Annotated in this window: 50 protein-coding genes (2 of these 50 only partly in view); 18 read left to right on the forward strand and 32 right to left on the reverse strand. The window is 74.1% G+C overall.

The window, feature by feature from the left end; translation table 11 throughout:
- The 10 genes from O7606_RS11165 to rimP all read right to left on the reverse strand — a co-directional run.
- A protein-coding gene (locus tag O7606_RS11165) for an MATE family efflux transporter (RefSeq protein ID WP_281598985.1) crosses the window boundary here: on the reverse strand, positions 1-892 show its 5' portion. 431 nt of this gene lie to the left of the window's left edge; the window shows 892 of its 1,323 coding nt (coding positions 1-892); it begins with the start codon at positions 890-892; its stop codon lies off the left edge, out of view.
- A 462-nt stretch (positions 893-1,354) separates the two neighbouring features.
- Positions 1,355-1,564 (reverse strand): DUF6186 family protein, encoded by a 210-nt coding sequence (locus O7606_RS11170; RefSeq protein ID WP_281599614.1) that lies wholly within the window; start codon positions 1,562-1,564, stop codon positions 1,355-1,357.
- Positions 1,564-1,971 (reverse strand): hypothetical protein, encoded by a 408-nt coding sequence (locus O7606_RS11175; protein WP_281598986.1) that lies wholly within the window; start codon positions 1,969-1,971, stop codon positions 1,564-1,566. The genes O7606_RS11170 and O7606_RS11175 overlap by 1 nt, the downstream gene beginning before the upstream one ends.
- Positions 1,972-2,025: 54 nt before the next feature.
- On the reverse strand, positions 2,026-3,075 hold the full coding sequence (locus O7606_RS11180; RefSeq protein ID WP_281599615.1) for a bifunctional oligoribonuclease/PAP phosphatase NrnA: 1,050 nt from the start codon (positions 3,073-3,075) through the stop codon (positions 2,026-2,028).
- A 56-nt stretch (positions 3,076-3,131) separates the two neighbouring features.
- Positions 3,132-3,620, reverse strand: a complete 489-nt coding sequence (rbfA, locus tag O7606_RS11185; RefSeq protein ID WP_281598987.1) for a 30S ribosome-binding factor RbfA — start codon at positions 3,618-3,620, stop codon at positions 3,132-3,134.
- A 135-nt stretch (positions 3,621-3,755) separates the two neighbouring features.
- A complete protein-coding gene (locus O7606_RS11190; protein WP_281598988.1) occupies positions 3,756-4,049 on the reverse strand; it encodes a DUF503 domain-containing protein in 294 nt (97 codons plus the stop codon).
- A 92-nt stretch (positions 4,050-4,141) separates the two neighbouring features.
- Positions 4,142-7,132, reverse strand: a complete 2,991-nt coding sequence (infB, locus tag O7606_RS11195; RefSeq protein ID WP_281598989.1) for a translation initiation factor IF-2 — start codon at positions 7,130-7,132, stop codon at positions 4,142-4,144.
- A 93-nt stretch (positions 7,133-7,225) separates the two neighbouring features.
- On the reverse strand, positions 7,226-7,558 hold the full coding sequence (locus O7606_RS11200; protein WP_281598990.1) for a YlxR family protein: 333 nt from the start codon (positions 7,556-7,558) through the stop codon (positions 7,226-7,228).
- Between the two features lie 15 nt (positions 7,559-7,573).
- Positions 7,574-8,617 (reverse strand): transcription termination factor NusA, encoded by a 1,044-nt coding sequence (nusA, locus tag O7606_RS11205; RefSeq protein WP_281598991.1) that lies wholly within the window; start codon positions 8,615-8,617, stop codon positions 7,574-7,576.
- Entirely contained in the window at positions 8,614-9,273 is a 660-nt protein-coding gene (rimP, locus tag O7606_RS11210; protein WP_281598992.1) for a ribosome maturation factor RimP, read from the reverse strand. Before rimP ends, nusA begins: the two co-directional genes overlap by 4 nt.
- 157 nt (positions 9,274-9,430) lie before the next feature.
- On the opposite strand from rimP, the gene O7606_RS11215 reads away from it, so the two are divergent.
- The 3 genes from O7606_RS11215 (at position 9,431) to O7606_RS11225 (ending at position 11,074) form a co-directional block, all read left to right on the forward strand.
- Positions 9,431-9,952: a hypothetical protein gene (locus tag O7606_RS11215; RefSeq protein ID WP_281599617.1), complete on the forward strand. Its 522-nt coding sequence runs from the start codon at positions 9,431-9,433 to the stop codon at positions 9,950-9,952.
- Between the two features lie 85 nt (positions 9,953-10,037).
- Positions 10,038-10,475, forward strand: a complete 438-nt coding sequence (locus O7606_RS11220) for a ferritin-like domain-containing protein (protein WP_281598993.1) — start codon at positions 10,038-10,040, stop codon at positions 10,473-10,475.
- A gap of 125 nt (positions 10,476-10,600) precedes the next feature.
- Positions 10,601-11,074, forward strand: coding sequence for a nitroreductase family deazaflavin-dependent oxidoreductase (locus O7606_RS11225; protein WP_281598994.1), 474 nt, complete (start codon positions 10,601-10,603; stop codon positions 11,072-11,074).
- 15 nt (positions 11,075-11,089) lie between these two features.
- On the opposite strand, the gene O7606_RS11230 is transcribed toward O7606_RS11225, so the two are convergent.
- Both O7606_RS11230 and map read right to left on the reverse strand, forming a co-directional pair.
- Positions 11,090-11,806: a VIT1/CCC1 transporter family protein gene (locus O7606_RS11230; RefSeq protein ID WP_281598995.1), complete on the reverse strand. Its 717-nt coding sequence runs from the start codon at positions 11,804-11,806 to the stop codon at positions 11,090-11,092.
- The gene (gene map / locus O7606_RS11235) at positions 11,803-12,660 is read right to left on the reverse strand and encodes a type I methionyl aminopeptidase (protein WP_281598996.1); all 858 of its coding nucleotides are present in this window, start codon (positions 12,658-12,660) and stop codon (positions 11,803-11,805) included. The genes O7606_RS11230 and map overlap by 4 nt, the downstream gene beginning before the upstream one ends.
- Before the next feature lie 93 nt (positions 12,661-12,753).
- On the opposite strand from map, the gene O7606_RS11240 reads away from it, so the two are divergent.
- On the forward strand, positions 12,754-13,068 hold the full coding sequence (locus tag O7606_RS11240; RefSeq protein ID WP_281598997.1) for an STAS domain-containing protein: 315 nt from the start codon (positions 12,754-12,756) through the stop codon (positions 13,066-13,068).
- A 31-nt stretch (positions 13,069-13,099) separates the two neighbouring features.
- Here O7606_RS11240 and O7606_RS11245 read toward each other — a convergent pair whose 3' ends face one another.
- The 6 genes from O7606_RS11245 to pcaF all read right to left on the reverse strand — a co-directional run bounded on the left by O7606_RS11245 (position 13,100) and on the right by pcaF (position 23,170).
- A complete protein-coding gene (locus O7606_RS11245) occupies positions 13,100-16,795 on the reverse strand; it encodes a SpoIIE family protein phosphatase (RefSeq protein ID WP_281598998.1) in 3,696 nt (1,231 codons plus the stop codon).
- A 220-nt stretch (positions 16,796-17,015) separates the two neighbouring features.
- A complete protein-coding gene (locus tag O7606_RS11250; RefSeq protein ID WP_281598999.1) occupies positions 17,016-17,567 on the reverse strand; it encodes a pyridoxamine 5'-phosphate oxidase family protein in 552 nt (183 codons plus the stop codon).
- A gap of 60 nt (positions 17,568-17,627) precedes the next feature.
- Positions 17,628-18,395: a 3-oxoacyl-ACP reductase gene (locus O7606_RS11255; RefSeq protein WP_281599000.1), complete on the reverse strand. Its 768-nt coding sequence runs from the start codon at positions 18,393-18,395 to the stop codon at positions 17,628-17,630.
- A 2-nt stretch (positions 18,396-18,397) separates the two neighbouring features.
- Positions 18,398-19,753 (reverse strand): aldehyde dehydrogenase family protein, encoded by a 1,356-nt coding sequence (locus tag O7606_RS11260; protein ID WP_281599001.1) that lies wholly within the window; start codon positions 19,751-19,753, stop codon positions 18,398-18,400.
- Positions 19,754-19,799: 46 nt separating this feature from the next.
- A complete protein-coding gene (locus O7606_RS11265; protein WP_281599002.1) occupies positions 19,800-21,164 on the reverse strand; it encodes a glutamine synthetase family protein in 1,365 nt (454 codons plus the stop codon).
- A gap of 800 nt (positions 21,165-21,964) precedes the next feature.
- The gene (gene pcaF, locus O7606_RS11270; RefSeq protein ID WP_281599003.1) at positions 21,965-23,170 is read right to left on the reverse strand and encodes a 3-oxoadipyl-CoA thiolase; all 1,206 of its coding nucleotides are present in this window, start codon (positions 23,168-23,170) and stop codon (positions 21,965-21,967) included.
- 159 nt (positions 23,171-23,329) lie between these two features.
- On the opposite strand from pcaF, the gene O7606_RS11275 reads away from it, so the two are divergent.
- Together O7606_RS11275 and O7606_RS11280 are read left to right on the forward strand one after the other, a co-directional pair.
- Positions 23,330-23,749, forward strand: a complete 420-nt coding sequence (locus O7606_RS11275; protein WP_281599618.1) for a cation:dicarboxylase symporter family transporter — start codon at positions 23,330-23,332, stop codon at positions 23,747-23,749.
- Between the two features lie 22 nt (positions 23,750-23,771).
- Complete coding sequence (locus O7606_RS11280) at positions 23,772-24,839, forward strand: NADH:flavin oxidoreductase/NADH oxidase (protein WP_281599004.1); 1,068 nt, start codon at positions 23,772-23,774, stop codon at positions 24,837-24,839.
- A 91-nt stretch (positions 24,840-24,930) separates the two neighbouring features.
- Here O7606_RS11280 and O7606_RS11285 read toward each other — a convergent pair whose 3' ends face one another.
- The 5 genes from O7606_RS11285 to dxr form a co-directional block, all read right to left on the reverse strand.
- On the reverse strand, positions 24,931-28,593 hold the full coding sequence (locus O7606_RS11285) for an ABC transporter ATP-binding protein (protein WP_281599005.1): 3,663 nt from the start codon (positions 28,591-28,593) through the stop codon (positions 24,931-24,933).
- 111 nt (positions 28,594-28,704) lie between these two features.
- Entirely contained in the window at positions 28,705-29,544 is an 840-nt protein-coding gene (locus O7606_RS11290) for a DUF4081 domain-containing GNAT family N-acetyltransferase (protein ID WP_281599006.1), read from the reverse strand.
- 61 nt (positions 29,545-29,605) lie between these two features.
- Positions 29,606-30,778, reverse strand: a complete 1,173-nt coding sequence (gene ispG, locus O7606_RS11295; RefSeq protein WP_281599007.1) for a flavodoxin-dependent (E)-4-hydroxy-3-methylbut-2-enyl-diphosphate synthase — start codon at positions 30,776-30,778, stop codon at positions 29,606-29,608.
- A 9-nt stretch (positions 30,779-30,787) separates the two neighbouring features.
- Positions 30,788-32,038 (reverse strand): site-2 protease family protein, encoded by a 1,251-nt coding sequence (locus O7606_RS11300; RefSeq protein WP_281599008.1) that lies wholly within the window; start codon positions 32,036-32,038, stop codon positions 30,788-30,790.
- The gene (dxr, locus tag O7606_RS11305) at positions 32,038-33,249 is read right to left on the reverse strand and encodes a 1-deoxy-D-xylulose-5-phosphate reductoisomerase (protein ID WP_281599009.1); all 1,212 of its coding nucleotides are present in this window, start codon (positions 33,247-33,249) and stop codon (positions 32,038-32,040) included. The genes O7606_RS11300 and dxr overlap by 1 nt, the downstream gene beginning before the upstream one ends.
- Positions 33,250-34,340: 1,091 nt before the next feature.
- On the opposite strand from dxr, the gene O7606_RS11310 reads away from it, so the two are divergent.
- Positions 34,341-34,517 (forward strand): hypothetical protein, encoded by a 177-nt coding sequence (locus O7606_RS11310; RefSeq protein ID WP_281599010.1) that lies wholly within the window; start codon positions 34,341-34,343, stop codon positions 34,515-34,517.
- A 14-nt stretch (positions 34,518-34,531) separates the two neighbouring features.
- Here the strand turns inward: O7606_RS11310 and O7606_RS11315 are convergent, their stop codons facing one another.
- The 4 genes from O7606_RS11315 to O7606_RS11330 all read right to left on the reverse strand — a co-directional run bounded on the left by O7606_RS11315 (position 34,532) and on the right by O7606_RS11330 (position 38,878).
- Positions 34,532-35,815: an aminotransferase class V-fold PLP-dependent enzyme gene (locus O7606_RS11315; RefSeq protein WP_281599620.1), complete on the reverse strand. Its 1,284-nt coding sequence runs from the start codon at positions 35,813-35,815 to the stop codon at positions 34,532-34,534.
- A gap of 196 nt (positions 35,816-36,011) precedes the next feature.
- Entirely contained in the window at positions 36,012-36,455 is a 444-nt protein-coding gene (locus tag O7606_RS11320) for a VOC family protein (protein ID WP_281599011.1), read from the reverse strand.
- 75 nt (positions 36,456-36,530) lie between these two features.
- Positions 36,531-37,655: a nucleotide disphospho-sugar-binding domain-containing protein gene (locus O7606_RS11325; protein WP_281599012.1), complete on the reverse strand. Its 1,125-nt coding sequence runs from the start codon at positions 37,653-37,655 to the stop codon at positions 36,531-36,533.
- Positions 37,656-37,693: 38 nt separating this feature from the next.
- Positions 37,694-38,878 carry an acyltransferase gene (locus O7606_RS11330; RefSeq protein ID WP_281599013.1) on the reverse strand — a complete coding sequence of 395 codons (1,185 nt, stop codon included), beginning with the start codon at positions 38,876-38,878 and terminating at the stop codon, positions 37,694-37,696.
- A 429-nt stretch (positions 38,879-39,307) separates the two neighbouring features.
- Between O7606_RS11330 and O7606_RS11335 the strand changes: the two genes are divergently transcribed.
- On the forward strand, positions 39,308-40,480 hold the full coding sequence (locus O7606_RS11335) for an acyl-CoA dehydrogenase family protein (RefSeq protein WP_281599014.1): 1,173 nt from the start codon (positions 39,308-39,310) through the stop codon (positions 40,478-40,480).
- Between the two features lie 47 nt (positions 40,481-40,527).
- On the opposite strand, the gene O7606_RS11340 is transcribed toward O7606_RS11335, so the two are convergent.
- From O7606_RS11340 to O7606_RS11360, 5 genes are all read right to left on the reverse strand, one after another.
- The gene (locus O7606_RS11340; protein ID WP_281599015.1) at positions 40,528-42,273 is read right to left on the reverse strand and encodes an FAD-dependent monooxygenase; all 1,746 of its coding nucleotides are present in this window, start codon (positions 42,271-42,273) and stop codon (positions 40,528-40,530) included.
- A 150-nt stretch (positions 42,274-42,423) separates the two neighbouring features.
- Positions 42,424-43,467, reverse strand: a complete 1,044-nt coding sequence (locus O7606_RS11345) for a ketoacyl-ACP synthase III family protein (protein ID WP_281599016.1) — start codon at positions 43,465-43,467, stop codon at positions 42,424-42,426.
- A 90-nt stretch (positions 43,468-43,557) separates the two neighbouring features.
- The gene (locus O7606_RS11350) at positions 43,558-44,316 is read right to left on the reverse strand and encodes an SDR family oxidoreductase (protein ID WP_281599017.1); all 759 of its coding nucleotides are present in this window, start codon (positions 44,314-44,316) and stop codon (positions 43,558-43,560) included.
- Between the two features lie 56 nt (positions 44,317-44,372).
- Positions 44,373-45,521, reverse strand: coding sequence for a ThiF family adenylyltransferase (locus O7606_RS11355; RefSeq protein ID WP_281599018.1), 1,149 nt, complete (start codon positions 45,519-45,521; stop codon positions 44,373-44,375).
- Between the two features lie 203 nt (positions 45,522-45,724).
- On the reverse strand, positions 45,725-46,627 hold the full coding sequence (locus tag O7606_RS11360) for a LuxR C-terminal-related transcriptional regulator (protein WP_281599019.1): 903 nt from the start codon (positions 46,625-46,627) through the stop codon (positions 45,725-45,727).
- A gap of 276 nt (positions 46,628-46,903) precedes the next feature.
- On the opposite strand from O7606_RS11360, the gene O7606_RS11365 reads away from it, so the two are divergent.
- From O7606_RS11365 to O7606_RS11410, 10 genes are all read left to right on the forward strand, one after another.
- On the forward strand, positions 46,904-48,370 hold the full coding sequence (locus O7606_RS11365) for a nitroreductase family protein (RefSeq protein ID WP_281599020.1): 1,467 nt from the start codon (positions 46,904-46,906) through the stop codon (positions 48,368-48,370).
- A gap of 5 nt (positions 48,371-48,375) precedes the next feature.
- On the forward strand, positions 48,376-49,812 hold the full coding sequence (locus O7606_RS11370; protein ID WP_281599021.1) for a class I adenylate-forming enzyme family protein: 1,437 nt from the start codon (positions 48,376-48,378) through the stop codon (positions 49,810-49,812).
- A gap of 38 nt (positions 49,813-49,850) precedes the next feature.
- On the forward strand, positions 49,851-50,126 hold the full coding sequence (locus O7606_RS11375) for a hypothetical protein (protein WP_281599022.1): 276 nt from the start codon (positions 49,851-49,853) through the stop codon (positions 50,124-50,126).
- Positions 50,119-50,898 (forward strand): dihydrodipicolinate reductase C-terminal domain-containing protein, encoded by a 780-nt coding sequence (locus O7606_RS11380; RefSeq protein ID WP_281599023.1) that lies wholly within the window; start codon positions 50,119-50,121, stop codon positions 50,896-50,898. Before O7606_RS11375 ends, O7606_RS11380 begins: the two co-directional genes overlap by 8 nt.
- On the forward strand, positions 50,876-51,622 hold the full coding sequence (locus O7606_RS11385; RefSeq protein ID WP_281599024.1) for a class II aldolase/adducin family protein: 747 nt from the start codon (positions 50,876-50,878) through the stop codon (positions 51,620-51,622). Before O7606_RS11380 ends, O7606_RS11385 begins: the two co-directional genes overlap by 23 nt.
- A 107-nt stretch (positions 51,623-51,729) precedes the next feature.
- Positions 51,730-52,965, forward strand: a complete 1,236-nt coding sequence (locus O7606_RS11390; RefSeq protein ID WP_281599025.1) for a 3-deoxy-7-phosphoheptulonate synthase — start codon at positions 51,730-51,732, stop codon at positions 52,963-52,965.
- Between the two features lie 44 nt (positions 52,966-53,009).
- On the forward strand, positions 53,010-53,786 hold the full coding sequence (locus O7606_RS11395; protein WP_281599026.1) for a 2,3-dihydro-2,3-dihydroxybenzoate dehydrogenase: 777 nt from the start codon (positions 53,010-53,012) through the stop codon (positions 53,784-53,786).
- 29 nt (positions 53,787-53,815) lie between these two features.
- Positions 53,816-54,475, forward strand: coding sequence for an isochorismatase family protein (locus O7606_RS11400; protein ID WP_281599027.1), 660 nt, complete (start codon positions 53,816-53,818; stop codon positions 54,473-54,475).
- Between the two features lie 59 nt (positions 54,476-54,534).
- Entirely contained in the window at positions 54,535-56,514 is a 1,980-nt protein-coding gene (locus O7606_RS11405) for a chorismate-binding protein (RefSeq protein WP_281599028.1), read from the forward strand.
- Positions 56,514-57,671, forward strand: the 5' portion of a protein-coding gene (locus tag O7606_RS11410; RefSeq protein WP_281599029.1) for an FAD-dependent monooxygenase. The gene runs 39 nt beyond the window's last position; only the first 1,158 of its 1,197 coding nucleotides appear in the window; the start codon lies at positions 56,514-56,516; its stop codon lies beyond the right edge, outside the window. The genes O7606_RS11405 and O7606_RS11410 overlap by 1 nt, the downstream gene beginning before the upstream one ends.

Consider the following 57,671-nt stretch of genomic DNA (forward strand, 5'->3'; position numbering starts at 1 on the left):
CGAGGGCCGCTCCGACCAGGGCCTGGGCGGCGATGGCGAGGGCGTCGAGCAGCAGCACGGTGAAGAACCAGAGCTGGACGACGATCTGGTGCGCGCCCAGCGCGTCGGCGCCGGACCGGGCCGCGACGGCGGTCGCGGACAGGAAGCTGGCCTGGAAGGCCGCCCCCCGGATGAGCAGGTCCCGACCGAGCACCAGGTGCCGGCGGATGACCTGCGGGCGGGGTCGCAGGGGAACCCGCTCGGTGACCAGGGCGGCGATGAAGAGCCCGCCGCAGAGGGTCTGCGCGATGACGTTCGCCACCGCCGAACCGACCAGGCCCAGCCCCGCCGGGTAGACCAGCAGGGGGCAGAGCAGGGCGGACAGCAGGTTGGGCCCGAGCACGAACCACAGTGGGCGTCGGGTGTCCTGGACGCCACGCAGCCAGCCGTTGCCGGCGGCGGCCAGCAGCAGGCCGGGCGCGCCGAGGGCGGCGATCCGCAGCCACTGGGTCGCCGCGTCGGCCACCTCGCCGCCGGAGCCGACGAGGGCCCGCGCCAACGGCCCGGCCGCGAGCTGCATGCCGAGCGCGACGGTGAGGCCGGCGGCGCCGGCCAGCCAGGACGCCTGGACGCCCTCGGCCACCGCCGCCGCCCGGTCGCCCGAGCCGAACCGGCGGGCCGACCGACCGGTGGTGCCGTAGGCCAGCACGGTGCCGAGCCAGGCGATCAGGGTCAGCACCGTCCCGCCGACCGCGACGGCGGCCAACGGAAGCCGGCCCAGGTGACCGACCACCGCCGTGTCGACGAGCACGTACAGCGGCTCGGCGGCGAGCACGACCAGCGCCGGCAGGGCCAGCCCGACGATCCGGCGGGCCGGCACGGCCGGCGGACCGGCCACGGCGGAAGCTCCCATGGCACCGATCCTGGCACCCGGCGGGTAACGCACGCAATCCGTCGCCGCCCCTTACCTCAGGCGGCGCCGGCCCGCTCAGCTCACTGGCGGGTGTCCATCGAGGTCTGCAGGGCGCGACGGGCCTGCTCGCGGGCCTCGTCGGTGGTCTCGGGCTTGGGCTGACCCGGCATGGTGGATCCCCTTCCAGGGCGGTCGGTGCCGGCACGCGGCACCGCGCGGGCGTCGGAACTGCCTACCCGCCAGCCCCGGGGATGACCGGTGCGGCTGGCCCGGGCGGCGTGGGCCCGGGTCGGTTCGACCCTGTGGAAGGAAGCGACGCCCGGTGGGACGCCACCGCCGCTGAGCAGCGCCGCCATGCGACGTCGGCCCTCACCCAAGTTATCGTTAAGTTCCACATGCTGCCCAGTGTTCCCGACAAGTGGACACCTGGGGGCCCAGCGGCGACCGGGTCAGCGGCCCGGGTCAGCGGGCGAAGAAGTGCCAGCCGAGCCACCACCAGAAACCGAAGAGACCGATCCGGCCCACCGGCACCGAGCCGACCTCGTACTGCATGACGTAGGCGCAGACGTCGCCCAGGGTCGGCACCCGCGAGCCCTCCCGTCGGGCCGCCCACTCGACGACCGCGAGAAGCGCCAACGACATCAGGAAGCCACCGATGGCCAGGCTGCGCATCATCGGCGTACCAGCCCCCAGAACGCCGCCAGCCAGGCGAACCAGGCGGCGGACCGGATCAGGGAGTCCTCCAGCAGTGGATCGGCCAGCCGGGAGAAGGTGGGGAACTCGTCACCGGCCGCCATCACGAAGGTGGCCCCCTCGAAGACCCCGAAGATCACCATCGGCACCACCCACCAGACCGTGCCGGGCGGCAACCGCTCCGGAGCGGGACGGCGGGACACCCGCTGGCTCAGACCCAGCCACACCAGCACCCCGCCGGCGCCGATGGTGTAGAGGTTCGCCGAAGTCGAAAAGGAGGGAAGCTGGCCGCCCACCAGGGACAGGCACGCCAGCACGGGCACGACGACGACCGGACGGTCCCAGACCCTGGGCGCCTCGGCAGCGATCTCGTGGGGCTGCTCCATTCCGCGATTGTCTCCTTCCGTCACGGAGCGCGGGAAGGCCGACACTCCCCGGAGTCAGCCCTGATCCTCCCGGTGGACGACAGCGGCGTCCAGGGCGTCGCGGATGCGGGCCACCACCTCGGGGGCCGTGCCCCACCCGGTGAAACCCGCCGCGAACCGGTGCCCGCCGCCGTCCAGGGTCACCGCCACCTGACTGACGTCCACCGCGCCCTTGCTGCGCAACGAGACCGCCCAGCCGTCCTCGGCGATCTGCTTGAGCACACAGCTCACGTCCGCCTCGGCGGCGCACCGCACCGAGTCGATCAAGGGTTCCAGCACGTACGGGCGCTGCTCGTGCCGGGCCAGGTCGTCCAGGGTCGCGTACGTCCAGACGAAACCGTGCCCACCGGCCGCCGCCGGCTCCAGCCGGGCCCGGCCCAGCACGTCGCCGTAGAGACGGACCGCCCCGAGCGGACGGGTGTCGAAGATCCGGCGGGAGATCTCCCCCGGACGGATGCCGGTGTCGAGCAGCCGGGCCGCCAGCCGGTGCACCTCCGGCGTGGTGGCGTCGAACCGGAACGAGCCGGTGTCGGTCGCCAACGCGACGTAGAGGCACTCGGCGATGCCGGCGTCCAGCGGCACGTCGAGCCGCCGCAGCAGCTCCTCGGCGACCACCGAGGTCGCCGCGGCGCCCGCCTGCACCAACCGGACGTCCCCGAAGCCGGTGTTCGAGGCGTGATGGTCCAGCACCACCGCCGTGCCGCCGGTCGCCAACCGGTCGACCAGCTCACCCAGCCGCGACTCGCTCGCCGCGTCGAAACAGAGGACCAGCTCCGGATCCTGGTACGCCTCGGTCGCCGGGACCAGCAGCTCCAGACCGGGCAGCTCACGGAACGGCTCGGGAACCTCCGGCGGGCCGGGGAAGGTCGCCTGCACCCGACGCAACCCCAGCCGACGCAACCCCAGACCGAAACCGAGCATGCTGCCGAGCGCGTCCCCGTCCGGGTTGACGTGGCAGATCAACAGGACCCGGGCGTCCGGGTCGAGGCCCCGCACCGCGTCCACCGCCGCGGCCCAGTCGGACTCGGCGGGAAAGCCCTCCGCCCGGACGGGAAGCGGCGGCACGTCGTGCTGCGCCGCGTCGACCAGCAGGCCACCGCCCGGGCCGGCGGACGTCTCGGTCACCGCCGGTCCCCACCGGCTGACGGGACGTCCTCGGCCGCCTCGTCGTCGGCGTCGTCCGCGTCGGCGTCCTCGTCCACCCGGTACGGCTGGGCGTCACCGGCGTACTCGGCCCGGGCCGCGAGCCGCTGCACCTCGGCGTCGGCGTTACGGGCCTGGGTCAGCAGGTCGTCGATGTGCTTGACCTGCTCCTGCACGTCGTCGTGGACGAAGGTCAGGGTGGGCGAGTGCCGCAGACCGAGCGCCTTGCCGACGGTGCTGCGCAGCATGCCCTTGGCGCTCTCCAGCGCGGCGGCGGTGCCCGCCTGCGCGGCGGCGTCCCCGAGCACCGTGTAGAAGACCGTGGCGTCCCGCAGGTCCGCGGTGATCCGCGCGTCGGTAATAGTGATCATGCCGAGGCGCGGGTCCTTGATCTGGGTCCGCACCACCGACGCGACCAGCTCACGCACCCGCTCGGCGTGCCGGCGTACCTTGGCCGGATCCGTCATCTCCGCCACCTCCACGGCATCGGCGTTCCGGCCCGGCTCGGACGGCGCGGACGCCCCCCGGACCGGACCGGCCAACAGTTCGAACACTACCCGCGCGGACGTCGTCGTCGCGCGGCTGCGATGGCACCGGCGGCCTCAGTCGTCCACGCCGTGCAGACGCCGGTGGACCGACAGCAGCTCCACCTCCGGGCGACCGACCACGAGACGCTCGCACGAGTCGAGCACCTCGCGGACGTGGGCCGCCTCCGCCGCCACCACGGCCACCGCTATCTCGGCCCGACCGTGCAGGTCGAGCGCTCCCACTTCGGCAGCCGACACGTCGAAGCGACGCAACGCCGCGACGATCGGCCGTACGTATGATCTCTTGGCCTTGAGCGACCGGGAGTCGCCCGGCAGCAGCAGGTCGAAGACCGCGGTTCCGGTGAACATCGCCTCGGACGATACCCGTTCACCGGCCCCCATGATCAAGGGGTTTACGCCGTCACCGACGTAAACCCCTTGACCAGGGTGTCACCTGGGGATCAGCTACGGACCTTCTCCCGCATTTCGAAGGTCTCGATGATGTCGCCGACCTGGACGTTGTTGTAACCGCCCAGAGTCAGACCACACTCGAAGCCCTCGCGGACCTCCGTGGCGTCGTCCTTGAACCGCTTGAGCGAACTGATCGTGAGATTGTCCGCCACGACCGCGCCGTCGCGCAGCAGCCGCGCCTTGGCGTTCCGCCGCATGATGCCCGACCGGACGATACAACCGGAGATGTTGCCGACCTTGGACGAACGGAACACGTCGCGGATCTCCGCGGTGCCCAGCTCGACCTCCTCGTACTCCGGCTTGAGCAGGCCCTTGAGCGCCGCCTCGATCTCCTCGATGGCCTGGTAGATGACCGTGTAGTACCGGATCTCCACGCCCTCGCGGTCGGCGATCTCGCGGACCTTGTTGGCGGCCCGCACGTTGAAGCCGATGATCGTGACCGCCTCGGACGAGGCGCTCGCGAGCATGACGTCGCTCTCGGTGATCGCGCCGACGCCCCGGTGGATGATCCTGAGCTGGACCTCCTCGGGGATGTCGAGGTTGAACAGCGCGTCCTCGAGGGCCTCCACGGAACCGGAGACGTCGCCCTTGAGCACCAGGTTGAGCGAGGTCTTCTCGCCCTCCTTGAGCTGCTCCATGAGCGTTTCGAGGGTGGCCCGGCCACGGGAGTTGGCGAAGCTCGCCGCCCGCCGCCGTGCCTGCCGCTGCTCGGCGATCTGCCGCACCGTACGGTCGTCCTCGGCGGCCAGGAAGGTGTCACCCGCGCCCGGCACCGCGGTCAGACCGAGCACCAGGACCGGACGCGCCGGACCGGCCTCGGCGACCTGGTTGCCGTTCTCGTCGAGCATCGCCCGGACCCGGCCGTGCGCCCCACCGGCGACGATCGAGTCGCCCGCCCGGAGGGTGCCCTTCTGCACCAGCACCGTCGCGACCGCGCCCCGGCCCTTGTCCAGGTGCGCCTCGATCGCCACACCCTGCGCCGGCCCGTCGATCGGAGCGGTCAGCTCCAGCGACGCGTCGGCGGTCAGCAGGACGGCTTCGAGCAGCTCGTCGATGCCGATGCCGGGCTTGGCCGCCACGTTGACGAACATGGTGTCGCCGCCGTACTCCTCGGCGACCAGGCCGTACTCGGTGAGCTGCTGACGGACCTTGTCCGGGTTGGCCTCCGGCTTGTCGACCTTGTTGACCGCGACCACGATCGGGACGTCCGCCGCCTTGGCGTGGTTGAGCGCCTCGATCGTCTGCGGCATCACGCCGTCGTCGGCCGCGACCACCAGCACCACGATGTCGGTGACCTGGGCGCCACGGGCACGCATGGCGGTGAACGCCTCGTGACCCGGGGTGTCGATGAAGGTGACCGCCCGGTCCTCGCCGTCGTGCGGGACGTGGACCTGGTACGCGCCGATGTGCTGGGTGATGCCACCCGCCTCACCGGCCACCACGTTCGCCTTGCGGATCGCGTCGAGCAGCTTGGTCTTACCGTGGTCGACGTGACCCATGACGGTCACCACCGGCGCCCGGCTGACCAGGCGGTCCTCGGCGACCTCGGCGTCGAGGTCGATGTTGAACTGCGCGAGCAGCTCGCGGTCCTCGTCCTCCGGGCTGACGATCTGGACGGTGAAGCCCAGGTGCTCACCCAGCAGCAGCAGGGTGTCGTCGGAGCAGGACTGGGTCGCGGTGACCATCTCGCCCAGGTTGAACATCTCCTGGACCAGCGAACCCGGGTTGGCGTTGATCCGGTCGGCGAAGTCCGACAGCGAGGCGCCCCGGGACAACCGGACGACCTGACCCTGGCCCCGGGGGGCGCCCGAGCTCATGGTCGGCGCCGACAGGTTGTCGAACTCCTGTCTGCGCTGCTTCTTGGACTTGCGGCCACGGGTCGGCCGACCACCGGGACGCCCGAAGGCGCCCGCGGCGCCACCGCCGCGACCACGACCGCCACCACCCGGACGACCGCCGCCACCGGCCGGACCACCCGGCCGGAAGCCACCACCGGCGCCGGCGCCACCGCCGCCGGGACCGCCACGGAAACCGCCGCCACCGCCGCCGCCACCGGGACCGCCACGGAAGCCACCGCCACCGCCGCCGCCACCGGGACCGCCACGGAAGCCACCGCCACCGCCGCCGCCGGGGCGACCCGCGCCGCCACCGCCGCCGGGACGACCCGCGCCGGGCCCGCCCGGACGACCGGGACGCTGGCTCGGCATCGAGGCCGGGCTGGGCCGCGGCGGCATCGAGGCCGGGCTGGGCCGCGGCGGCATCGAGGCCGGACTCGGCCGGGGACCGCCGCCGCTGCTGGCCGGCGGGCGCTGCTGGCCGCCGGAGATACCGAACGGGTTGTTGCCCGCGCCACGGGCCGGCGGACGCCCACCGGGGCCGGGACGGCCCGCGTTCGGCGTGCCGGTCCGACCGGCGGCCGGGGAACCCGGCCGGGGCGGCATCGCGCCCGGACCCGGCCGCGGGCCGGGACGAGCGCCGCCGTCCGTCGGGGGCTCCCGGCGGACGTTCTCGCGCTGCTGCTGGCGGGCGGCCTGCGCGGCCTTGACCGCGGCCTCCTGGTCAGCCTTCAACTGGGCCGCCCGCGCCTCGGCGGCGGCCACCTCGATGTCGTGTGCGCTCGCCGGCTTGGCGACCGGGGTCGCCGGGGGCGGCGGGCCGGGAATCGGTCCCTTCGGCTTCGGGCCGGGGACCGGATGCCGCCGGGGCGGCATCGGCTTGGCCGAGACCCGGGGCTCACCGGGGGTCGGCGGCGGGGTCGGGGTGGGCCGCGGGGCCGGGTTCGGCGTGGCCGCCGGAGCGGACGGCGCCGAGGAACCGGAGGACGCGACGAACGCGCCGCGCAGCCGCCGGGCGACGGGCGCCTCGACGGTGCTGGACGCGGACTTCACGAACTCGCCCATTTCCTTCAACTTGGCGAGAACGGTCTTACTCTCGACCCCGAGCTCTTTCGCAAGCTCGTGTACGCGGGCCTTGCCTGCCACTGCACTCCTCACTCCGAGGTCGTGCGGGCAACACCCGCAGCGACCTCACTCGTGCACTTGAAGCCTGGTCATTTCAGGGACTTCATCGTGTGCTCATGTCGGTCGTCCTACCTTGCTAGCGACTCCCGCCCGGTCGGGATGACCGGACGTAGAGCTTGGTGCGTCGACGTGCTCCGCCAGCTCACCGTGGTCGAGAACCCCGGTGACCCGCAACGCCCGCCCGAAGGCGCGACGCCGCACCGCCAGCGCGAAGCAGGCCGGATCCGGGTGCAGGTGCGCGCCCCGACCCGGCAGTCTGCGGCCCGGATCGGCTCGGAGCCTGTGACCAGCCTCGTCACCTATCGCGACGACCCGCAGAAGGTCGCTGGCCGACACGCGTTTCCGGCAACCCACACAGGTGCGCTCCGGCTGCGCGCGTCGTGCCACAGGGAAAGTCTACCCCTAGCTGCCCGAGATCGCTCCGCCCGGCTCCGGGACGTGGTCGGTCACCCGCCGGCTGGCCGGGGCGGACTGCTCGGCGTCGGAACGGATGTCGATCCGCCAACCGGTCAGCCGGGCGGCGAGTCGGGCATTCTGCCCTTCCCGCCCGATGGCCAGCGAAAGCTGGAAATCCGGCACGGTTACCCGGGCCGTCCGGCTGGCCAGGTCGACCACCTCGACCCGGAGCGCCTTGGCCGGTGACAGGGCGTTACCGACGAACGTGGCCGGATCGTCCGACCAGTCGATGATGTCGATCTTCTCGCCGTGCAGCTCGCTCATCACCGCCCGGACCCGCTGACCCATCGGGCCGATGCAGGCGCCCTTGGCGTTCACCCCGGGCACGGTGGAACGGACCGCGATCTTGGTGCGGTGACCCGCCTCACGGGCGATGGCGCCGATCTCCACGGTGCCGTCGGCGATCTCCGGGACCTCCAGCGCGAAGAGCTTCTTCACCAGCGCCGGATGGGACCGGGACAGGGTGATCTGCGGCCCGCGCAACCCCTTGGCGACGTGCACCACCACGCAGCGGATCCGTTCCCCGTGCTGGGGCTGCTCGCCGGGCACCTGCTCGGACTGCGGCAGCACGCCCTCCAGCTTGCCCAGGTCGACGCTGATGATGCCCTTCTCCTTGCGGGCCTCGTGCGCCTGCACCACGCCGGTCACCAGGTCACCGTCGCGGCCGACGTACTCACCGAAGTGCGCCTCGTCGGTGGCCTCCCGCAGCCGCTGCAGGATGACCTGCTTGGCGGTCATCGCGGCGATCCGACCGAAGTCGTGCGGGGTGTCGTCGAACTCCCGGACGAACGTGCCGTCGGCGTCGGTCTCCTGGGCGTACACCAGGGCCTGCCCGGTCTTGCGGTCGATCTCCACCCGGGCCTGCGGCTGAGCGCCCTCGGTGTGCCGGTACGCGGTCAACAACGCGGTCTCGATCGCCGCGAGGATCGTGTCGAACGGGATCTCCCGCTCGCGCTCCAGTGCGCGCAGCGCCGCGAGGTCGATGTTCACCTCTCCTCGTCCTCCACATCATCTTCGTCGTCGATGTCGTCGCCGGCCTCGCCGGCCTCGTCGAACCCGTCCGCCTCGCCGATCTCGTCGAGACGGCTGAACTCGACCTGCACCCGGCCGGGGCCGAGCTCGGGGTAGGTCAGCTCCGCGCGCGCGCCGTCCACGTCGAGCACCACGCGCGTGTCGTCGGCGTCGACCACCCGACCGGTGAGCTGCCGGTCCGCCGGCTGACCGGCGCCCTGCCCGGGCAGGGCCGCCCGGGTGGTCACCTTCACCAGCCGACCCACGTTGCGCCGCCAGTGCCGGGGCAGGGTCAGCGGCCGGTCGACGCCGGGGGAGCTCACCTCGAGCTGGTACTCACCGGCGACCAGGTCACCACCGGACTCCTCGGCGGCGTCCAGCGCCGCGGAGACCGCGCGGGAGACATCCGCGACGGCGTCCAGGTTGACGCCCGCGTCGCCGTCGACGATCACCCGCACCACGTGCCGGCGGCCGGCCCGGGAGACGGAGAGATCCTCCAGGTCGTACCCGGCGTCGGCGATCACGGGCTCGACCACGGCCCGGATCCTGGACCGCCGGGTGGCGAGGTCACCGCGCGGCGCGCCGGTGGGACGGGGCCTCCCCGTCGACCTGGTGGCACGGCCACGCTGCGTCATCCGGCGCACCCCTCTCAGCATCGGCGGCGCCCGGTCGGGCGGCCACGTCGGCACGCCACCGGGGCGGTTCGCCTCCGGCGGCTGCGCAGAGCGTAACGCGCCCGCCGTCGGACCGGCCGGGCGGCGCACCGACGTCGTTGCCCGCGAACGGTGGCCGATGGTGTTCACTTGTCCGGTGGCGATCGGCAGAACAACACAGCGCGACGAACCGACCGGACATTCCCGGCGAAAGGCCCTTCGCGCCGGAGCATTCCTGGCCCTCGGCACCGCCACCGCGTCGGTGACCGCGTGCGGCCTGCTGGACCGGAACGACCCCCCACCGCCGCCCGACCCGCTGGAGCCCCTGGTCACCGGCGCGCTCGACCTGGAGGCCCGGCACCGGGCCGCGATCGCCGCCGATCCCGCCCTGGCCGGACGGCTCACCCCGGTCGCCGACGCCCACCGGGCGCACGCCACCGAGCTGGCCGCGGCGATCGGCGTCGCCCTGCCGTCGACCGCCGGATCCGGGGCGACCGTGCCGCCCGGGGACACCGCCGCGGTCCTCGTCGCGCTGCGCGAGGCCGAGGAGCAGGGCCGCGCCCGGGCCGCGACGCTCTGCGCGGACGCCCCGGCCGACCGGGCCACCCTGGTCGGATCGATCGCGGCGGCCCGGGCCACCCACGTGGAGGCACTGCGTTGACCGCCCGACCCGCCGTGAGGATGGCGCAGCACGCCCGGTCCGTCAGAAAGTCGACTGTGGAGGACCGAACCACCGAGGAGACGTCGTGAACAACGCCCCGACCGTCGAGGAGGCGCTCGGCGCGGCGCTGACCGCCGAGTACGCGGCGATCTTCGCGTACGGGCCGATCGGGGTGCGGTTGGCCGACGCGGCCCGGACGGCCGCCCGGGAGGCCGAGGCCGCCCACCGTGTCCGCCGGGACGAGCTGGTGCTGCGGCTGAGCGCCGCCGGTGGGGCCATCCCCGCCGACCGGGCCGGGTACGCGCTGCCCTACCCGGTCACCGACGCGCAGAGCGCGCTGCGGCTGGCGGTCGAGGTGGAGGAGCGCACCGCCGGCTACTGGCGGGCGGCGCTGACGGCCACCACCGGAGCCGAGCGGGCCCGGGCGCTGGCCGCGCTGACCGACTGCGCGGTACGCGCCACCCGCTGGCGGCGGGCCGCCGGCCGCACCCCGCTGACCGTCCCCTTCCCCGGCCGCTCCTGACCCCGCGCCCCGGGCGTCGGCCGGGATATCTCCGGCTGCCCGCCGGCGGCGCGGGGCGTCCACCTGACCCGCGTACGGTTCACGCGGTCCTTCCGTGCGCCCGGGGAAGGCGGCAGACTGGGCGGATGTCCGCGTTGGGAAGCGTCACCCGTCGGCTGGGCCACCACCGCTGGTTCGGCGCCGCCGCCCGGCTGCTGGTGCCGGCCGACCGGCTCGTCGGCCGGCTCACCCGGGGTCGGGTGGTCGCTCTCGGGCTGGTGCCGTCCCTGGTGATCACCACCACCGGGCGACGCTCGGGCAGACCCCGCAGCACCCCGCTGCTCTACGTGCCCGACGGGGACGCGTACGTGGTGACCGGGTCGAACTGGGGCCAGCCACGCCAGCCGTCCTGGGCGTTGAACCTGCTCGCCGAGCCGCGCGCCGAGGTGGCCGTCCGGGGCCGCCGGGTGCCGGTGCGCGCCGAGGTGGCCACCGGCGCGGACCGGGACCGGCTCTGGCGGCTGCTGGTCACCGAGTGGCCCGCGTACCGGACGTACCTGGAACGGGCCGGCGGGCGGGAGATCCGCGTGTTCCGGCTCTCCCCCACCGACCCGGGGTGACCCCGCGCGGGTGACTCAGCCCAGGCCGCCCTGGACGCCGATCAGCATGCCGATGAGGTACGTCGCGCCGGCCGCCGCCGCGCCGAGGAGCAACTGCCGCAGGCCGCTGAGCACCCAGGAACGTCCGGTGAACCGGGCCACGATCGCCCCGGCCGCGAACAGTCCCAGGCCGCCCACCGCGAGCGCCAGCCAGAGATCGGTGAAACCGACCAGGTAGGTCAGCAGCGGCACGACCGCGCCGATCGAGAAGAAGACGAACGACGAGAACGCCGCCGTCCACGGGCTGGGCTGGTCGTCCGGGTCGACGCCCAGCTCCTCCCGGACGTGCACCCGAAGCGCCTCGGCCGGGTTGCGCCGGACCGCGTCGGCGACCTGCTCGGCGAGGTCACGCGGCAGACCGCGGGCCACCCAGACGTCGGCCAGCTCACGGGCCTCCGCCTCCGGGTGGCGTTCCAGCTCCCGGGCCTCCTTGGCGACCTCCGCCGCGACCTGCTCGTTGGCGGAGCGGACGCTGGTGTACTCGCCCAGCCCCATCGAGATCGCCCCGGCGACCAGGCCGGCGGTGCCGGTGAGCACGATCGCGCGGGGCGACACCCCGCCACCGCCGACGCCCGCGATCAGGGCGATGTTGGTGACCAGGCCGTCCATCGCGCCGAACACCGCCGGACGCAGCCAGCCGCCGGACACGTCGGCGTGGTGGCCCTCGTGCAGGGCCGCGGGCGTGTCGGTCACGGCAGGGTCAGGATCTCGTGACCGGTCTCGGTGACCAGCACGGTGTGCTCGAACTGGGCGGTCCACCGCCGGTCCTTGGTGACCACGGTCCAGCCGTCGTCCCACATGTCGTACTGGTGGGTGCCGAGGGTGATCATCGGCTCGACGGTGAAGGTCATCCCCGGCTCCATCACGTCGGTGGGGCGCGGGCTGTCGTAGTGCGGCACGTACAGGCCACTGTGGAACGCCTCACCGATGCCGTGACCAGTGAAGTCCCGCACCACGCCGTAACCGAAACGCTTGGCGTACGACTCGATGACCCGGCCGATCACGTTGATCTGACGGCCCGGGGCGACCGCCCGGATGCCCCGCATCATCGCCTCGTGGGTCCGCTCGACCAGCAGCCGGGCCTCGCCGTCGACCTCGCCGACGCAGAAGGTGGCGTCGGTGTCGCCGTGCACGCCGCCGACGTACGCGGTGACGTCGACGTTGATGATGTCGCCGTCGGCGAGGACGGTGGAGTCCGGGATGCCGTGGCAGATGACCTCGTTGAGGCTGGTGCAGCAGGACTTCGGGAAACCCCGGTAGCCCAACGTCGACGGGTAGGCCCCCTGGTCGACCAGGAACTCGTGCACGACCCGGTCGATCTCGTCGGTGGTCACGCCCGGCTTGCAGTGCTCGCCGGCGAGCTGCACGGCCTGGGCGGCGATCCGCCCGGCGACCCGCATCCGCTCGATGGTCTCCGGGGTCTGCACGTGCGAGCCGCGCCACTCCTGCGGGCGCTTCTTGCCGACGTACTCCGGTCGCGGGATGTGCGACGGCACCGGTCGCCACGGAGAGAGCGTGCCTGGGGTCAACGGCGCACGGACGGTCATGACGCAAGCCTATCGCCGGCGGTGGCCCGGCCGGCACGCGCCGTTGCCCGGTCGGGCGTTGCCCGCGGCGGGGCGCTGTGTCATCGTGTCAGCGTGAATCAGGGGGGAGCCGCTCCCGTCTTCACCGCCCGCGCGGAGGTCGACGGTGACCACCTCCGGGTGGTGGTGAGCGGCGAGGTCGACATGGCGACGGCCGAGACCATGTTGCGGACCGCGCTGCGCGAGCCGACCCGCCGGCTGACCCTGGACCTGCGGGCGGTCACCTTCTTCGACTCCGCCGCCGTGCACGCGGTGCTCCAGCTCGCCGAGCGGTTGCCCGGGGCGCTGACCGTGCTGCCGTCCCGGCAGGTCCGCCGGGTGCTGGACATCTCCGGCCTCGGCGACCAGGACTGGCTCGACCGGGCCTGACACCACCGGGCCTGACGACATCACCGGGCGCTCAGTCGGCCAACCGCCGGCGCAGCGTCACCTCCGTGCCGGTGGCGGTACGACTGACGCTCAGCTCCCCCAACGCGCGGATCAGGGACAGGCCGCGCCCCCGGAACCCGGCCCCGGTCGAGGTCCGCCACTGCCCGCTGTCGCGCACCGTGGCGGTCACCGTGCGGTTCTCGATCGTGACCTCGACGTCGATCATCTGCTCGGTCGGCGTCACCGGGTGCTCGATGGCGTTCGCCGCCGCCTCGGAGACCGCCACGGTCAGGTCGAACAGGTCCGTCTCGGCGACCCGGTGGGCCACCAGGAAGTCCTCCAGCCGCTTGCGCAGCATGCTCAGCCGGGCCGGGTCGGCGGGCAGCCGCAGCGTGAGACGGTCCAGCTCGGCCGCCTCCAGCGCGAGCACCGCCACGTCGTCGCGGCGCGGCCGTTCCACCACCCGCGCGACGACCGCGTCGACCAGGTCCGCCACGTGCCCGCGCGCCGCCGCCGCGTCCACCCGGAGCTGCTCCAGGGCGGCGTCGATGCCGAGGTGCCGGTCCTCGATGAGCCCGTCGGTGTAGAGCAGCAGCCGGTTGCCCGGGGCGAGCGTCTCGGTCTCGGTCCGGTACGACGTGCCGGGGATCGCGCCCACCGGCGGCCCCAGGGCCCGATCGTGCAGGAACGCCACGTCGCCTCCTCGGATCAGCAGCGGGGACGGGTGACCGGCGCTGGCGTACCGCAAACGCCGGGTGCGGGGATTGAAACAGAGGCAGACCACGGTGGCGAACGAGCGCCGCTCGACCGAGCCGACCAGACGGTTCAGGCGGGTCAGCGACTCACCCGGGTCGAAACCCTCCAGCACGTACGCCCGCAGCGCGTTGCGGAGCTGGCCCATCGCCGCGGCGGCGGGCACGCCCTTGCCCACCACGTCCCCGATGACCAGCACCAGCTCGTCGTCGGCCAGCCCGATCGCGTCGTACCAGTCGCCGCCGACCTCGACGTCGGCGCTGCCGGGGAGGTACCGGCTGGCCACCACCGCGCCCGGAAGCTGCGGCAGGGTGCGCGGCAGCAGGCTGTGCTGGAGGGTGGTGGCGATCCGGTGTTCGGTCTCGTAGAGCTGCGCGTTCTCCAGCCGCACCCCGACCAGCCGGGCCAGCTCCGCCAGGGCGGTCTGCTCGGCGTCGGCGCGCGTCCCCTCGCGGCACCAGATCCGCAGCTCACCGAGGCGCTCACCGGTGGTGCCGGTCAGCGGTAGCACGATGGACGGGTCACCGGGCGAGTCGCCGCCGCCGTCCGCCTCGAACCGGGCCCCGGACGCGGTGACCACCACCCGCGCCGCCTCGACCAGGGTGAGGGCGTGCCGGGCCGCGACGGACAGGACGTCGGCGGTGGAGCGGGCGGTGTTGACCGCCACCGCGGCGTCGGCCAGGGCGCGCAACTGCCGGATGATCTGCCCGCGCAACTGACCGAGCTCCACGTTGGCGCGGACCCGGGCGATGAGCTCCTGGCCGGAGAACGGTTTGGTCAGGTAGTCGTCGGCGCCCACGGACAGCCCGGCGACCGCCTCGGCCGAGCCGGCGCGGGCGGAGAGCAGCACGATCGGCACGTGTCGGGTACGCGGGTCGGCCCGCAGCGCGGTGACCAGGCCGAAACCGTCCAGCCGGGGCATCATCACGTCGGTCAGCACCAGGTCGAACGGGCGTTCGGTGACCGCGTCGAGGGCGGCGACGCCGTCCGGCACCGCGACCACCTCCCAGGACGGGGCGAGCAGCCGGGCCACGTGCTCGCGCAGGTCGGCGTTGTCGTCGGCGACCAGGATGCGGCCGGAGCGGGCCCGGTCCGGGCCGGTGGCCGGGCCGGTGGCCGGGTCGGTGGCCGGGTCGGTGGCCGGGTCGGTGGCCGTAGTCCAGAGGGCGGTCTCGGCGACGAAGAGGTGGGCCTGCCCGGGATCCCCGAGCGGGGCGGGCGCGCCGGTGACCACCTGGTCGGCGGGCAGGTGGCCGGCGCCGAAGGGCACGGTCACGGTGAAGCTGGCGCCGGCGCCGAGCCGGCTGGTCACCCCCACCTCGCCGCCGTGCATCTCGGCCAGCTCACGGACCAGGGCGAGCCCGATGCCGGTGCCCTCGTGGGTGCGCGACCGCGCCCCGGACACCCGGTGGAAACGCTCGAAGACGTGCGGCAGCTCGGCGGCCTCGATGCCGACGCCGGTGTCGGTCACCGTCAGCCGCGCGCCGCCGTCGACCGCGCGGACCCGGACCCGGATCTCGCCGTCGAAGGTGAACTTGACCGCGTTGGAGACGAGGTTGAGGACGATCTTCTCCCACATGTCCCGGTCCACGTGCGCCGGCGCGGGCAGTGGTGGACAGTCCACCACCAGCCGCAGCCCGGCCCGTTCGGTGGCGGACCGGAAGGTGCTGGCCAGCCGGGCGGTGTAGTCGGCCAGGTCGGTCGGCTGGTAGCGGGCGGTGAGCCGGCCGGACTCCAGCCGGGAGAAGTCGAGCACCGTGTTGACCAGTTTGAGCAGCCGCAACGCGTTGCGGTGCATGGTGGTGAGCCGCTGGGTGTAGGCGCTGGGCAGCTCGGGGTCCGCGAGCATGTCCTCCAGCGGGCCGAGCACCAGGGTCAGCGGGGTACGGAACTCGTGGCTGACGTTGGCGAAGAAGTTGGTCTTGGCGCGGTCCAGCGCGGCCAGTTGGGCGGCACGGGCCCGCTCCTGCTCGTACGCCCGCTGCCGGGCGACCGCCCGGGAAACCTGCGCGCCGACCAGGTCGAGGAAGCTGCGGTACTCGTCGGTGAGCGGGTAACGCGCGGCCACCCCGAGGATGAGGGCGCCGACCGGCTCGTTGGTGGCGGTGACCGGCAGGACCAGCGCCTCCGGTGCCGCGTCGACCGGGACGCCGAGGTCGGCCAGGGCGGTCGTGTCAGCCGGCCCGCCCTCGATCACCCGGCGCACCGCCGCCGGCAGCTCGTCGGGGCCGGGCAGCCGGTCGGGGTCGACGCCGTCGCAGCCGGCGAGGACCGGCCGGCCGCCCTGGTCGACCAGGTAGAGCAGGCCGAACGGCACGTCCGAACGGTGCGCGTGGAGCACCTGCGCGGTGAGCTGACCCAGCTCGGCGCTGCTCTCCGCCTCGGAAAGCCGGGCGCCCAACTCGGCCAGGGCGCGCAGCCGGCGTTCGCCGAGCACCCGGCCGGTCGTCTCGTTGACGATGCAGAACACCCCGCCGACCGACCCGTCCTCCACCCGGATCGGGTCGTAGGAGACGTCGAAGTAGACCTGCTCGACGAAGCCCTGCCGGTCCAGCAGGAAGGGCCGGTCCTGGGCCCGGAACGACTCACCGCTGTCGCGGACGCCGTCCAGCAGCGGCCCGAGGTCGGCCCACGTCTCGACCCAGTGCTCCCGGGCGGGCTGGCCGAGCGCGTGGGGGTGCTTCACGCCGATGGTCGGCCGGTAGGAGTCGTTGTAGAAGGCGAGATGGTCGGCGCCCCAGAACATCACGATCTGCGCCCTGGAGGCGAGCATCATGGCCATGGCGCTGGTCAGCGCGACCGGCCAGTGCTCCGGGTGACCGAGCCGGCTGGCCGTCCAGTCGAGGTCGCGGAGCTGGGCGCCCATCGCGCCGCCGGCGGCCAGGGCAGCCGTCAGCAACGGGGTCGGCCCACCGCCGGCGGTCCCGACGGACGGTGCCCACCCGTCCGCGCCGCCCTCCTGGGCCGAGCCCATGTCGCCTCCCCGCTCCGGCCGCGCACGGCTCGCCCTGACCATCCGCCCGCCCGTGATCCGCGTTGTACCCAGACGGACCAGCAACGTAACGCATCCCGTGCGGTGTGCGCTGGTTACCTGCGCCGCATCGCGCGTTCACCGGCCGGACGCCCGGACGCCCGGGCGGCCGGCAACCGCGCCCCACCGCTGTGGGCTGCGGGTACGCGGCGGACCGGGGTGGTCAGAAAACCGGCAGGCCGTCGATGCTGGCGGCGTTCCGGCTGGCCCGGTACGCGACCAGCTCCTCGGTGGTCTTCCGGCCGTGATGGGTGATCAACATGTCCCGGTCGTGCTGGTACTCCATCACCGGGACGGCGAAGCCGCAGGAGTCGGCGACCCGGTCCACCTCGACGGCGATCACCGCCCGGACGGTGTGCCGGTCGGGCGGGTCGGGAAAATCCGCCAGCCGGGCCGCGAAGCCGGGATCGTCGACCGGGACCGTGTGGCCGCGACCGTACAACCGCAGGATCTTGGGCGGGCCGGAGAACGCGCAGAACATCAACGTGACCCGGCCGTTGTCGCGCAGGTGGGCAATGGTCTCCGCGCCGCTGCCGTGGTAGTCGAGGTAGGCCACCCGGTGCGGGCCGAGCACCACCAGGGTGCCCCGCATGCCCTTCGGGGAGACGTTGACGTGCCCGTCGACCGAGGTGGGCGCGGTCGCCACGAAGAAGACCGGCTGGGCCTCGATGAACGCGCGCAGCCGGGGCTCGATCTCCGGGTACACCTTCCCCATGCCGTCGATCCTCCCACCACCGGTCCGGTCCGCGCTGCCCCGCCGTCGGTGACCCGGGGCTCACAACGGGGTGACGTACGCCCCCGTGATCCCCCCGTCCACCACGAACTGGGCGGCCGTCATGAAGGACGAGTCGTCGCTGGCGAGGAAGGCCACCGCGGCGGCGATCTCCGTCGGCTCGCCGAACCGGCCCATCGGCACGTGCACCAGCCGACGGGCGGCCCGCTCCGGGTCGGCGGCGAAGAGCTCCCGCAGCAGCGGGGTGGCCACCGGGCCGGGGCAGAGCGCGTTGACCCGGACGCCCTCCCGGGCGAACTGCACGCCCAACTCCCGGGTCAGCGCCAGCACCCCGCCCTTGCTCGCGGTGTACGCGATCTGCGAGGTGGCCGCCCCCATCAGCGCCACGAACGACGCGGTGTTGACGATCGACCCCTTCCCCTGCCGGCGCATGTGCGGGATGACGTACTTGCAGCACAGGTAGACGCTCGTGGTGTTGACCCGCAGCACCCGCTCCCAGGCGTCCAGGCCGGTGGTCAGGATGGAGTCGTCCTCGGGCGGGGAGATGCCGGCGTTGTTGAACGCCACGTCGACCCGGCCGTGCCGCTCGACCACCCCGTCGAACAGCTCCCGCACCGCCGTCTCGTCGGCCACGTCGGCGGCGACGAACTCGCCGCCCACCTCGTCGGCGGCCCGCCCGCCCGCCTCGGCGTCGATGTCCACGCAGACCACCCGGGCCCCCTCGGCGGCGAACCGCCGCACGGTGGCCAGCCCGATGCCGCTGCCCGCTCCGGTCACCACCGTGACCCGGTCCCGCAACCGACCCTGCACGCTCACTCCCCGGTGCCGATGAAGACGTTCTTGACGTCGGTGAACGCGTGCAGCGCGTCCGGGCCCAACTCCCGGCCCAGCCCGGAACGCTTCATGCCGCCGAACGGCGTCCAGTAGCGCACCGACGAGTGCGAGTTCACGCTGAGGTTGCCGGCCTCGACCGCCCGGGACACCCGGATCGCCCGACCCACGTCCCGGGTCCAGATCGAGCCGGACAGGCCGTACTCGGTGTCGTTGGCGAGGCGGACCGCGTCCGCCTCGTCGTCGAACGGCAGCACCGAGACCACCGGCCCGAAGATCTCCGCCCGCCAGTGCCGGTCGGTGGGCGCGTCGGCGAGCAGCACCGTCGGGGCGTACCAGAAACCCGGGCCCTCGGGGCAGCCGCCGGTGAACGCGACCCGCGCCCCCTCGACGTACGACGCGACCCGTCCCCGGTGCCCGGCGGAGATCAGCGGGCCCATCTCGGCGGTCTCCAGCGCCGGATCCTCCACCCGGACGGCCCGCACCGCCGGCTCCAGCAGCTCCAGGAACCGGTCGTACACCGGCCGCTGGACCAGGATCCGGGAGCGGGCGCAGCAGTCCTGGCCGGCGTTGTCGAAGACCGCGTACGGCGCGGTGGCCGCCGCCCGTTCCAGGTCGGCGTCGGCGAAGACGATGTTGGCGCTCTTGCCACCCAGCTCCAGGGTGACGCGTTTCACCTGCCCGGCGCAGCCGGCCATGATCCGCGCGCCGACCTCGGTGGAGCCGGTGAAGCAGACCTTGCGCACCGCCGGGTGGGTGACGAACCGCTCCCCCACCACCGGCCCGGCCCCCGGCAGCACGGTGAACACGTCCTCGGGGATGCCGGCCGCGTGGGCCAGCTCGGCCAGGCGCAGCGCCGTCAGCGGGGTCGCCTCGGCCGGCTTGACCAGCACGGTGTTCCCGGCCGCCAGGGCCGGGGCGAACCCCCAGGCGGCGATCGGCATGGGGAAGTTCCACGGGACGATCACCCCGACCACGCCGAGCGGCTCGTGGAAGGTCACGTCCAGCCCGCCCGGCACCGGGATCTGCCGGCCGGTGAGGCGTTCCGGCGCGCCCGCGTAGTAGTCGAGCACGTCCCGGACGTTGCCCGCCTCCCAGCGGCCGTTGCCGATGGTGTGCCCGGCGTTGCGGACCTCCAACGCGGCCAGCTCGTCGAGGTGCGCGTCCACCTCGGCGGCGAACCGGCGCAGCAGCCGGGCCCGGTCCGCCGGGGCCACCGCCCGCCAGCGGGGGAACGCCGCCGCCGCCCGTTCGATCGCCGCGTCCGTCCCGGCCAGGCTGGTCGACGGCACGGTCGCCACGGTCACCCCGGTCGCCGGGTTCACCACCTCGGTCACCGGACTCACCGGCGCTGTTCCGCTGGCCGGGGCCGCCGGCCGCCGGTCAGAGTCGTTCGAAGCCACGGAACAGCTCCCAGTCGGTGACTGCGGCGTCGAAGGCGGCCAGCTCCACCCGGGCCTGGTTGGCGTAGTGGTCGACCACCTCGTCGCCGAACGCCGCCCGGGCCAGCTCCGAGGACTCCCACAGCGTCAGGGCGTCACGCAGGGTGCCCGGGACGCGCTCGGCGTCCGGGTCGTCGTAGGCGTTGCCGGCGCACTCCGGCCCCAGCTCCAGCCCGGCCTCGACGCCGTGCAGCGCCCCGGCGACCAGCCCGGCGATCGCCAGGTACGGGTTGACGTCACCGCCGGGCACCCGGTTCTCCACCCGCATCCCCTGGCCGTGCCCGGCCAGCCGCAGCGCGCAGGTGCGGTTGTCGGTGCCCCACCGCAACGCGGTGGGCGCGAACGAGCCCGGCTGGTACCGCTTGTACGAGTTGACGTTCGGGGCGAACAGCAGGCTGAACTCCCGCATGCTGGCGAGCAGCCCGGCGAGCACCCGCTGACCGACCTCGCTCAGATGCCCCGGGCCGTCGCCGAGCATCGCCGACCGGCCGTCGGCGTCGCGCAGCGAGAAGTGGATGTGGCAGGAGTTGCCCTCCCGGGCGTTCGGCTTGGCCATGAAGGTTATCGACACGCCCTCCTGGGCGGCGATCTCCTTCGCCCCGTTCTTGTAGATCACGTGGTGGTCGGCGCAGGCCAACGCGTCGGCGTAGCGGAAGGCGATCTCGTGCTGGCCGAGGTTGCACTCGCCCTTGGCGCTCTCCGGCACCAGACCCGCCCCGGCCATCTCGGTGCGGATCCGACGCAGCAGCGGCTCCACCCGGGCGGTGCCGAGCAGCGAGTAGTCGACGTTGTACTGGTTGGCCGGCGTCAGGTCGCGGTAGCCACGCCGCCAGGCGTCCTCGTACGAGTCCCGGTAGACGACGAACTCCAGCTCGGTGCCGGCGTACGCGGTCAGCCCGTGGGCCGCCAGCCGGTCGAGCTGGCCGCGCAGGATCTGCCGGGGCGAGGCGACCACCGGGTCCGCGCCGCCCGGCCAGACCAGGTCGGCCAGGAGCAGGGCGCTGCCCGGCTGCCACGGGGTACGGCGCAGGGTGGCCAGGTCGGGCGTCATCGCGAAATCGCCGTAGCCGCGCTCCCAGCTCGACATGGCGTACCCGTCGACGGTGTTCATGTCGACGTCGACCGCGAGCAGGTAGTTACAGCCCTCGCTGCCCTGCTCGGCCACCTGGTCGAGGAAGTACGGGGCGTGGAACCGCTTGCCCTGGAGTCGCCCCTGCATGTCGGTCAGGGCCAGGACCACGGTGTCGATCTCGCCGGCCGTGACAGCCGCGCGCAACTCGTCGAGGGTCAACGGCGGTGTCGTCATGGCTGCGCCTCCATCACCAACGGTCTACCGTCCGGACCGGATCACCGTCAATGCCCTTCGTCGCCGGACGGCAAACCGGGCCGTCCGGTCGCCCCCTAATCGCCTTGCCGCGGCCGATCACCAGGGGCATCCTTGACCTCGTGACCAGGCCCGATCAGCCGGGCCACCGCCGGGCGCTCGGCCCGCCCGGCCCGCGGCGGCGCGGGGCGTCGGTCACCTCTCTCTCACCGGTACGGCGATCCGCCGTACCCGACAACCGCCCCTCGCCGCCGCACCACCGCCTGGCACCGCGCCGTCGGTGGCGCGGGCGGCATCGCGCCGTCGGAGGGAGAGGTTCCCGTTCCTGCCCTTTGGAGCTGCCCCGTCGGTGCGCCTACCGGGCACGGACGACCACCCGCCGGGCCGGACGACCAGGACACGGACGACCAACCGCCGCGCACAGACGACCATCCTGCGACCAGAGCGGCCGACAGCCGACAGCCGACCCGACTGCCCCGGATACGGGGCAGCTCGACAGCGTGCCGCTGGCAACCTGTCCAGCCCGCGACGACCAGGCCAGCCGACGACGATCGGGCCAGCCCAAGACGACCAGGCCAGCCGACGACGACCAGGCCAGCCCAAGACGACCAGGCCAGCCCGCGACGATCGAGCACACCGGCGGCGACCAGTCCAGTCGGCGACGATCGGTCCGGCCGCCGGCGACCGGTCCAGGCGCGCCGCCCGACCCCTCCGGCAGAGGGGTCGTCGGAGGGACCGGCGTCAGGACCGGCGCCGCCTGCGGACAACGCGGACCGGAGCAGCTACGCCGCCGACTCCAGCAGCAGCGAGATGCCCTGGCCGACGCCGACGCACATGGTGGCCAGCGCCCGCCGTCCACCGCGGCGGCGCAGCTCCAGGGCAGCGGTCAGGGCCAGCCGGGCGCCGCTCGCGCCCAGCGGGTGGCCGAGGGCGATCGCCCCGCCGTTGGGGTTGACGTGTGCGGCGTCCGCGGGCAGGCCCAGCTCCCGCAGCACGGCCACGGCCTGGGCGGCGAACGCCTCGTTCAGCTCGATCACGTCGACGTCGGCCAGGGCGAGCCCGCGCCGGTCGAGCAGTTTCCGGGTGGCCGGCACCGGACCGACGCCCATGATCCGGGGCGGCACGCCCGCCGTGGCGGCCCCGCCGACCCTGGCCAGCGGGGTCAGGCCGTACCGGGCGACGGCCGCCTCGCCGGCCACCAGCAGCGCCACCGCGCCGTCGTTGACGCCCGACGAGTTGCCCGCGGTCACCGTCCCGCCCTCCCGGAAGGGGGTGGGCAGCGCGGCCAGCTTCTCCAGGGTGGTCTCCCGGGGGTGCTCGTCGGTGTCGACCGTCCGGACGCCCTTGCGTCCCTCCGGCACGCGCACCGGCACGATCTCCTCGGCGAACCGCCCGTCCGCCTGTGCCCGGGCCGCCCGCTGCTGGGAGCGGAACGCGAACGCGTCCTGCTCGGCGCGGCCGACCCCGAACTCGACGGCCACGTTCTCCGCGGTCTCCGGCATCGAGTCGACACCCCACTGCTGGCGCATGGCCGGGTTGACCAGCCGCCAGCCGAGGGTGGTGTCGTGCACCTCGGCGGCCCGGGAGAACGGGGTGGTCGCCTTGGGCATGACGAACGGGGCCCGGCTCATGCTCTCCACCCCACCGGCCACGACCAGCTCGGCCTCGCCGGCAACGATCGCGCGGGCGGCGGTGGCCAACGCGTCCAGCCCGGAGCCGCAGAGCCGGTTGACGGTGCTGCCGGGCACGGTCTCCGGCAGGCCGCCGAGCAGCGCGGCCATCCGGGCCACGTTGCGGTTGTCCTCGCCGGCCTGGTTGGCGCAGCCCAGCACCACGTCGTCCACCCGGGCCCAGTCCACCGTCGGATGCCTGGCGACCAGCTCGCGGATCACGTGCGCGGCGAGATCGTCGGGGCGGACCCCGGCGAGCGCCCCGGCGTAACGACCGATCGGGGTACGGACTCCGGCAACCAGATATGCCACGCTCATCGCTGCTGTCCTTCGGGGGTGGGAAGGTCGGACACGTCGAGGAATGGTCGGGCGTCGGCCGGGTCCCGGCGACGCCCGCCGGTCAGGATAGCCACGTCGGCGCGGCCCGGCCCCCCGACAGTGAACCTGTAAGGATCACCACCCGGATCACCCCTTTCGATCACGGTTTCGTCAGCGTACCGTCACCAAACGTGGCAATGTCTGGCACCTCACCACCCGGCGATCTTCGTGGCCCAGGTCTCCGGCGTCGACCTCGGCGTCACCGACTACCTGCTGATCGCGTTCGTCTCGGTGGTGGGCTCGGCGGCCACCGCCGGCCCGACCGGCGCGATCGTGATGCTGACCCTGCCCCTGGGCACGCTCGGGCCGCCGCTGGCCGGCGCGGGGCTGCTGCTCGCCATCGACCCGAGCCTGGCCATGATCCGGACGGCCACCAACGTGGCCGGGCAGGTGTTGGCGCCGACCGTCGTCGCCGCGCGGGAGGGCATCCTGGACCGGGCCGCGTACGACAGCGCCGGGCGACCTGACCCGGTGGCCGACCGTCCCGCCACCACCGACCTCACCCCCACCCACGCCTGACACCTGCGTTGGAGAGATCCGCATGAGCACCCTGTTCACCCCGCTGCCGCTGCGCGGCGTCACCCTGCCCAACCGGGTCGCCATGGCCCCGATGTGCCAGTACAGCGCCGAGGCCGACGGGCTGCCCAACGACTGGCACCGGGTGCACCTCGGGGCCCGGGCGGTGGGCGGCGTCGGACTGCTGCTGACCGAGGCCACCGCCGTGCTGCCGGAGGGGCGGATCAGCCCCCAGGACACCGGCCTGTGGTCCGGGGCGCACGTCGACGCGTGGCGACCGGTCACCGCGTTCCTGGCCCGGCACGGCGCGGTGCCGGCGGTCCAGCTCGCGCATGCCGGCATCAAGGCGTCCACCTACCGGCCGTGGGCCGCCGCCCGCGGCGGCGTGCCGGACGCCGAGGGCGGCTGGACGCCGGTCGGCCCCGGCGTCGAGTCCTTCGTGCCGGACTACCGGACCCCGACGGCGCTCGACGCGGCCGGCATCGCCGCGGTGGTGGAGGCGTTCGGCGCGGCGGCGGTCCGGGCGGTGGAGGCCGGGTTCGCCGCTGTGGAGATCCACGCCGCGCACGGCTACCTGCTGCACGAGTTCCTGTCGCCGCTGACCAACCACCGCGCCGACGGCTACGGCGGGGACCTGACGAACCGGATGCGGCTGACCCTGGAGGTGGCCCGGACGGTACGTGACGCGGTCGGCGCGGACGTGCCCGTGCTGACCCGGATCTCCGCCACCGACTGGGTCGAGGGCGGTTGGACGGTGGACGACAGCGTGGTGCTGGCCGGCGAGCTGGCCCGGGCCGGGGTCGACCTGGTCGACTGCTCCTCGGGCGGGGCGTCGCCGCAGGCGGCCGTCCCGGTCGGCCCGGATTACCAGGTGCCGCTGGCGGCCCGGATCCGGGCGGAGGCCGGGGTGCCGACCGGCGCGGTCGGTCTGATCGTCGAGCCGGAGCAGGCCGAGCGCATCGTCGCCGAGGGTCAGGCCGACCTGGTGCTGCTCGGCCGGGAGCTGCTGCGTGACCCGTACTGGGCCCGCCGGGCGGCGGCCAAGCTGGGCGCCGCGCCGGACTGGCCCGACCAGTACGCCCGCGCCCACTGACGCCGCCGCCGGTGGCCGGCCCGGCCCGGCCACCGGCCAACCGGCCAACCGGCCAACCGGCCAACCGGCGAGCCGGCGAGCCGGCCGTTGATCAGCCGGCCAGGTGCGACCAGCGGTCGGCCAGGTCCCGCCACGGGCCCTGGTCGGCCACCGTGCCGCCGATCAGCACCACCACGTGGTCCGCCTGGCGCAGCGCCGCCCGCTTCGACGTGGACCCGACCACGGTCACCCCGGACGCACGCAACGCGGCCCACAGCGCCAGTTCGGTGGAGACGTCCAGGGCCGACGAGACGTCGTCGGCGATGAGCAGCTCGGTACGCGGCGCCAGCGCCCGGGCCAGCGCCAACCGCTGCAACTGCCCGCCGGAGAGCCGGGTGCCCTTGTGCCCGATCAGCAACCCCAGGCCACCGCCGGCTGCCGCCAGGTCGTGCTCCAACTGGGCTGTCGACACCGCGCCGGCCGCGTCCACCTCGTGGCCGAGGGCGATGTTGTCGGCCACCGTGCCGGAGAGCACCCGGGGCAACTGACCGACGTACCCGACCTGGTTGGGTCGGAGGAACAGCTCCGGCTCGGTGACCGGGTCGCCGTTCCAGGCCAGCGTGCCGGTGTGGTGCACGATCCCGGCCAGCGCCCGCAGCAGCGACGACTTGCCCGCCCCGACCGGCCCCAGCACCAGCACCAACTGGCCGCGCTCCACGGTCAGGTCGACGTCGCGGACGGCGACCGTGCCGTCCTCGTGCACGGCCCCGAACCCGCTCAGCGTCAACCGGCGCAGGGCATGCCGGGGCGCCGGCTGCGGCGCGGGCGCCGTGCCGGCGTCCAGGTCCAGGCCCGGCACCGCCGCCGAGTACGCCCCGACACCGGCCATCGCCACCGTCCGTCGGGTCCACACCCGCGCCGACGGGTACTGGGAGACCAGGGACGCCGTGGTCCACGCGAACCAGCGGGCCATGCCGAGCGCGGCGACCGCGACCAGGGTCGCGCCGGCCGACAGGCCACCGGTGAGGAACAACGCCCACGCGCCGATCGGCAGCAACCCGCTGGTCATCGACGGGGTCGAGCGGGACCACACCTGCGCGACGATCTCCCGGCGCTGCCGCTCGCTGCGGACGGTGTCCAGGCCGGCCAGGTGCCGCAGCACCGGCCGGGTGGCCCCGGCGAGCTTCACCGTCCGGGCCGCCGACAGCGACGACACCAGGGCGGTGGCGAAGGCCGCCCGGGCCGCCACGGTGGCCCGGGCGGACCGCTCCAGGCGCGGCCCGAACATGGTCGCGGCCAGACCGGAGACCACCATGGCGCCCAGGAAGAACAACCCCGGCAGCACGCTGCCGGAGATCGCCGTCATGGCCGCCGCGAGCACCAGGGCGGTGCCGTTGTCCATCACGTTGTCGGCCATCATCACCACCCGTTCGGTGTCGCCGCCCTGCGCCACCACCTCGGCCGGGGTGTGACCGCTGATCCGACGTGACCCGGTCTGACCGTGCACCAGCCGGGCGCTGATCCGCAGCATCTGCCGTACCCACCACTGCGGGAACCACAGGTTGGTGTAGTAGGGCACCGGCAGGGTGACCAGCAGCGCGGCGGCGATGCCCACGGCGGGCAGCCAGACGCTGCCACCGCTGTCGACCAGGTCCGCCCAGAGCCAGGGCAGCACCACCCCGTCCACGCCGAGCAACGAGCCCACCGTGAACAGCGTCACCGCGAACAGGCCGTACCGGGGGTCGTTGAGCACCAGCCGGCCGATCTCCCGCAGCGTCCGGGCCGGTGGGACCGGCGGCAGCGGGGGCACGGCGCGCTTCGACGACGCCCCGCCACCCGACACGACGCCGGACGACACGACGGCGCCCGACACGACGGCGCCCGACACGACGACGGACGGCGCGGCGTCGCCCGGCGCGACGACGGACGGCACGACGGCGCCCGACACGACGCCGGACGGCACGACGGCGCCCGACACGACGCCGGACGGCACGGTGGCGGACGGCTCGGTGGGCCGGGGCAGCGGCGGGCTCTCCAGTGGCTCCGGCCCGGTCAGCAGGTCCAGCCCGCCGCCGCTGCCCGCCCCCGGCCCGGCGTGGGCGTACGACGCGGCGTGGCTGGCGGCCAGCAGCGAGGCGAACCGTTCGGACTCGCGCAGCGGGCCGGCCTCCACCACCACCCCGTCGGCCATCACCACCACCTCGTCGCACTGCCGCACCGAGGAGAGCCGGTGCGCGATGACGATGCCGATCCGGTCGGTGAGCAGCCGTTCGGTGGCGCGTTGCACCCGCGCCTCGGTGACCGGGTCCAGCCGGGCGGTCGCCTCGTCGAGGATCACCACGTGCGGGTTCCGGACCAGGATCCGGGCGAACGCCACCAACTGCTCCTGCCCGGCGGAGAGGACGTACCCGCCCTCGCCCAGCCGGGTGTGCACCCCGTCGGGCAGCTCCGCGATCCACTCGTCCAGGCCCAGCTCGCGCAGGGCGCGGGCGGCGGCGTCACGCAGCTCCGGGTCGAACAGCGCGACGTTCTCGGCGAGCGTCCCGGCGAGGATCTCGGTGCGCTGCGGCACCACCGCCACGAACCGGCGCAACTGCTCGACGTCCAGGTCGAGCAGGTCCACACCGGAGAGCAGAACCGTGCCGGCGGGCAGGTCGACCGCCCGGGACAACACCTTGGCCAGCGTCGACTTGCCCGAGCCGGTCCGCCCGATCAGCGCGTACGAGCGGCCGGGCGCGAAGGTCAGGCGGACGTCCCGCAGGGCCGGCCCGCGCCCGGCCTCACTGGTCGGGTAGCGGAAGGTCAGACCCCGGATCTCCAGCTTCCCGGCGGTCGGCGGTCGGCCGCCGGTCGGCTCCTGCCGGGCCCCGGCGAGCAACTGCACCCGCGCCCACGCCCCGAGGGCCTGCTGAAGCTGCGGCACCATCCGGGTGGCGTGCTCGACGGTGCCGCCGAAGGCGATGGCGAGCAGCCAGACGGCGGTCAGTCGCGCCGCGTCCACCCGCCCGGTGACCAGCGCCCACCCGCCGCCGAGCACCACCGCGGCGATGCCGGCCCGGGTGACCCCCGCCGCCAGCGTGGTGACCCGGGCGGTCAGCAGCCAGACCCGCCGGCCCCGGCGCAGCACCCGGGCCGCCCGTTGGGCGTAGAGCCGCAGCACGTACGGGCGGGCCAGGGTGGTGCGGACGTCGTCCTGACCGTGGATGGACTCCTCCATCACCGCCGCCAGGTCCGACCAGGCTTCCTCCTCGGCCATCCGGGCCGGCCCGATCCGGGCGGTGGGGCGGCGCAGCAACGGCACCAGCAGCACCACCAACGCCACCATGCCGACCCCGGCGGGCCACCAGACCAGCAGGGCCACCCCGGCGGAGAGCACCCCGGTGGCGACCATCTGGGCCAGCCGGACGCCGACCCCGCGCAGCTCGGCGCCGACCTGGTAGACGTCCCCGTCGATCCGGTCGAGCAGCTCGCCGACGGGCGTGCCCTCCAGGGTGGGCAGATCCTGCCCGAGGGCCACCCGGCACAACCGCCGGCGGACGTCGGCCGTCCAGTCGGCGGTCAGCCCGGCCATCGTCAGGCCGATGACCACGTCGCTCAGCACGGCGACCACCAGGGCCGACGCCAGGATCACGAACAACCCGCCGGAGCGGTGCACCAGCACCGGCCCGGCCAGGGCGGAACCGGCGGCCTGCCCGGCGGCCCCGAGCACGACCAGCACCACCACCAGCCCCGTCCGGCGGGGTGAGGTGATCCACAGGTCACGGAGCAGGCGCATGGGGGATTCCCTCCGGACGTGGGGTGGCGGAACTGCCAGCCTCTCCGTGATCGCCGGAGGGCTCAACGTATTTTCCGTCCGGGTCACCGGACCGGGGCCGCCGTCGCGGGCTCAGAACAGGACGGTGGCCAGGGTGCCGACCGGCCGGAACCCGCAGCGCCGGTACACCCGCCGGGCGGGCAGGTTGAAGTCGTTGACGTACAGGCTCACCGTCGGCGCGACCCGCAGCAGGGCGTCCCGCACCACCGCCGCCATGGCCGCCGTGGCGATCCCGCGCCCCCGCCACGCCGGGTCGACCCAGACCCCCTGGACCTGCGCGGTGCGGCGGGTCACCACCGCCAGCTCGGCTTTGAAGACGACCCGGCCGTCGACGAACCGGGCGTACGCCCGACCGGTACGGACCAGCTCGGTCACCCGCCGCCGGTACCCCCGTCCCCCGTCCTCGGCGAGCGGCGACGCGCCGACCTCCTCGGTGTACATCGCCACCGCCGCCGGGAACAACGCGTCGACCTCACCGGCACGGACCTGCCGCACCTGCTGGTCGACCGGCACGCTGGGCAGCGCGTCGACCGCCAGCAGCGGCTGGTTGGGGCGTACGTCCCGGGCCGGCCCCCAGTGCCCGCAGAGGCGGTCCCAGAGCTGGAGGACGGCGTCCGCCCGCCCGACGATCGACGAGCAGAACCGTTCCTCGCCGGCCAGCAGGTCGGCGTAGGCGGCGACGGCCGACGGGTCGGCGAGCACCGGAGTGAGGTTCCCGCCCACCCAGCAGATCGACTCGAGTTGGCGGCGCGCGCCGTACCCGAGGATCCGCCCGTCCGCCCGCCACCAGGCGAGCCCGCGCGCGGCGACGCGTTCCGCCACCTGCGCGCCCGCGAAGGGGTCGCGGTCGAGCAGCCGCTCGACCGCGCGACGCTCCGACTCGCCCAACTGCCGCACCGGCACCGTCAGCACGGGTACCAGCCTGCCAGACGCACCCCGCCTCGCGCCGGTCGAGCCGACGACTGCGCCCGACTCAGTGCACGCTGACGGTCGGGCCGGGGAGCAGGTCGCGCAGGTCGTCCGGGAGCTCGGCGCCCATCTCGTCGGCGATCCGCAGCGCCTCCTCGATCAGGGTCTCCACGATCTGCGCCTCGGGGACGGTCTTGACCACCTTGCCCTTGACGAAGATCTGGCCCTTGCCGTTGCCGGAGGCGACGCCGAGGTCGGCCTCGCGGGCCTCGCCCGGACCGTTGACGACGCAGCCCATCACGGCCACCCGCAGCGGCACCGGCAGCCCCTCCAGGCCGGCGGTGACCTCCTCGGCGAGCTTGTAGACGTCCACCTGGGCCCGGCCGCAGGACGGGCAGGAGACGATCTCCAGGCCACGCTCGCGCAGGCCGAGCGACTCCAGGATCTGGTTGCCGACCTTGATCTCCTCGACCGGCGGGGCGGAGAGCGAGACCCGGATGGTGTCGCCGATCCCCTCGGCCAGCAGCGCGCCGAACGCCACCGCCGACTTGATGGTGCCCTGGAAGGCCGGACCGGCCTCGGTCACCCCGAGGTGCAGCGGGTAGTCGCACCGCTCGGCGAGCTGCCGGTACGCCCGGATCATCACCACCGGGTCGTTGTGCTTGACCGAGATCTTGATGTCCCGGAAGCCGTGCTCCTCGAACAGCGAGCACTCCCACAGCGCCGACTCGACGAGCGCCTCGGCGGTGGCCTTGCCGTACTTGGTGAGGAGACGCTTGTCCAGCGAGCCGGCGTTCACGCCGATCCGGATCGGCACGCCCGCGTCACCGGCCGCCTTGGCGATCTCCTTGACCTTGTCGTCGAACTGCCGGATGTTGCCCGGGTTGACCCGGACCGCCGCGCAGCCGGCGTCGATCGCGGCGAAGACGTACTTCGGCTGGAAGTGGATGTCGGCGATCACCGGGAGCTGCGACTTCTTCGCGATCGTCGGCAGCGCCTCCACGTCGTCCTGGGAGGGCACGGCCACCCGGACGATCTGGCAGCCGGCGGCGGTCAGCTCGGCGATCTGCTGGAGCGTGGCGTTGACGTCGGCCGTGAGGGTGGTGGTCATCGACTGGACGGAGACCGGCGCGCCGCCGCCGACCGGCACCGGGCCGACCATGATCTGGCGGCTGTGGCGGCGGGGCGCCAGCGCCGGGGGCGGGACGGCGGGCATACCGAGACTGACAGCGGTCACTTCAAACACTCACCTTGAGAAGAGCGTGATCGGGTTGACGACGTCCGCCGTGATGGTCAGCAGCGTGAACACGCCGCCGACCAGGATCACCGCGTACGTGACGGGCATGAGCTTGAGGTAGTCGACGCGGCCCGGGTCGGGGCGGCCGAACCGGGCGTACGCCCAGCTCCGGACCCGTTCGAACCAGGCGATGGCGATGTGGCCGCCGTCCAGCGGCAGCAGGGGCAGCAGGTTGAACACGCCGATGAAGAAGTTCAGTGAGATGAACAGCAGGACGAACAGCTCCCAGGCGTCGTTGGCGACCGCCTCACCGCCGAGCCGGCTGGCGCCGACCACGCTGATCGGGGTGTCCATGTCGCGTTCGCCGCCGCCGATCGCCGCCCAGAGGGCGGGGACCTTCTGCGGGATGCGCTTCATCGCCTCGTACGTGCCGACGGCCATGTTGCCGGTGTACTCGGCGGTCGCGCCGAACGCGTCCACCGGGCCGTAGGTGACCATGGTGGGCGTGCTGGGGCGCAGGCCGACGCCGAGCGCGGCGACCGTGCCGACCGGCCCTTCCGGGTCGTCCAGCGGCGGGCGCTGGGTGCTGGCGAGGGTGGCCCGGGTGGTGGCCGGCTGGCCGTCGCGGACGTACCCGATCTCGGCGGCGCTGCCCGGGGTCGCGCCGCGCAGCGCGGTGAGCAGCTCGCCGTAGTTGGTGATCGGGGCGCCGTTGAAGGAGGTGATCCGGTCGCCGTCGCGGAGCTGGGCCTGGCCGGCCGGGCTCGGCGGGTCGGCGGGGGTGCAGGCCCGGATGGCGTTCTCCGGCACCACGCACTCGCCGAGCGCCACCACGGCGGGCTCCTTGCGGGCCTGCTCGTCGGTGGTCGGGTAGTCGGGGTTGGGCAGCCCCATGAAGACGGCGGCCAGCCAGAGGGCGACGACGGCGAGCGCGAAGTGGGTGACCGAGCCGGCGGACATCACGATCGTCCGCTTCCAGACCGGGTACTTCCACATCACCCGGTGCTGGTCGCCCGGGTCGACGTCGTCGTCCTGCGGCGTCATGCCGACGATCTTGCAGAAGCCGCCGAGCGGGATGCCCTTGACGCCGTACTCGGTCTCGCCGCGCCGGAACGACCAGAGCGTCGGGCCGAACCCGACGAAGTACTTCGTCACCTTCATCCCGAAGGCCTTGGCGGTGACCAGGTGCCCCGCCTCGTGGAGGCTTACCGAGATGAGGATGGCCAGGGCGAAGAGCACCACCCCGAGCAGGTACGCCATCAAGCTCCTTCCACCGACGCCGCGATGATCTGTCGCGCGTGCGCGCGTGCCCAGGACTCTGCGGCGAGCACGTCCTCGACGGTACCTGGTTGGTCGAAATCGGGGGCGGCCTCCAGCACCCGCTCCAGGGTGTCGACGATGCCCAGGAAGGGCAGCCGCCCGGCGACGAACGCGGCCACGCACTCCTCGTTCGCCGCGTTGTAGATCGCCGGACGGCACCGGCCGGCCGTCCCGGCCGCCTTGGCCAGCGCCACCGCCGGGAACGCCTCGTCGTCCAGCGGGAGAAACTCCCAGGTGTGCGCGGCGCTCCAGTCGACAGCCGTGGCGGCCCCGGCGACCCGGTCCGGCCAGCCCAGCCCGAGCGCGATCGGCAGCCGCATGTCCGGCGGGCTGGCCTGGGCGATCGTGGAGCCGTCCACGAACTCCACCATCGAGTGGATCACCGACTGCGGGTGCACCGTCACGGTGATGTCGGCGTACGGCACGTCGAACAGCTCGTGCGCCTCGATCACCTCCAGCGCCTTGTTGACCATGGTGGCCGAGTTGATGGTGACGACCGGGCCCATGTTCCAGGTGGGGTGGGCGAGCGCCTGCTCGGGCGTGACCTGCGTCAACTCGTCCCGCCGTCGGCCCCGGAACGGGCCGCCGCTGGCGGTGACGATCAGCCGCCGCACCTCGCCCCGCGACCCGGACCGCAGGCACTGGGCCAGCGCCGAGTGTTCGGAGTCGACCGGCACGATCTGCCCCGGCCGGGTCTGGGCGGCCTTCACCAGGGGGCCGCCGGCGACCAGCGACTCCTTGTTGGCCAGCGCGAGCGTACGGCCGGCGCGCAGCGCGGCCAGGGTCGGCGCGAGCCCGAGCGAGCCGACCACCCCGTTGAGCACGATGTCGGCCGGCCAGGCGGCCAGCTCGGTCATCGCGTCCGGCCCGGCGACGATCTTCGGGATCCGGAAGTCGCCGGTGGCGTACCCGCGCCGGCTCGCCTCGGCGTAGAAGGCGAGCTGGAGGTCCTGGGCGGCGGACGCCTTGGCCACCCCGACCGCCTCGACGCCCAGTTCGAGCGCCTGGGCGGCGAGCAGCTCGACGTTTCCGCCGCCGGCGCCCAACGCCACCACCCGGAACCGGTCCGGATCGCGTCGCACGATGTCGATGGCCTGGGTCCCGACGGACCCGGTCGAGCCGAGCAGGACCAGCTCACGCGGAGATGTCACCCGGACATTGTCCCCCACCCCCGCACCGCGTCCCGCCCACCCCTTGGTCGTCGGACGACGCCCGGCCGACCAGCGGCGTCGCCGTCCCCGGCCCCGCGCGGGGCGCATCTCCCCATGGATCAGCGCCGCGTCGCCGGTCGCCACGCCGCCGCTCACCGCGCCGCCGCTCGCCACGCCCGCCGCACGCCGGATGACCACCGTCCGGCCGCCAGCCCCCGGTTGGCCGCCCGTGCCCCGGGCGCCCCTCACGGACGCCCCTCCCACCAGGGCTCTGCCGGCCACCTCTCCGCTTCCTCCTTCTTCGCCTCCGCCCCTCCGTCCCCCTCACCACCCTTCCGGCCCCTTTGCTCTGCACCCCCCGACGCGCCGTTTCGTCCGACGCCGCTGTCGCGTCGGGGGGTGCAGAGCAAAGGGTGGGGAACGGAGACGTGAGGCGTCCTGATGGCTACTCTGCGCATTCGCGGCAGCCCGTGGGGCGCGGCCTCGCCGGCGGACGCCCGCCGGTGTCGACCTGGCGGGCATCGCGCCGCCGGGCACCGCCCCGGCGGGTGGTCGGCGGTCTGGGCAATGACCGCCGACCACCGTCCTGCGAGCAACGCGCGGGGTGGTCGCCCACCGGTCGCCGTGGTCGGCGGCCGGGGCCCGGTCGGGCCGGCTGACCCGAACCGACGGAGTCGAGGTCCGTCGATGTAGAAAGTACTGGACCGCCCTGCGGCGCTGTCAACGATTTCCGGAAACATTTCGGAAACTCCGACTGGCCCAGCCTGCCGCAGTCGACGGTTGACGCAGCTCACCGGCTGGGCTGACCAGCCACATGGGACGACCCACCGAAACGACCAGGGGCGGAGATCCTCGACCGGCCCGGCAGCATCGAAACTTGCAGGGGCTTTCGGAATCGTGGCGCGGGCCGACATGCGTGACGGGGCGGGTGGCCGCCCGTCACAGGGCCGCCACGACCGGCCGACCCGCCCCACCCGGCATCACCCGGCGGACAGCCGTCCCCACACCGCCGCCGGGGGCCCGCCACCGCTTCCGTCTCCCGACCGCCCGGCCGCAGATTGGAGGAACACCCCACGTTGGGAGGCACGCCGATGGCTCGCGTTCCGAAACCCGTACCGCTGGCGGTGCGGCACCGTCGCGACTGGTCGCGGCGCCGGCTCGGCCGTTACTGCGTCTGTGGGCTGCGCTGGCGCTGCCCGGACCGGTTGGCACGGGTGCCGGTCGAGGAGCCCGGCCCGCCGTTCCGCCGGACCGACCGGGTCGGGTGACGGGTCAGGGCCGGTCAGGGCCGGCAGGAACGATGGGCGGGGACCGGGACGACCGCCGGTACGCCGTCGGCGATGATCTCGCCCAGCGCGGCCACCAGGCGGTCGACGTGCTCGGCGGTGGTGCCCAGCCCGATGCTGGCGCGGACGGCGGTCGGTGGCACGTCGCGGCGACCCAGGCGGGCCGCCGCCCCGGCCAGCAGCCGCCGGCTCAGCGGGTGCGCGCAGAACAGCCCGTCCCGGACGCCGATCCCGTGTTCCCGGCCCAGGCGTGCGCTGACCTGCGCGGAGTCCATCCCGGCCACCACGAACGACACGATGCCCACCCGGGGCGCCGCCGGCCCGAACAGGCTCAGCTCGGCCACCCCGGGCAGGGCGGTCAGCCCCTCCCGCAGGCGGGCCAGGAGCGTCTGCTCCCGGGCCCGCAACACGGCGCGGTCGGCTTCCTGCAACGCCGCGCACACCGCGCCCAGGGTCACCGCGCCGAACAGGTTGGGGGTGCCGGCCTCGTGCCGGGCCGGCCCGTCGGCCCACCGGATGTCGTGGGTGGCCGCGCCGACGTAGGCGCTCGCCCCGCCGCCGGCCAGGTACGGCGACGCCGCCTCCAGCCAGTCGCCCCGGCCGACCAGCACGCCCGCGCCGAACGGGGCGTAGAGCTTGTGACCGGACAGCGCCAGGTAGTCCGCGCCGAGCTCGTCGAGGTCGATCGGCTCGTGCGGGGCGAGCTGCGCGGCGTCGACCACGGTACGGGCGCCGTGCCGGCGGGCGACGGCCGACAACACGGCCACCGGCCAGCGTTCGCCTGTCACGTTGCTCGCCCCGGTGACGCTGACCACCAGCGGACGGGTGTCGTTGCCGCGGGTCAGCTCGGTCAGCGCGGCGTGCAGCGAGCGGACCGCGTCGTCCGGGGTCGCGGGAGCGGGCAGCCGGACGGTTCCCGCCGGCCACGGCAGCAGGTTCGAGTGGTGCTCGCCCTCGAAGGTGATCACCGTGGCGCCGGCGGGCAACGCCCGGGCCAGCAGGTTCAGGGCGTCCGTGGTGTTCCGGGTGAAGATGACCAGATCGTCGGGGCGGGCCCCGACGAAGTCGGCGACGGCCTGCCGGGCCTCCTCGTACGCCAGGGTGCAGCGCTGGGAGAGCGCGCCCGCGCCCCGGTGCACGCTAGCGTACCAGGGCAGCAGCTCGGCCAGCGCGGTGGCCGCCGCGACCGCGCACGGCGCGGACGCCGCGTAGTCGAGGTTGACCTGGCCGGGCACACCGAGGACGTCCAGCGGGCCACGGCCGGGCGTCGTGGCGAGCAGCGCGGACGTGCCGGTTACGGTAGCGAGGACGGACTGCACAGCCACCTCCGAGTTTCAGGTCCCCGGCGAGCGCGCGACGGGGTCCGCGACCGCCCGACGTGGGCCGTCGGGCCTGCTTGTGGTGCCGGGTGTGAAAACGGTGTGCCGGGCGGGACGGAAACGGTCCGCCCGGCGCGCCGGGCGGACCGGCCCGGTCTCAGGCGTCGAAGGCGGGCATGACCTGGCCGTTGGGGTTCCACGAGGCCAGGAACATGGGCTGGCGGGACACGTCCATCATCTCCAGCCGCACCCCCAGGCTCTCCACCCGGTGGTAGGTGTACGGCCGGCCGAACGGGCAGCCGCTGAACTCCTGGGGCATCCCCTGCTCGGTCAGCCGGCGGGAGCTCTCCTCCACCGAGCGGGTCCAGAATCCGATGTGGTCGCAGCGGGCGCCGAGGGTGGAGTCCCAGGGGCTGCCGGCCGGGCCCTGGATCAGCTCGAAGTACGGGGATCCGGTCTGCGAGAACGCCATCTGGTACTCCCAGGGGCCGATCGCGTCGTCACGTACCTCGCCCCACTCGACGCCCACCGACCGGCTGAGGTCCGCCATGGCCTGCTTGATGTCGGGGACGACGAAACAGATGTGGTAGAAGGTGGTCACTGCTTCCGCCTCTCGTGATGACGTCCGCTGCCGGCCGTCTGTCCAGGGCCGACCGCGGCCGGGCCCGTTCCGTTGTCAGGCCAGCTTCTCCAGCAGGCCGAGCACCTCCGCCGGGGACGGCAGGCCGGCGATCTCCCGGGCCAGGTCGGCCGCTCGTTCGCGGTAGCTCGACGTGGTCAGCAGCTCCTCGCTCGCCGCGGTCAACGCCTCGGGCGTGTCCTGCCCCGGCAGCAGCATCAGCGCCGCGCCGTGTTCGGCCAGGCGGCGGGAGGGCGCGAGCAGCTTGGGCATGTTCGGCACGAGGAGCTGCGGCACGCCGCAGGCCATCGCGGTGAGCGCGGTGCCGCCGCCGGCGTGGTGCACGACCAGGTCGCAGGTGCGGGCGACCACGTCCAGCGGCAGCCAGCCGACCCGTACCCCGAGCCGTTCGGACAGGTCGCCGGCGACCGCCGACGGCGCCGCGACGACCACCTCCGCGTCCAGGCGGGCGAGCTTGCCGACCAGGTCCACCAGGTAGTCGTAGAAGTTGTCCGGGGCGACCTTCGTCCCGGCGGTCACGCACACCCGGCGGGCGCCGGCGCGGCGGTACATCCAGGGTTCCAGCGGACGTTGGAGGTTGGCCGGCACGTACCGCATCGGTTGGGCCGCCGGCGCGTCGGTCGGACGCAGGCTCGGCGGGCAGATGTCGATCCACAGGTCGGCGGCGGGTACCCCGGCCAGTCCGAGCTCCGCCAGCTCCGGGGCGAGCTCCTGCTCGGCGGCCACGTCCACCACCGGCGGCTCACCGGTGTCCCACGAGTGCCGCACGTACGGCACGCCGAGGCGGGCGGCCAGCAGCGGCGCGGCGAAGTTGAGGAAGCCGCCGACCACGACGTCCGGACGCCAGTCCCGGCAGAGCTCCAGCAACGGGGGCAGGCAGGCGGCGGCGAGGCGGCCGAAGCCGTACCCGATCCAGCGCATGTGGTCGTCCGGGTCGGTCGGCTCGGGGACCGGCGTGCCGGACCGGTCGGCGGTGATGAACCGGCGGATCGGGGTGGCCGACAGGCGGACGGCGGGCAGGCCGGCGCCGGTGATGGCGGGCATGGTCTCCTCGATGGAGGCGACGAAGACCTCGTGTCCCGCGTTGCGCGCGCTGGTGGCCAGCGGCACCAGCGGGAAGACGGTGGCCGGGCTGCCGCCGGTGACGAAAAGGATCCGCACGGGAACTCCCAGAGGTCGAGGTGAGGGGCGGGGGTGGGTCAGCGGGCCGGCCGGGGTCGGGCGTCGTCGCCCGCCGGGCCTGCGGTGGGCGGCAGGACGCGCCGGAACCGACCCCACCGGCGTACGGCGGGCAGCTCCACGAAGGTGTGCAGGAGGTAGGCCAGTCCCACGCTGAGCAGCAGGCCGCACAGGGCGAGCAGCAGACCGCCGGTGGTGGAGAGGTGCCGGTCGAAGCCGACACCGGCCCGGAGCAGGATCAGGACCAGCTCGTGGACCAGGTAGAACGCGAAGGACAGCTCGCCCAGCCGGCGCATGACGGGGTGGCCCAACCAGCCGCTGACGGTCCGCCGGTGGACGCCGCCGCGCGGGGCGGCCACCCCGTCGCCCCGCTCCGCGACGGCCAGGGCCGCGATGAGCAGCGCCAGCGGGACGATCGTGGCCGCGTCGACGGTGTACGTCATCGGGGTGACCGTGCCGAGGAGGTACCCGCCCGCCGTGAGCAGCGCGGCCGCGGTGACCGGGAGCCGGATCCACCGCCCGCTGAGCACGATGCGGGCCATCAGCATGCCGAGCCCGAAGTCGAGCAGGCGGCTCGGTGGGAAGATGTAGAGCGACCACAGTCGGGGCACCGACTGGCCTTCGAGGATGGTGCCGTCGAAGACCTCGCCGAAGGTCGGCTCCGCCGGCAGGAGCAGGTGGGCGGCCGTCGGCAGGGCCGCGATCACCAGGACGACCGCGCCGGCGCAGAGCCACAGCCGGTCGGCGGAAATCCGGCTGACCACCGGCAGCAGCACCGGGAACGCCAGGTAGAACAGCAGCTCGCAGGAGAGCGACCAGCTCGGCCCGTTCACCGAGAGGAAGACGTCCACGTCGGGCGCCCAGGACTGCAGCAGCAGGGCGTTGAGCAGCGCGGTGACCGGCCCGGTGCTGGTCGCGGCGAAGAGGAGCATCGCCATCGCATAGGTGACCAGGTGGTTCGGGAAGATCTTGACCAGCCGACGGCGGAGGAAGCCGAGGTAGGTGTCGCCCGGCCGGACCGACCAGGTGAGCACGAAGCCGCTGAGCACGAAGAAGAAGGAGACCCCGATCGCGCCGGCCGTCCTGGTCAGCAGGGGAAGCGAACCGCCGAGCCAGCTCTCCGGCGCGAAGACGCTCAGCGTGGCGATGTGGAAGAGAAAGACCATAAAGGCGGCCAGGAACCGCGCGCCGGTCAATGTGTCCAAACGAGCAGAAGCCCTTCCGCCCTTCCCCGTATTAGTCGATCCGGGGTTGGCGAGGTCACTGTCCGACAACACGTCAACTCCTCGAAGCATTGACCGGAGTTAGTCATCCTCCGGTTGCCGTCCGATCATCACGGCCGGCACAATTCTGGCAGAGGGCATCGCGTGAAGACAGCTTCGGTGATGGCCCTTCACGGTCTTGGCCGCACCTGGACAACATCGCGCCGCACCTTCCGGACAGGCCGTTTCACCTGCTCCGACACGGGTCACGCCGGCGCCGCGCCGGGCCGGCGACGGTCACTGCGTTGCCAGCGCATCCCGCGACTGGAATCATTCGAGTCCGCCCGCCGGGCGTCCCGCCGCCCGGCCGGCGAATCCGCCAGCACAGCCGCCCGACGGGACGGCCAGCCTCATTTCGGGAACGGAAACGCCATGCCACACGTCGCATTAACCGACCATTCCGCAGCCGCCCCGCAGCGGCGTGCCGACGAGGTTCACGCCCTGCTCGACCTCGCCTCGGAGCTGGCCGACAAGGAGCTCGCGCCCCGGGCGGACGACTTCGAGGCACGCGCCGAGTTCCCCCGCGCGGTGCTGCGCACCCTGGGCCGGGCCGGCCTGCTGAGCCTGCCCTACCCCGTCGATTACGGCGGCGGCGGGCAGAGCTACGAGACGTACCTGGCCGTGTTGGAGATCCTGGCCCGCCGCTGGCTCTGCGTCGCCCAGTCGGTGAACATCCACGTGCTGTCCTGTTACGGGCTGGCCCACCACGGCAGCCCGGAGCAGCGGGAGCGGCTGCTCCCGGAGATGCTCGGCGGGGACCTGCTCGGCGCGAACTGCGTCTCCGAGCCGGAGGCCGGCTCGGACGTGTCGGCGATCGCCTGCCGGGCCACCCGGGAGGACGGCCACTGGACGGTCACCGGGACGAAGGCCTGGACCAGCCACGCCGGCCAGGCGGACTTCTACAACGTCTTCTGCCGTACCGGCGGGCCGGGGGTGCGTGGCCTCTCCCTGCTGCTGGCCGACGCGCGGCTGGCCGGTCTGCACGTGCAGCGACCGGAACGCAAGATGGGCGTCCGGTCGTCGCCGACCGCGACCGTGGTGTTCGACGGCGCCCGGGTGCCGGCGGACCGGATGATCGGCCGGCCCGGCAAGGGTTTCCTGATCGCCACCGGGCTGTTCGACCGGGGACGGCTGGGCATCGCCGCCTGCGCGGTCGGGCTGGCCACCGCGGCCCTGGAGCACGCCCTGGCGTACGCCCGGAGCCGGCAGCAGTTCGGCCAGCCGGTCGCCGAGTTCCAGGGGGTGAGTTTCCTGCTCGCCGACATCTCCACCCAGCTCGCCGCGGCCCGCGCGCTCGTCCGCGAGGCGGCCCGCGCGTTGGACGCGGGCGCCGACCCCAACCACGTGACCGCGATGGCCGCCCGGGCCAAGCTGTTCGCCACCGACACGGCCATGCGCGCCACCACCGACGCCGTGCAGATCCTCGGCGGGTACGGCTACGTGCAGGACCATCCGGTCGAACGCTGGATGCGGGAGGCGAAGCTGTTGCAGCTCATCGAGGGCACCAACCAGATCCAGCGGGTAGTGATCGCCCGCAACCTCTGAGCGGGCGCGGCCGGCGGCACGCTTACCGCGTTCCGCCGGCGGCACGCTTACCGCGTTCCGGCCCGCCCGGCGCTGAGCGTCGACGTGCCCCGGCCGGCGCCGGGCGTGGGCGGGCCGCCCCGGGCGGCGTCGGGCTTCGGCGGGCCGACCCGGGCACCGCCGGGCGTCGGCGTGCCGTGCAGCAGCGCCGCCAGGGCGTCCCGCAGGGCGCCGGCCGGGTCGGGGTCCGCCGTGGTCGCGCGCCAGGCGACGAACCCGTCCGGGCGGACCAGCAGCGCGCCGTGGTCACCGATGCCGACTGTCGTCGTCCAACCGTCCGGGTCGGCGACCTCCCGCCCCGGGCCGACCCGGTACGCCTGCAGGCCGACCGGGAACCAGTGGGCCGCCTCGGCCGCCGCCGCCCACCACGCCGTGCCGTCCGCCCCGGTGAACAGGGTGAACCGCCCGGCGACCAGGTCCAGGCTGGAGACCCGCCGACCGGCCGGCGCCAGCCAGCCGTGGGGAAGCCGGGAGCCCGGCGCGCCGTCGAGCGCCCGCCCGACGTCCTCGGTGGACGGTGGCGTCGGCTGCGGGTTGACCACCGCCGCCGAGTCGTAGCGGTAGCCCAGGTGCACCACGGGGGCGTTGACCGCGCCGGCCGCGGCCCGTCGGGCGGCGCCCTCGGCCCCCCGGGCCCAGTGCAGGCCGGGGTCGGCGAGCCGCAGCATGGCCTGTTCCCGTACGGCGAGCGCCACCGGCCGGCGTTCGGCCTCGTACGTGTCCAGCAGTTCCTCGCCGGCCCGGTCGGCGAGGACCAGGGCGAGTTTCCAGGCGAGGTTGTGCGAGTCCGCCACCCCGGTGTTCATCCCGAACGCCCCGACCGGCGGCACCACGTGCGCGGCGTCCCCGGCCAGGAGGACCCGGCCGACCCGGAACCGGTCGGCCACCGTCGCCTGCGCCTGCCACGGCAGGACGCTGACCACCTCCACCGGCAGGTCGGCCTGACCGACGGCGGTGCGGATCAGCTCCCGGCAGCGGGCCGGGGTGAACGCCTCGACCGGCTCGGTCGCCGGGTCGTGGTAGAAGTGGTAGATCCACTGGCGGTCGCCGTCCACCGGCAGCAGGCCGCCCGGGGCGTCCGGGTGGGTGACGTCGCAGACGATGAAGGTGTGGCCGCCGGTGATCGCCGCCAGGTCGCTCTCGAACAGCACGCTGATTACCGGTCGGCCCAGCGGCCCCGGGCCGGTGACGCCGACCCCGAGCCGCGAGCGGACCGCGCTGCGGGCCCCGTCCGCCGCGACCAGGTAGCGGGCCCGGACCGTGGTCGGCCCGGCCGGGCCGGTGAGGACGGCGGTCACCCCGGCGTCGTCCTGGGTGAACGACGTCAGCTCGGTGTCGAACTCGACGCTCGCCCCGTGCTCCCGCGCGGCCGTGAGCACCACCGTGTCGAGGCGGCTCTGCGGGCAGGTGCCCCGCAGATGCTGCGGGGTGACGTGGTCGACGTCGCGGGTACGCGGCGGCGCGGCGGCGCTCAGCGCGGCCAGGTCGGCCTCGGCCAGCGTCCGGGACGAGAACATCTGCAGGTTGCTGCCGGACATGTCCATGCAGACCGCGTCGACGGCGTCGGCGATGCCCGCCTCCCGCAACAGCTCCACGGTACGGGGGCCGATGCCCATGGCGCGTGGGTGCCGCAGCGGCGCGGGGTGCCGGTCCACGCACAGGGTCGACACCCCGTGCCGGGCGAGGAACAGCGCCGCGAAGAGGCCGACGGTGCTGCCTCCCACGACCAGAACCTCGACCTGCCTGCTACGCATTGGGGGCCCCTTCCGGGCGGAGTTGACGGGACGTGCCGCCCGGCCGGGCAGGCGGACGCCGTGACCGGGCGGGCGGTTTCGGGACCGGACAGGTGACGCCGCGGCCGGCGGGCGGTTCGGGGCCGGGCGGACGCCCTGGCCGGCGGACGGTCAGGCGGGGGTGGCGGCCCAGTCCGGGGTGTCCAGGATCTCGACGACCGCCGCGCCCCAGTTGAAGCCGTGGCCGCTGGCGGCCAGCACCACCCGGTCACCGGGCCGCACCTGGCCCTGCCGGACCAGGTGTTCCAGGCCGGCGAACTGGTCGCCGGCACCGAGGTGACCGATGGTGCGGCCCCAGTCCCAGGAGGTGCGGTCCCGCTCGACGCCCATCTCCTTGAGCACGCTCCACCAGCGCACGGTCAGGCCGATGTTGGGCAGCACCACCCGGGAGACGTCGTCCAGCTTCGTGTCCGCCTCCTCGAGGGCGGTCCGCATGCAGTCGCCGACGCCGCTGGCGATCCGGAGGGAGATCTGCTCCAGTTCGAGCATCCGGCCCCGCATGAACGCCTTCTTGCGCCGGCGCAGGTCCATCGGCTTGTCGCCGCTGTGCGCCGCGGTCTTGAAGCCGTCCCCCCGGTACATCTCCTCCAGGGTCGGGTCGGCGGTCAGCACGGTGGACAGCACCCGGGCGAAGCCGGGCCGCCGGGTGAGCACGGTCGCGGTCGCGCCGTCGCCCATCACCGTCCCGCTCTCGCTGCGGAAGCGGTCCCAACCGGGCTCGCCGAACCGGTCCGCGGTGGTGATCAGCACCGCCGAGTCGGGGTCGCAGTTGGACAGGTACGACACGGCCAGGCCGAGCGCGGCGGTGCCGCCGCTGCTCTTCTGGTCCACCTCGATCGACGGGGCGGCGCCGCCGATGGTGTACCGCTGGATGTAGGAGGCCGGGGTCCACATGTCCTGCCCCTGGAAGAAGAGGCTGGCGTGCAGCATGAGACGGATGTCGGCCGGGTCCACCGGGCAGCGGTCCATCGCCTGCCGGACGGCGGTCACCGCCATGTCGGCGGGGAACTCGTCCTCGGCCACCACGGCCCGGACAAGCCCGTTGGCGGTGTACTCGGCCTCGTCGTACCGACCGGCGGCGACCGCCTCGGCGAGGTCGACCGAGCGACCGAGGTGGACTCCGATCGACGCGATGTGGACGTCCTTCAGGCGCATGTCTCGATCCCGGTGGTCAGGACGGCGGGGAGCCCGCCGTGGGCGTGGAGGGAGGGGGTTGAGTCGGGCGCGGGCCGGTGACCCGTACGGTCACAGCCGGGCGCCGCCGGACGTCTCCAGCCGCTCGCCGGTGATCCAGCGGGCCTCGGCGGAGACGAGGAAGGCGACCACGTCGGCCACGTCGGCGGGTTCGCCGAGCCGGCCGACGGCGGGCTGGGCGGCGGCCTCGGCCCGCGCCTCGGGGCGCCCGCGCAGCCGGTCGCCGTGGAATTCGGTGTCGATCAGCCCCGGGGACACGGTGTTGACCGTGATCCCCCGGGGGCCGAGCTGTCTGGCCAGGTTGGGGGCGAGCATGTCCAGGGCGCCCTTGCTGATCGCGTACCCGAGGATCTCCGGATGGGCGACCCGGGTGGCCATCGAGGAGACGTTCACGATGCGACCGCCGTCCCGAAGCAGCGGCAGCGCCCGTTGCACGATGAAGACCGGGGCCTTCACGTTGACCGCGATCACCCGGTCGAACGCCTCCGGGGTAAGCTGGGAGACGTCGCCCCGGCAGCCGATGCCGGCGTTGTTGACCAGGACGTCGAGCCCGGTGTCGCCGGTGTGCTCGCGTAGCCCCTCGGTGAGGGCGGCGAACAGGGTGTCGACGTCTCCCGGCAGGCCCAGCTCGGCGCGGACCGGGAACGCCCGGCCGCCCCGTGCCACCACGGCGGCCACCGTCTCCTTGGCCGCCGTGTCGTCGGACGCGTAGTGCACCGCCACCGTCATGCCCCGGTCGCCGAGGCGTTCGGCGATGGCCCGGCCGATGCCCCGCCCCGCTCCGGTGACGAGCGCGGTGCGTGCTGGCATGCGTGTCATGGTGTCCTCGCTGGGTCGAAAGCGGGCGGGGCCGTGGGCCGCGGAGGTCAGTAGGTGGGCAGGCTCGGGTCGATCCGCTGGGCCCAGGCGATGATGCCGCCGCCGAGGTGCACGGCGTCCGGGTGGCCCTGGGCGCGCACCCTCGCGAGCGCCTCGGCGGACCGGATGCCCATCCGGCAGTAGAGCACCACCTTGCGGTCGGTCGGCAGGCTGGCGGCGGCGTCGCCGTCGAGGAACTCGCGCTTGGGGACGAGCACCGAGTCGGGCAGCCGGACCAGCGCGTGCTCGTCCGGTTCCCGGACGTCCACCAGGTGGACGGGGGCCGGCCCGTCGAGCAGGTCCCGCAGCTCCTCCACGGAGATGGTCCCGGTCCGGGCGGCCTCGGCGGCGGCCGGCGTGAGCAGCCCGAAGTAGGGCTCGTTGGCGGTGAGCTCGGTGGGCCGCCGGGTGTCGGCGCGGCGCGCCAGCGGGGTCACCGCGTACTCCCCGAGCGTCACGTCGTACGTCGTCACCCGCCCCACCAGGGGTTCGCCCTGGCCGGTGAGGAGCTTGACGGCCTCGGTCGCCATCGTCAGGGCGACCCAGTGGGCGAGCAGCCTGGACACCCCCTCCATGCCCCGGAAGTAGGGCCGGGGCGGGTCGGGGTACAGGTCCCGGTACGTGGGGCCGTGCTCCTCCCAGAACACGCCGACCGTGCCTTCCCGGCGGCCCAGACCGCCCCAGACGAACGGTTTGCCGAGGCGGGCGCAGACGTCGTCGACGAGGTAGCACAGGGCCGGGTCCTCGCTGGCGCACAACACCAGGTCGTACCCGTCGACGACGGTCAGCGCGTCGGCCGGGGTCAGCGGCGTGTCGTGCAGGACGGTGGCCAACCCGGGGTGACCGGTCCGGAGGTGGTCCTGCCAGGCGGCGCCTCGTGAGCGCGCGCCGGGCAGGTCCTCGTGGCCCCGGGCCGGGAGGTCCCACGGCTCCAGGGTCGCGTCGTCGACGATGCCCAACGTGCCGATCCCGGCGTCGGCGAGGAAGGTCAGCGCCGGAGCCTCCACCTCGTCCGCCCCGACGACCAGGACCCGGCTGTTGTTCATCCGCCGTTGGCCAGCAGAAGTGATATCGGGATGAATCAATTGGTGCGCCTGTCGTCGCACTTCAGAGTCACTGAGTCCGTCGCTCTGCTTCACGAGGGGTGGGAAAGGCATGGCGCTCCTGACTCTGCGGATGAGGTATGCCGGGGCAATCAGCTTCCCCGAGGAGCGCCGGGCGACCTTGGCGGCACCCGGGCGTGCCCATGCAACACTCCTGCACGTCGATCTGTCAAGGGGTTGTTAACTGCCTCTCCCGACGATAAACGTGCGCGGAAATCAGGAATCCCAACTCGCAGGAAACCGGCCACCAGCAGGGATCACAGCGGTCGCACCGAGGTCCGGGGCGGATCCATCAGGCCCTGCATGCGGGCCGCCACCATCCCGGCCTCGAACCGGGTGCTCACCCCGAGCCGCCGCAGCAGGGTGGAGATGATCCGCCGCAATGTGCGCGACGACACCTGCAACTCGCGGGCGATCATCGTGTCCGGCCGACCGCTGGCCCACAGCCGCAACACGACCAACTGCTGGCTGGTCAGCCGCGGCACCGACCCGACCAGCGTGGGGAAGGGCGGCGGCTCCACCCCGGGCGCCGCCGGCGGGTCACCACCGCCCGGGCCGCCGTCCGCGCCCTCCGCGGTGGACGACAGGAACTCGATGGTGCTGTCCCAGCAGAACTCGAAGACCCGGCGCAGCAGTCGGATGACGTCCGGCCGCCGGACCAGCAGCAGGTGGGTGACCGGGTCCACCGGCTCCGGCGACGACACCAGGGCGAGCCGGTCGTCCACCACCACCAGGCAGAACGGGATCAACGGCGCGCGCCGCACCTGGACCCCGGACCGGACGAGCCGCCGAACGTGGGCCAGCGTACGGACGCTGTCGCTGATCGGCGCCTGGTAGATCGTCCGGATCTCCACCCCCCGCTCCCGGGCGGCCCGGTTGCGGCCGAGGCCGTCGGTGAGCCCCGCGCGCAGGGACGTCGGATGCATCACCAGGATCTCCTCGGTGGCCAGCAGGGCCACCTTGTCCAGCACGTCGGCGATCTGGGCCTGGTCGGTCACCTCCTCGATGTCCGCCTTGTCGGTCTCGCTCGCCAACGCGCAGAGCGAGAGGGCGGAAAGCTGGGCGAGCGCGGAGCTGGTGCGCTCCGAGGCGGCCTGGAGCGTCTCGTGCTGTTGTCTCAGCAGCTGGACGAGCGCGCCCCAGGCACCGCTTCCGTCCAACCCGGTCTCTTTCGCTGTCACTGCTTCCCCCGGATCAGTGTGTCCGCCCATGGCCATGACCGCCACGGGCCACCAATAGATCTACATGAAATCGAAGTTGTGGGAAAAAATCTAGTTCGGGTTGCGTGCCCGGTCGGTCCGCTGAAAGACCGGCCCACTATCCCCCAAATGACCGGCAGCACTTGTCGACGATCGACATCGGGGGCACTTCCGCCAGGGTTCGCAATGACAGCGACCGGATCTGGGGCTGAGAAGAATGATGCGAGGAGTGAGCGGGTGAACGGATCCATGCACGTCATGAGCACCGGGCCATCCGTGCAGGACGGGACCCGGGAGGCCACCGCCACCGGCCCCGTCGGGCCCACGGCGGACGTCGCGCGCTTCTGGGACCGGATGCTGGTCTTCGCCGCCTCGGCCGACGAGGCCGAGCCGGCGCCGATCACCGTCCCCGCCGAGCTCACCCCGGTGCTGCGCCTGTTCGAGTCGGCCGGCGTCGGATCCCCGACAGGTGGCTGCTCGGCGCCCTCCGCGGGCGCGCTCTACCCGTACGAGCACTACGCGGTGGTGACCGGCGCGGACGGGCCGGCCGTCTACGCGCTGGACGCGGTGCGCCGCAACTGCCAACTGACGCGGGTCGGCGCGCCCGTGGCGCAGGCCGTGGAGGACGCCGGCCTGACCGTCCCGGCGGCCGGCGAGGCGCTGGTGCTCACGGTCGCCCGCCCCTGGCTGTCGATGCGCAAGTACGGCAACCGGGGCTACCTCTACACCCAGTTCGACACCGCCCACCTGGCGGTGCACCTGCTCTGTCTGGCCACCGAGTCCTGCGACCGGGCCGAGCTGCGCACCCACCTGCCCGACAGCGGACTGGCCAGCCTGTTGAACCTCGGCGCCACCTGCCGTTTCCTGCACAGCGTGCTGGTGCTCGGGGCCCGCCGGCCGGACGCCCCGCAGGTCGAGGCGGACACGTGGAGCTGCGTGGACGGCCGCAAGGCCGGCTCCGGCGACAAGCCCAGCTTCTGGCTGGAGGCGGAGTGCTGGCGGTCGGTTGACGCGTACCGGCCCCGGCGGCGGCCCACCGCCGGGCGGCCGGTACGCACCCGCCCCCTGCTGCCCGAGGTGGCCGCCGCGCCGCCGACGGACCTGACGACGGAGGCGGAGCCGCTGACCACCCTAGCCGCGCGCCGACGTTCGGCGAAGGACTTCGCCGCCACCCCGCTGGCCCGGTCCGCGCTCGCCCGGACGCTGGCCGCGTTGCGCACCCCGCTCGCCACCGACCTCGGGCACGACACCGGGCTCAGCGCCACCCTGGTCGCCCGCCGGGTCACCGGCTGCCCGCCCGGCAGCTACCCGCTGCACGGCGCCGGGCCGTGGGCCGACCACCGGACCACCCCGCCGGACGACGACGAGCTGGTCCGGGTGTGCATGGGCCAGTACCACCTGCGGCACGCGGCGGCCGTGGTGCTGCTGCACGCGCCGCGCGCCGAGTTGGTCCGGTCGGGTCCGCCCGGCCTCGACACCGTGCTGCTGCGCGCCGGCGCCCTGGCCCACCTGCTCTACCTCGGCGCGGCCGAGGCGCGGATCGGCGTCACCGCGATCGGCGGGTTCGACGCCGGCCGCTGGCGGGCGCTGGCCGGGATCCCCGCCGCCCACGAGGTCCTCTACGCGGTCCTGCTGGGCAACCCCGGGCCGGCCGCGGTGAAGCTCGACCGGCTGCACCCGGCCTACGCCCACAACGAGAGGTGATCCCCGTGCTGACCTCACTGATCTCCACGGCGCTGCGCGGCCACGGCGACCGGGTCGCGGTCACCGACCACCAGACGTCGTTGACGTACCGCGAGCTGGCCGCGCTGGCCGACACGACGGCCCGGGAGCTGACCGCCGTCCTGCCGTCGGCCGGCCCGGCCCGGGTCGGGCTGCTGGCCGGCAACTCCGCCGACTACGTGGTGCTGTACCTGGCGCTGCTGCGCGCCGGTTGCGTGCCCTTCCTGATCGACAGCACCAGCGGGCCGGACGAGACCACCGCGGTCGTCGCCGACTGCGGGCTCGACCTGCTGCTGCACGAGACGGACAAACCCCTGCCGGAGACGGCCACGCCCCGGGGCACGTCGCGCCGGTTCGGGGTGGCCGCCTTCCCGGCGCGACCGGACCGCCCCGAGCTGGACGACCGGACCGAGGTGTGCCGCTTCACCTCCGGGTCGACCGGACGCCCGCTGTGCATCGAGTTCTCCGGCCAGGCGGTCCACCGCGCCGCCCTGGGCTGGGCCGAGGGGACCGGCCTGACCGGCGCCGACTCGATCGCCTGTTTCGCCTCGCTCTCCAACGGGCTGGCGTTCAACACCTCGCTGCTGGCCGCCTTCCTGACCGGCGCGCGACTGCACCTGGGACGGGGTCTGCCCACCGCGACCCGGGTGGCCCGGACGCTGGCCGGGAGCCGGGCGACCCGGCTCGTCGGTTTCCCGGCCCTCTACGAGTCGCTGGCCCGTCGCGCCCCCGACCGCGACGCGTTCCGGCTGCTCCGGGTGGCCGTCTCCTCCGCCGCCCCGCTGAGCGGGCAGACCCGGCGGCAGTTCACCGACCTGACCGGCGTGCCGGTGCACAACTACTACGGCGTGGCCGAGGCCGGCCCGCTGACCTTCGCCGCCGACCCGGGGCACGACCCGGGGCTCGGTCAGCCGCTGCCCGGGGTCTCGCTGCGGGCCGGCACGGACGGCGAGCCGGGCCCGATCGAGGTGCGCAGCCCCTCCATGGGCACCCGGTACCTCAACGCCCCGGGGGTGCTCGCCGGCAGGACCACCGCCGACGGGCACTACCGCACCGGCGACCTGGGCTACCTGGACCGGGGCAGTCTGGTGCTGACCGGCCGGCTCAGCCAGCTCGTCAACGTCGGCGGCCGGAAGGTCGACGCCGTCCAGGTCGCCGAGGCGCTGCGGCGCGCCGACGGCGTACGGGACGCGGTGGTCCTCCAGGTCCCCGACCGGCACGGCGACGGCGCGCTCGGCGCGGTCCTGGCCGGCGACGCGTCCCTGGACCCCGGCGCGGTACGCCGGCAGGTCGCCGGGCAGCTCGCCGCGCACAAGGTGCCCACCCTGCTGCGCGTCGTCGCCGAGATCCCCCGTGGCTCCACCGGCAAGCCCGCCATGGCCGAGCTGCGCCGGCTCTTCGAGCAGCCGCAGGTTCCCGCGTAACACCCCGTGCCCGCAGACCTGTCAAGGAGACCCGATCCATGTCGAACGTCCAGCCCGACGAGCTGCGTTCCCGTGTCGTCCGCATCATCGTCGCCTCCGCCGAGGGTGACCTGAGCGAGCAGGACCTGGCCCGCGCCGACGGCTCGCTGCCCGCCGTGAGCTACTCCTCGCTGTCCTACATCCGGATGATCGACGCGATCGAGAACGAGATCGGCGTCTACCTCGACCCGGAGGAGGAGAGCCGGCGCCTGGAGACCGTGGACGGGATCGTGGCGCTGATCGCCGACAACCTCCAGGGCGCTGTCAGTGCCTGAGCGGGCCGGACCGGACGGGCCGGTCGTCGGCGTCGTCGGGGCGGGTCGCCTCGGCGCGGCCGTCACCCGGCGCTGCGTCGCCGAGGGCCTGCGGGTCCGGCCCCTGGACAGCCGGCAGCCGGCGGCCTGGCGGACCCGCCCACCGGACGTCCTGGTCGACTGTGCCGCGCCGCCGGCCACCGACCGGGTCCTGGACGCCTGCGCCGAGCTGCGGACGCCGCTCGTCGAGTGCGTGTCGGACCTGCGACCCGACCAGCTCGTCCGGCTGGCCGAGCTGGCCCGCGGGGTGGCCGTCGTCCGGGCCACCAACCTCTCCCTCGGCAACTACCTCCAGACCCGGGTGGTGGAGCGGCTCGCCGAGCTGCTCGCCGGTCACCCCGCCGACGCCGGCCCGGAGGCGGCGGTGTGGGAACGGCACCCGGCGACCAAGGCCCACCGACCCAGCGCCACCGGCGTCGCCCTGGCCGACCGGTGGCGGAAGCTGACCGGCCGGGACCCCTCGGACGTCGCCTCGCTGCGGGCCGGCGGGCCGGTCAGCGACCACGAGCTCCGGCTGAGCTGGCCGACCCAGACCCTCACCGTCCGGCACGAGGTGCACGCCCTGGACGCGGCGGCGACCGGCGCCGTGGCGGCGGCCCGCTGGGCGGTGGGGCGTTCCCCCGGCCTGTACGGGGCGCACGACGTCTACGACGACCTGCTGAGTTCCCGACCCGTCCCGCGAGGTGACGGACCCAAGGAGGAGAGCGACGATGAGCAGCGCTCGCCGTACTGACGGCGGGGTGCCGCCGCGGCTGGCGACCCAGATCTCGCTCGGCGCGCGGATGCTGTCCCTGGACGGTCACGACGACTTCAACCAGGGTCAGATCTCCGCCCGGATGCCCGGCGCCGGGACCTTCTACATCAAGAACGCGCTCTGCGGCTTCGACGAGGCCACGCCGGAGCAGGTGGTGGCCGCCTCGATCCACGCCAGTGACCCGGTCGATCCGCTCGCCCCGCCGGAGCTGCCCCTGCACCAGGCGATCTACCGGGCCCGCCCGGACGTCAACGGCATCGTGCACAGCCACGCCCCGCACACGCTGGTGTTCGGCGCGACGGATCTGCCGCTGCGCCCGGTCTCGCACGACGGGGCGTACTTCGTCGACCGGCTCGGCCTGTTCACCGAGACCAGCAACACGGTGCTCGACCAGGCCACCGGCGAGGCGATCGCGAAGACGCTCGGCGACCACGAGGCCGTCCTGCTGCGCAACCACGGCGGCGTGGTGGTCGGCCGGAGCGTCCGGCACGCCGCCGTGTTCGCCCAGGTGCTGGAGCGGGCCTGCCGCCTGCAACTGCTGGCCGAGCAGAGCGGGCACCCGTACGCCTGGTCCACGGACACCGACGTCCGGGGCAAACGGGACTTCGTCTACGCCGACCTCTCCGTCCGTTCGTACTGGGACTACGCCGTCCGTCGGGTCACCCGGGTGTGGCCGGAGACGGCCGGGTGGGGACGCGGGTGACCGATGAGCGCCACCTGTCGACGTCCGGCGCGACCCTGGGTCCGCCGGTCCAACAGCCGGGTCACCGGGCCCGGTGACCGTACGCCCCGACGTCCGGGACGGCCCCGGTGAGCGCCGGCGGTGGCCCGCTGGTCGCCGAGGAACGTCACCGGTTCCCCGGGGACCCGGCGCGGCCGGGGCCCGAGGTCCGGCGGTGGCTGTCGCCGCCGGCCGCCCAGCAGCCCCGGTGGCCGGACCCCGTCGCGCTGGCGCGGGTCCACACGGACCTGGCCACCGGCCCGGGTCTGGTCGACGCCGGGTCGGTGGCCCGGCTGCGGGCGCTGCTCGCCGAGGTGTCGGCCGGCCGGATGCGGGTCGTGCAGGCCGGCGACTGCGCCGAGGACCCGGCCGAGTGCGGCGCGGAACACGTGCGGGCCAAGGTGGGGATGCTGGACGCGCTCGCCGGGGTGCTGCGGGATCACTGCGAACGCCCGGTGGCGCGGATCGGCCGGCTGGCCGGCCAGTTCGCCAAGCCCCGCTCGTCGCCCACCGAGCTGGTCGAGGGCCGGGAGCTGCCCGCCTACCGGGGTCCGATGGTCAACGGCACCGGTCCCGGGGAGCGGACGCCCGACCCGGAGCGGCTGCGCGCCGGCCACCACCTGGCCCGGTCGGTGCTGGCCCACCTGGCCGACGCCGGTCGCGGCGCCGACGTGCCGGGCCTGCCGGACGAGTCGGTCGTCTGGGTCAGCCACGAGGCGCTGCTGCTGGACTACGAGGCCCCGCTGCTGCGTCGCGCCCCCGGTGGCGGGCTGTTCCTGTCCTCCACCCACCTGCCGTGGATCGGGGACCGGACCCGCCAGCTCGACGGCGCGCACGTCCGGCTGCTCGCCGCGGTGGTCAACCCGGTCGCCTGCAAGGTCGGCCCGAGCATCGGCGCCGACGAGCTGGTGCGGCTGTGCGCGGCGCTGGACCCGGGCCGCGAGCCGGGCCGGTTGACGCTTGTCGCCCGGTTCGGCGCGGACCTGGTCCGCACGGCGCTGCCGCCGCTGGTCCGCGCGGTCCGGCGGGCCGGGCACCCGGTGGTCTGGCTCTGCGACCCGATGCATGGCAACACGGTCCGGGCCGCCGACGGCCGCAAGGTCCGCCTGGTCGGCGCCCTGGTGCGGGAGGTCGAGGGATTCCAGGACGTCATGTTGGCCGAGCACGGCCTGGCCGGCGGGGTCCACCTGGAGGCGACGCCCAACGACGTCGCCGAGTGCCGCTGGCGCGCCGACGAGGTCCCCGACAAGCCGTACACGACGCTCTGCGACCCGCGGCTGAACCTGCCGCAGGCCGTGGACGTCGTCTCCGCCTGGTGGGCCTGAGGCCGCCACGCCGTTCCGTACAGACAGGGGGGTTGGGAATGGACATGGAGTTCGCCGGACGGGTGGCGGTGGTGACCGGCGCGGCCGGCGGCATCGGCGCGGCGGTCGTCCGCGCGCTGGCCGACGCGGGCGCCACGGTCGCCGCGCTGGACCTGCACAAGCCGGGACTGGTCGAGGTGGAGCGGGTCGCGGCCGGGCGGGGTCTGCCGGTCACCGGGTTCGTCACCGACGTGAGCGACCGGGCCCAGGTCCGGTCCACGGTGGTCGACGTCGAACGCCAGCTCGGCCCGGTCGACCTGCTGGTCAACGGCGCGGGCGTGCTGCGGGCGGCCCCGACGCTCGACCTCACCGAGCGGGACTGGTCGGAGACCCTCGCGGTCAACGTCGGCGGGGTGGTCAACGTCTCCTCCGAGGTGGCGGCCCGGATGGTCGGGCGTGGCCGGGGCGCGATCGTCACCATCGCCTCCAACGCCGCCGGCGTGCCCCGCATGCAGATGGGCGCGTACGGCGCGGCGAAGGCGGCGGCGGTGGCGTTCACCAAGAACCTCGGCCTGGAGCTGGCCGGAGCGGGCGTGCGGTGCAACGTGGTCGCGCCCGGCTCGACCGACACCCCGATGCTGCGTTCCCTGTGGCGGGACGAGAGCGGGCCGACGAACTCCCTGGCCGGGGTGCTCGCCGAGTACCGGGTGGGGATCCCCCTGGGCCGGTTCGCGGACCCGTCGGACGTCGCGGACGCCGTGCTGTTCCTGCTCTCCGACCGGGCCCGGCACATCACCATGCACGACCTGTACGTCGACGGCGGCGCCGCCCTGGGGCGCTGACCGGCCTCCTGATCCGAGAGGGAACCACTGTGTCGATCCCTGCCATCGCCCCGTACCGGATGCCACGGCCGGAGGAGCTGCCGGCCAACACCGCCGGCTGGGCCCCGGATCCGGGCCGGGCCGTGCTGCTGGTCCACGACATGCAGCGCTACTTCCTGCGGCCGTTCCCGGCCCGTCAGGAGCCGGGGAGCAGTCTGGTCGCCAACGCGGCGGCGCTGCTGGCGCGCTGCCGCTCGCTCGACGTGCCGGTGTTCTACACCGCGCAGCCGGGCAGCATGTCCGCCGAGCAGCGCGGGCTGCTCGGGGCGTTCTGGGGGCCGGGCATGAGCACGTCGCCCGAGCACCGCCAGGTCGTCGACGAGCTGCGCCCCGACGACCGGAGCGTGCTGCTGACCAAGTGGCGGTACAGCGCCTTCCAGCGCACCGACCTGCTGCCCCGGCTACGGGCCGCCGGACGCGACCAGATGATCATCTGCGGGGTGTACGCCCACGTGGGCTGTCTGATGACCGCCGTCGAGGCGTTCAGCCACGACATCGAGACGTTCCTCGTCGCCGACGCGGTGGCCGACTTCTCCGCCGAGCACCACCGGCTGGCCCTGGACTACGCCGCGACCCGCTGCTCGGTGGTCCTGCCCACCGCCACCGCCCTCGCCCACCTGGGAGAGCCGAATCTCGCCGCGCTCGCCTGAGCGCCGACGCCGCCGACCTGTCGGCCGCGCCTTACGACCACCTCTCGAAGGGAAGCGACGTGACGCTTTCGACCGGCCGCCACCGGGCGGCCCACCCCGACGGCGGGCCGGACCTGCTCGACCGGGTGCTGGCCCCCCGCCCGCCGGCCTTCGCGCTGCTGCACCGGCCGACCGTCACCGGCGACCGGGTGGAGATCCTGGTCGGAGACGTGTCGCAGGTGGCCACCGTGGCGGACCTGCCCGCGCCGGTCGGCCCGACCGGCGGCGGGGCCCGGCACGACGTGCTGGCGCTGCTGCCGTACCGGCAGCTCGCCGAGCGCGGCTTCGCCTGCCACGACGACGGCGCCCCGCTGCTGGCGATGACCGTACGCGAGCAGGGCTGCCTGCCGCTGGCGGAGGCGCTGCGGCGACTGCCGTACGTGCCGATCACGCTCACCGACCCGCGGTTCGACGTCAGCGACGACGAGTACGCCTCGATCGTGCGTCGGGTGGTGTCCGAGGAGATCGGGGGCGGTCTCGGCGCGAACTTCGTCGTCAAGCGCGCGTTCGTCGCCGACGTCGCCGACTTCTCGACCCGTTCGGCGTTGAGCCTGTTCAGTCGGCTGCTGACCGGCGAACGGGGCGCCTACTGGACGTTCGTGGCGTACACCGGGGAGCACATCCTCGTCGGCGCGACCCCGGAACGGCACGTCAGTCTCGCCGCCGGGACGGTGACCATGAACCCGATCAGCGGCACCTTCCGCTATCCGCCGACCGGGCCGGCGCTGGCCGACCTGATGTCCTTCCTCGGCGACGGCAAGGAGGCCGCCGAGCTGTTCATGGTGCTCGACGAGGAGCTGAAGATGATGGGTCAGCTCACCTCCGACGGCGGGCGGGTGCTGGGGCCGTGGCTGAAGGAGATGGCCAACCTGGCCCACACCGAGTACCTCATCCAGGGCCGCACCTCGCACGACGTCCGCCAGATCCTGCGCGGGACGATGTTCGCCCCGACCGTCACCGGCAGCCCGGTGGAGAGCGCCTGCCGGGTGATCCGGCGGCACGAGCCGTGGGGGCGCGGCTACTACAGCGGCGCGATCGCCCTGCTCGGCCGGGACGCCGAGGGTGGGCCCGCGCTGGACTCGGCGATCCTGTTGCGGACGGCGGAGATCACCGCCGGGCGGCTCGCCATCGCGGTCGGCGCGACCCTGGTGCGCGACTCCGACCCGGCGTCGGAGGTGGCGGAGACCCGGGCCAAGGCGCAGGGCCTGCTCCGGGCGCTGGGCGTCACCGCCGGGCCGACCGGGGTCACCGCCGGCCCGGACGGGATGGCGGTGACCCCGGCCGCCCCGGCCCGCGGCTTCGGCGGGCACCCGCAGGTGCGTCGGGCGCTGGCCGTACGCAACCAGGGTCTGGCGGCGTTCTGGCTGGACCGGTCCACGTCCGGCGCCGAGTACCGGGTGCCGGCGCTGGCCGGGCGGCGGGCGTTGATCCTGGACGCCGAGGACACCTTCACCTCGATGCTCGCCCACCAGCTCCGGGCGCTCGGCCTCGACGTGGCGGTGCGCCGCTTCGACGAGCCGTACGCGCTCGACGGGTCCGACCTGGTCGTGATGGGTCCCGGGCCGGGTGACCCGACGGACACCGGCGACCCGAAGATCGGGACGCTGCGGGCCACCATGCGACGGCTGCTCGACACCGGCACGCCGTTCCTCGCGGTCTGCCTGAGCCACCAGGTGCTCGGCGCCCTGCTCGGGTTCGACACCCACCGGCGGGAACGTCCCAACCAGGGCGTCCAGCGGGAGATCGACTTCTTCGGGCGGCCGGTGCGGATGGGCTTCTACAACACGTTCGCGTTGCTGTCCGACTCGGACGAGGCGGCCTGCCCGGGGGTGCCGGACAAGGTCGCGGTGAGCCGGGACCCCCGCACCGGCCAGGTGCACGGGCTGGCCGGGCCGACCTTCCGGTCCTGCCAGTTCCACCTGGAGTCGGTGCTCAGCACGGACGGGATGAGCGTGCTGACCGGGCTGGTCGGCGCGCTGCTCGGCGGGGAGGTCGACTGATGGCCACCATCGTCGTCGTCGGCGGCGGCATCGGCGGACTGGCCACCGCGCTGGCCGTGGCCCGGCGCGGCCACCTGGTCCGGGTGCTGGAACGCAGCCCGTCCTTCGAGGAGCTGGGCGCGGGCATCCAGTTGGCGCCGAACGCCTTCCACGCCCTCGACGTGCTGGGCGTGGGCGACGAGGTCCGGCGGCGGGCCGTGCACGTCGACGACCTGCGGCTGCTCGACGGGGTGTCCGGGCGGCTCCTCGCCGTCCTGCCGTTGGGCGCGGCGTACCGCGGGCGGTTCGGCAACCCGTACGCGGTGGTGCACCGGGGTGACCTGTACGCGCCGTTGCTGCGGGCCTGCCGGGCCGAGGACGGCATCGAGCTGCGGGCGGCCAGCCCGGTCGTCGGTCACGTCGCCGACGACGCGTCGGTGACCTGCCTGCTCGCCGACGGCGGGCGCGTCGAGGCGGACGCGCTGGTCGGCGCGGACGGCATCCGGTCGGTGGTCCGGCGGGCGGTCGTCGGGGACGGGGAGCCACGGATCTGCGGCCACACGATCTACCGGTCGGTGCTGCCGATGGCGTCCGTGCCGGCCGAGCTGCGTCCGCGCTCGGTCTGCCTGTGGGCCGGGCCCCGGTGGCACCTGGTGCACTATCCGATCTCGGGTGGCCGGGAGCTGAACCTCGCCGTCACCCGCGACGACGCCGCCACCGCCGCCGTCGCCGGCCTGCCGGTGGACCGGGCGGACGTGCTCGCCGCGTTCGCCGAGGTGACCGGGCGGCCCCGGGCGCTGCTGGAGCTCGGCGAGCGGTGGCGGACCTGGGTGCTGTGCGACCGCGACCCGGTCGCCCGGTGGCACGACGGGCGGGTGGTGCTGGTCGGCGACGCCGCGCACCCCATGCTCCAGTACGCGGCGCAGGGCGCCTGCCAGGCCCTGGAGGACGCGGTCGTCCTCGGCGACCTGCTCGACGGCTGCCCCGCGGACCGGCTCGCCGAGCGGTTCGCCCGCTTCACCGGCCTGCGTCGGGAACGGACGGCCCGCACCCAGGAGACGGCCCGCTGGCTGGGCGAGGCGATCTACCACCCGGCCGGGCCGGAGGCCGAGGCCCGTGACGCGACGCTGGCCGGGCTGAGCACCGAAGACCTGATGGACGCGGTCTCCTGGCTCCAC

The organism is Micromonospora sp. WMMD882, from assembly GCF_027497255.1.
Taxonomy (GTDB): Bacteria; Actinomycetota; Actinomycetes; order Mycobacteriales; family Micromonosporaceae; genus Micromonospora.

Bases quoted from the DNA above. Each gene is read 5' to 3' on its own strand.
- O7606_RS11170 (WP_281599614.1), bottom strand. From the start codon at position 1,564: ATGCGCAGCCTGGCCATCGGTGGCTTCCTGATGTCGTTGGCGCTTCTC.
- O7606_RS11175 (WP_281598986.1), bottom strand. From the start codon at position 1,971: ATGGAGCAGCCCCACGAGATCGCTGCCGAGGCGCCCAGGGTCTGGGAC.
- rbfA (WP_281598987.1), bottom strand. From the start codon at position 3,620: ATGACGGATCCGGCCAAGGTACGCCGGCACGCCGAGCGGGTGCGTGAG.
- O7606_RS11190 (WP_281598988.1), bottom strand. From the start codon at position 4,049: ATGTTCACCGGAACCGCGGTCTTCGACCTGCTGCTGCCGGGCGACTCC.
- rimP (WP_281598992.1), bottom strand. From the start codon at position 9,273: ATGACGCAGCGTGGCCGTGCCACCAGGTCGACGGGGAGGCCCCGTCCC.
- O7606_RS11215 (WP_281599617.1), top strand. From the start codon at position 9,431: ATGGTGTTCACTTGTCCGGTGGCGATCGGCAGAACAACACAGCGCGAC.
- O7606_RS11225 (WP_281598994.1), top strand. From the start codon at position 10,601: ATGTCCGCGTTGGGAAGCGTCACCCGTCGGCTGGGCCACCACCGCTGG.
- map (WP_281598996.1), bottom strand. From the start codon at position 12,660: ATGACCGTCCGTGCGCCGTTGACCCCAGGCACGCTCTCTCCGTGGCGA.
- O7606_RS11245 (WP_281598998.1), bottom strand. From the start codon at position 16,795: ATGGGCTCGGCCCAGGAGGGCGGCGCGGACGGGTGGGCACCGTCCGTC.
- O7606_RS11250 (WP_281598999.1), bottom strand. From the start codon at position 17,567: ATGGGGAAGGTGTACCCGGAGATCGAGCCCCGGCTGCGCGCGTTCATC.
- O7606_RS11265 (WP_281599002.1), bottom strand. From the start codon at position 21,164: ATGACGACACCGCCGTTGACCCTCGACGAGTTGCGCGCGGCTGTCACG.
- pcaF (WP_281599003.1), bottom strand. From the start codon at position 23,170: ATGAGCGTGGCATATCTGGTTGCCGGAGTCCGTACCCCGATCGGTCGT.
- O7606_RS11280 (WP_281599004.1), top strand. From the start codon at position 23,772: ATGAGCACCCTGTTCACCCCGCTGCCGCTGCGCGGCGTCACCCTGCCC.
- O7606_RS11285 (WP_281599005.1), bottom strand. From the start codon at position 28,593: ATGCGCCTGCTCCGTGACCTGTGGATCACCTCACCCCGCCGGACGGGG.
- O7606_RS11300 (WP_281599008.1), bottom strand. From the start codon at position 32,038: ATGGCGTACCTGCTCGGGGTGGTGCTCTTCGCCCTGGCCATCCTCATC.
- O7606_RS11310 (WP_281599010.1), top strand. From the start codon at position 34,341: ATGGCTCGCGTTCCGAAACCCGTACCGCTGGCGGTGCGGCACCGTCGC.
- O7606_RS11335 (WP_281599014.1), top strand. From the start codon at position 39,308: ATGCCACACGTCGCATTAACCGACCATTCCGCAGCCGCCCCGCAGCGG.
- O7606_RS11340 (WP_281599015.1), bottom strand. From the start codon at position 42,273: ATGCGTAGCAGGCAGGTCGAGGTTCTGGTCGTGGGAGGCAGCACCGTC.
- O7606_RS11345 (WP_281599016.1), bottom strand. From the start codon at position 43,467: ATGCGCCTGAAGGACGTCCACATCGCGTCGATCGGAGTCCACCTCGGT.
- O7606_RS11350 (WP_281599017.1), bottom strand. From the start codon at position 44,316: ATGCCAGCACGCACCGCGCTCGTCACCGGAGCGGGGCGGGGCATCGGC.
- O7606_RS11355 (WP_281599018.1), bottom strand. From the start codon at position 45,521: ATGCCTTTCCCACCCCTCGTGAAGCAGAGCGACGGACTCAGTGACTCT.
- O7606_RS11375 (WP_281599022.1), top strand. From the start codon at position 49,851: ATGTCGAACGTCCAGCCCGACGAGCTGCGTTCCCGTGTCGTCCGCATC.
- O7606_RS11385 (WP_281599024.1), top strand. From the start codon at position 50,876: ATGAGCAGCGCTCGCCGTACTGACGGCGGGGTGCCGCCGCGGCTGGCG.
- O7606_RS11395 (WP_281599026.1), top strand. From the start codon at position 53,010: ATGGAGTTCGCCGGACGGGTGGCGGTGGTGACCGGCGCGGCCGGCGGC.